At 67.1% G+C, this 57671-nt stretch carries 43 protein-coding genes (2 of these 43 running past the window's edge); 24 read left to right on the forward strand and 19 right to left on the reverse strand.

The features are described from left to right. Nucleotides 1-958, forward strand: partial view of a pyridoxal phosphate-dependent aminotransferase gene (locus tag BMZ21_RS00565; protein WP_091828622.1) — the 3' portion only. It extends 233 nt beyond the left edge of the window; 958 of the gene's 1191 nt are visible here — the last part of the coding sequence; its start codon lies beyond the left edge, outside the window; it ends in the stop codon at nucleotides 956-958. Nucleotides 959-1016: 58 nt separating this feature from the next. Next, a complete protein-coding gene (locus BMZ21_RS00570) occupies nucleotides 1017-3257 on the forward strand; it encodes a mechanosensitive ion channel family protein (protein ID WP_091828623.1) in 2241 nt (746 codons plus the stop codon). Nucleotides 3258-3269: 12 nt separating this feature from the next. Here BMZ21_RS00570 and BMZ21_RS00575 read toward each other — a convergent pair whose 3' ends face one another. Together BMZ21_RS00575 and BMZ21_RS00580 are read right to left on the reverse strand one after the other, a co-directional pair. Continuing rightward, nucleotides 3270-3614, reverse strand: a complete 345-nt coding sequence (locus tag BMZ21_RS00575) for a hypothetical protein (RefSeq protein WP_143079620.1) — start codon at nucleotides 3612-3614, stop codon at nucleotides 3270-3272. Nucleotides 3615-3697: 83 nt separating this feature from the next. Then, nucleotides 3698-6475: an Rne/Rng family ribonuclease gene (locus BMZ21_RS00580; protein WP_091828626.1), complete on the reverse strand. Its 2778-nt coding sequence runs from the start codon at nucleotides 6473-6475 to the stop codon at nucleotides 3698-3700. 685 nt (nucleotides 6476-7160) lie between these two features. Between BMZ21_RS00580 and BMZ21_RS00590 the strand changes: the two genes are divergently transcribed. Together BMZ21_RS00590 and BMZ21_RS00595 are read left to right on the forward strand one after the other, a co-directional pair. Next, the gene (locus BMZ21_RS00590; RefSeq protein WP_091828629.1) at nucleotides 7161-8384 is read left to right on the forward strand and encodes an N-acetylmuramoyl-L-alanine amidase; all 1224 of its coding nucleotides are present in this window, start codon (nucleotides 7161-7163) and stop codon (nucleotides 8382-8384) included. Between the two features lie 155 nt (nucleotides 8385-8539). Continuing rightward, complete coding sequence (locus BMZ21_RS00595; protein ID WP_091828631.1) at nucleotides 8540-10987, forward strand: penicillin-binding protein 1A; 2448 nt, start codon at nucleotides 8540-8542, stop codon at nucleotides 10985-10987. On the opposite strand, the gene BMZ21_RS00600 is transcribed toward BMZ21_RS00595, so the two are convergent. Then, nucleotides 10981-11388 carry a RidA family protein gene (locus tag BMZ21_RS00600; protein ID WP_342029013.1) on the reverse strand — a complete coding sequence of 136 codons (408 nt, stop codon included), beginning with the start codon at nucleotides 11386-11388 and terminating at the stop codon, nucleotides 10981-10983. The genes BMZ21_RS00595 and BMZ21_RS00600 overlap by 7 nt on opposite strands. Further along, nucleotides 11385-12083 (reverse strand): aspartate/glutamate racemase family protein, encoded by a 699-nt coding sequence (locus BMZ21_RS00605; protein ID WP_091828634.1) that lies wholly within the window; start codon nucleotides 12081-12083, stop codon nucleotides 11385-11387. The genes BMZ21_RS00600 and BMZ21_RS00605 overlap by 4 nt, the downstream gene beginning before the upstream one ends. Nucleotides 12084-12218: 135 nt before the next feature. On the opposite strand from BMZ21_RS00605, the gene BMZ21_RS00610 reads away from it, so the two are divergent. The 3 genes from BMZ21_RS00610 (at nucleotide 12219) to prfB (ending at nucleotide 14843) form a co-directional block, all read left to right on the forward strand. After that, nucleotides 12219-12815: a helix-turn-helix domain-containing protein gene (locus tag BMZ21_RS00610; protein WP_091828636.1), complete on the forward strand. Its 597-nt coding sequence runs from the start codon at nucleotides 12219-12221 to the stop codon at nucleotides 12813-12815. 10 nt (nucleotides 12816-12825) lie between these two features. Continuing rightward, a complete protein-coding gene (locus tag BMZ21_RS00615; RefSeq protein ID WP_091828637.1) occupies nucleotides 12826-13608 on the forward strand; it encodes a fumarylacetoacetate hydrolase family protein in 783 nt (260 codons plus the stop codon). 106 nt (nucleotides 13609-13714) lie between these two features. Continuing rightward, a protein-coding gene (prfB, locus tag BMZ21_RS00625; protein ID WP_100960621.1) for a peptide chain release factor 2 occupies nucleotides 13715-14843 on the forward strand; the annotation gives its coding sequence in 2 pieces (ribosomal slippage) (nucleotides 13715-13783 and nucleotides 13785-14843; 1128 coding nt in all). Nucleotides 14844-14942: 99 nt separating this feature from the next. On the opposite strand, the gene BMZ21_RS30935 is transcribed toward prfB, so the two are convergent. Then, nucleotides 14943-16220 carry a M23 family metallopeptidase gene (locus tag BMZ21_RS30935; protein ID WP_091828640.1) on the reverse strand — a complete coding sequence of 426 codons (1278 nt, stop codon included), beginning with the start codon at nucleotides 16218-16220 and terminating at the stop codon, nucleotides 14943-14945. Between the two features lie 148 nt (nucleotides 16221-16368). Then, nucleotides 16369-16833, reverse strand: a complete 465-nt coding sequence (locus BMZ21_RS00635; protein ID WP_091828646.1) for a peroxiredoxin — start codon at nucleotides 16831-16833, stop codon at nucleotides 16369-16371. Between the two features lie 220 nt (nucleotides 16834-17053). Between BMZ21_RS00635 and BMZ21_RS00640 the strand changes: the two genes are divergently transcribed. Further along, complete coding sequence (locus BMZ21_RS00640) at nucleotides 17054-20533, forward strand: hypothetical protein (RefSeq protein ID WP_091828653.1); 3480 nt, start codon at nucleotides 17054-17056, stop codon at nucleotides 20531-20533. 62 nt (nucleotides 20534-20595) lie between these two features. Here the strand turns inward: BMZ21_RS00640 and tyrS are convergent, their stop codons facing one another. Together tyrS and BMZ21_RS00650 are read right to left on the reverse strand one after the other, a co-directional pair. Further along, entirely contained in the window at nucleotides 20596-21846 is a 1251-nt protein-coding gene (gene tyrS, locus BMZ21_RS00645) for a tyrosine--tRNA ligase (protein ID WP_091828655.1), read from the reverse strand. A 132-nt stretch (nucleotides 21847-21978) separates the two neighbouring features. Next, nucleotides 21979-22650, reverse strand: coding sequence for an alpha/beta hydrolase (locus tag BMZ21_RS00650; RefSeq protein WP_091828656.1), 672 nt, complete (start codon nucleotides 22648-22650; stop codon nucleotides 21979-21981). A 290-nt stretch (nucleotides 22651-22940) separates the two neighbouring features. On the opposite strand from BMZ21_RS00650, the gene BMZ21_RS00655 reads away from it, so the two are divergent. The 7 genes from BMZ21_RS00655 to BMZ21_RS00685 all read left to right on the forward strand — a co-directional run bounded on the left by BMZ21_RS00655 (nucleotide 22941) and on the right by BMZ21_RS00685 (nucleotide 29776). Next, entirely contained in the window at nucleotides 22941-24146 is a 1206-nt protein-coding gene (locus tag BMZ21_RS00655; protein ID WP_091828658.1) for a cysteine desulfurase family protein, read from the forward strand. A gap of 60 nt (nucleotides 24147-24206) precedes the next feature. Beyond that, complete coding sequence (gene sufB, locus BMZ21_RS00660) at nucleotides 24207-25679, forward strand: Fe-S cluster assembly protein SufB (protein ID WP_091828659.1); 1473 nt, start codon at nucleotides 24207-24209, stop codon at nucleotides 25677-25679. A 113-nt stretch (nucleotides 25680-25792) separates the two neighbouring features. Continuing rightward, nucleotides 25793-26545: a Fe-S cluster assembly ATPase SufC gene (gene sufC / locus BMZ21_RS00665; protein ID WP_091828660.1), complete on the forward strand. Its 753-nt coding sequence runs from the start codon at nucleotides 25793-25795 to the stop codon at nucleotides 26543-26545. Then, a complete protein-coding gene (gene sufD / locus BMZ21_RS00670) occupies nucleotides 26545-27894 on the forward strand; it encodes a Fe-S cluster assembly protein SufD (RefSeq protein WP_091828661.1) in 1350 nt (449 codons plus the stop codon). Before sufC ends, sufD begins: the two co-directional genes overlap by 1 nt. Then, nucleotides 27894-28103 (forward strand): tautomerase family protein, encoded by a 210-nt coding sequence (locus tag BMZ21_RS00675; protein WP_091828663.1) that lies wholly within the window; start codon nucleotides 27894-27896, stop codon nucleotides 28101-28103. Before sufD ends, BMZ21_RS00675 begins: the two co-directional genes overlap by 1 nt. A 1-nt stretch (nucleotide 28104) precedes the next feature. Further along, the gene (locus BMZ21_RS00680) at nucleotides 28105-29343 is read left to right on the forward strand and encodes a cysteine desulfurase (protein ID WP_091828665.1); all 1239 of its coding nucleotides are present in this window, start codon (nucleotides 28105-28107) and stop codon (nucleotides 29341-29343) included. Between the two features lie 94 nt (nucleotides 29344-29437). After that, nucleotides 29438-29776, forward strand: coding sequence for an SUF system Fe-S cluster assembly protein (locus BMZ21_RS00685; protein WP_244543702.1), 339 nt, complete (start codon nucleotides 29438-29440; stop codon nucleotides 29774-29776). Between the two features lie 78 nt (nucleotides 29777-29854). Here the strand turns inward: BMZ21_RS00685 and BMZ21_RS30550 are convergent, their stop codons facing one another. From BMZ21_RS30550 to BMZ21_RS00705, 4 genes are all read right to left on the reverse strand, one after another. Then, the gene (locus tag BMZ21_RS30550) at nucleotides 29855-32095 is read right to left on the reverse strand and encodes a caspase family protein (protein ID WP_091828675.1); all 2241 of its coding nucleotides are present in this window, start codon (nucleotides 32093-32095) and stop codon (nucleotides 29855-29857) included. Nucleotides 32096-32288: 193 nt separating this feature from the next. Next, nucleotides 32289-34043, reverse strand: coding sequence for an SUMF1/EgtB/PvdO family nonheme iron enzyme (locus BMZ21_RS00695; protein WP_167561480.1), 1755 nt, complete (start codon nucleotides 34041-34043; stop codon nucleotides 32289-32291). Between the two features lie 59 nt (nucleotides 34044-34102). Continuing rightward, nucleotides 34103-34561 carry a DUF4399 domain-containing protein gene (locus BMZ21_RS00700; protein ID WP_091828677.1) on the reverse strand — a complete coding sequence of 153 codons (459 nt, stop codon included), beginning with the start codon at nucleotides 34559-34561 and terminating at the stop codon, nucleotides 34103-34105. Then, entirely contained in the window at nucleotides 34558-35814 is a 1257-nt protein-coding gene (locus BMZ21_RS00705) for a DUF4399 domain-containing protein (protein ID WP_091828687.1), read from the reverse strand. Before BMZ21_RS00705 ends, BMZ21_RS00700 begins: the two co-directional genes overlap by 4 nt. Before the next feature lie 141 nt (nucleotides 35815-35955). On the opposite strand from BMZ21_RS00705, the gene BMZ21_RS00710 reads away from it, so the two are divergent. The 5 genes from BMZ21_RS00710 to BMZ21_RS00730 all read left to right on the forward strand — a co-directional run bounded on the left by BMZ21_RS00710 (nucleotide 35956) and on the right by BMZ21_RS00730 (nucleotide 42414). Then, the gene (locus tag BMZ21_RS00710; RefSeq protein ID WP_091828689.1) at nucleotides 35956-37476 is read left to right on the forward strand and encodes a caspase family protein; all 1521 of its coding nucleotides are present in this window, start codon (nucleotides 35956-35958) and stop codon (nucleotides 37474-37476) included. Between the two features lie 74 nt (nucleotides 37477-37550). Then, nucleotides 37551-38741 carry an OmpA family protein gene (locus BMZ21_RS00715; protein WP_244543640.1) on the forward strand — a complete coding sequence of 397 codons (1191 nt, stop codon included), beginning with the start codon at nucleotides 37551-37553 and terminating at the stop codon, nucleotides 38739-38741. 50 nt (nucleotides 38742-38791) lie between these two features. Next, nucleotides 38792-40363, forward strand: a complete 1572-nt coding sequence (locus tag BMZ21_RS00720) for a methyltransferase regulatory domain-containing protein (RefSeq protein WP_091828693.1) — start codon at nucleotides 38792-38794, stop codon at nucleotides 40361-40363. Between the two features lie 65 nt (nucleotides 40364-40428). Next, nucleotides 40429-42021 (forward strand): transglycosylase SLT domain-containing protein, encoded by a 1593-nt coding sequence (locus BMZ21_RS31055; protein WP_091828698.1) that lies wholly within the window; start codon nucleotides 40429-40431, stop codon nucleotides 42019-42021. A 114-nt stretch (nucleotides 42022-42135) separates the two neighbouring features. Continuing rightward, nucleotides 42136-42414, forward strand: a complete 279-nt coding sequence (locus BMZ21_RS00730; RefSeq protein WP_091828699.1) for a hypothetical protein — start codon at nucleotides 42136-42138, stop codon at nucleotides 42412-42414. Between the two features lie 59 nt (nucleotides 42415-42473). Here the strand turns inward: BMZ21_RS00730 and BMZ21_RS00735 are convergent, their stop codons facing one another. From BMZ21_RS00735 to tssK, 6 genes are read right to left on the reverse strand one after another with little or no spacing between them, the layout of a single operon-like run. Further along, nucleotides 42474-44441: a serine/threonine-protein kinase gene (locus tag BMZ21_RS00735; protein WP_091828700.1), complete on the reverse strand. Its 1968-nt coding sequence runs from the start codon at nucleotides 44439-44441 to the stop codon at nucleotides 42474-42476. Continuing rightward, a complete protein-coding gene (locus tag BMZ21_RS00740; RefSeq protein ID WP_091828701.1) occupies nucleotides 44438-45235 on the reverse strand; it encodes a PP2C family protein-serine/threonine phosphatase in 798 nt (265 codons plus the stop codon). The genes BMZ21_RS00735 and BMZ21_RS00740 overlap by 4 nt, the downstream gene beginning before the upstream one ends. Further along, nucleotides 45232-45924 (reverse strand): type VI secretion system-associated protein TagF, encoded by a 693-nt coding sequence (gene tagF / locus BMZ21_RS00745; RefSeq protein WP_244543641.1) that lies wholly within the window; start codon nucleotides 45922-45924, stop codon nucleotides 45232-45234. Before tagF ends, BMZ21_RS00740 begins: the two co-directional genes overlap by 4 nt. A gap of 13 nt (nucleotides 45925-45937) precedes the next feature. After that, the gene (gene tssM / locus BMZ21_RS00750; protein ID WP_091828703.1) at nucleotides 45938-49603 is read right to left on the reverse strand and encodes a type VI secretion system membrane subunit TssM; all 3666 of its coding nucleotides are present in this window, start codon (nucleotides 49601-49603) and stop codon (nucleotides 45938-45940) included. A 32-nt stretch (nucleotides 49604-49635) separates the two neighbouring features. Continuing rightward, nucleotides 49636-51162 carry a type IVB secretion system protein IcmH/DotU gene (gene icmH / locus BMZ21_RS00755; RefSeq protein WP_091828705.1) on the reverse strand — a complete coding sequence of 509 codons (1527 nt, stop codon included), beginning with the start codon at nucleotides 51160-51162 and terminating at the stop codon, nucleotides 49636-49638. Further along, on the reverse strand, nucleotides 51159-52496 hold the full coding sequence (gene tssK / locus BMZ21_RS00760; protein WP_091828709.1) for a type VI secretion system baseplate subunit TssK: 1338 nt from the start codon (nucleotides 52494-52496) through the stop codon (nucleotides 51159-51161). Before tssK ends, icmH begins: the two co-directional genes overlap by 4 nt. 200 nt (nucleotides 52497-52696) lie before the next feature. On the opposite strand from tssK, the gene BMZ21_RS00765 reads away from it, so the two are divergent. The 3 genes from BMZ21_RS00765 to BMZ21_RS00775 are packed head-to-tail and all read left to right on the forward strand — an operon-like array spanning nucleotide 52697 to nucleotide 55083. Then, nucleotides 52697-53086: a hypothetical protein gene (locus BMZ21_RS00765; protein ID WP_091828710.1), complete on the forward strand. Its 390-nt coding sequence runs from the start codon at nucleotides 52697-52699 to the stop codon at nucleotides 53084-53086. A gap of 1 nt (nucleotide 53087) precedes the next feature. Next, nucleotides 53088-54302, forward strand: coding sequence for a PAAR domain-containing protein (locus BMZ21_RS30705; protein WP_244543642.1), 1215 nt, complete (start codon nucleotides 53088-53090; stop codon nucleotides 54300-54302). A 1-nt stretch (nucleotide 54303) separates the two neighbouring features. Further along, nucleotides 54304-55083, forward strand: coding sequence for a hypothetical protein (locus BMZ21_RS00775; RefSeq protein WP_143079621.1), 780 nt, complete (start codon nucleotides 54304-54306; stop codon nucleotides 55081-55083). A 13-nt stretch (nucleotides 55084-55096) separates the two neighbouring features. Here the strand turns inward: BMZ21_RS00775 and BMZ21_RS00780 are convergent, their stop codons facing one another. Then, nucleotides 55097-56014 carry a DMT family transporter gene (locus BMZ21_RS00780; protein WP_091828712.1) on the reverse strand — a complete coding sequence of 306 codons (918 nt, stop codon included), beginning with the start codon at nucleotides 56012-56014 and terminating at the stop codon, nucleotides 55097-55099. A 469-nt stretch (nucleotides 56015-56483) separates the two neighbouring features. Between BMZ21_RS00780 and dnaE the strand changes: the two genes are divergently transcribed. Beyond that, nucleotides 56484-57671, forward strand: partial view of a DNA polymerase III subunit alpha gene (dnaE, locus tag BMZ21_RS00785; RefSeq protein ID WP_091828713.1) — the 5' end (the start) only. It continues 2280 nt past the right edge of the window; only the first 1188 of its 3468 coding nucleotides appear in the window; it begins with the start codon at nucleotides 56484-56486; its stop codon lies beyond the right edge, outside the window.

The following is a 57671-nucleotide window of genomic DNA, read 5'->3' on the forward strand; positions in this document are numbered from 1 at the left end:
CGGCATCGGCTCGCTCCGGGCCCGGATCGCGCGGCACTATCGCGACACCTACGGCGTCGAGGTGCCGGCCGAGCGCGTCGTGGTGACGACCGGGTCTTCCGGTGGCTTCATCCTTTCCTTCCTCGCCTGCTTCGAGCCGGGCGCGCGCATCGCGATCACTGCGCCGGGCTATCCGGCCTATCGCAACATCCTGATCGCGCTCGGGCTCGAGCCGGTCGCGATCCCCGTTGGACCGGAAACACGCTATGCGCTGACACCGGAGCTGATCGCCAAGGCCCATGCCGAAAGGCGGCTCGCCGGCGTGCTGACGATGAGCCCGGCCAACCCGACCGGCGTGGTGATGACGCCAGAGGCGATCGCTGCGGTGGCGGCCGAATGCCGGCGGCTCGGCCTCTGGTACATCTCCGACGAGATCTATCACGGCCTGACCTATGAGAGGCCGGCGACGACGGCGCTTGCCGCCGACCCTGACGCGATCATCGTCAACTCCTTCTCCAAGTACTACTGCATGACCGGCTGGCGCGTCGGCTGGCTGGTGGTGCCGGAGCGGCTGGTGCGGGTGATCGAGCGGCTGCAGCAGAATTTTTCGATCTCGGTGCCGATGCTGAGCCAGGTCGCAGGCGAGGCCGCCTTCGACGCAACCGATGAATGCGAAGCGATCAAGGCCGGCTACGCGGAAAACCGTGCTTACCTGCTGAAGGCGCTGCCGGAGATTGGGCTGGGCGATTTCCTGCCCGTCGACGGCGCCTTCTACATCTATCTCGACATCGGACGATATTCGAACGATTCCATGAGCTTCTGCCGCGATGCTCTCGAGAATGCCGGAGTCGCGATCACGCCAGGGCTCGATTTCGACGAGGAGCGCGGGGCGAGGACGGTGCGGCTTTCCTTCGCTGGTTCGCTGGCCGAATGCGAGGAGGCGGTGGCGCGCCTGGGGCGCTGGCTGAAGACGCGTTGAAGCGGCGCTTGCCAAGGCGAAGCGGTAGACTCAATCTGATCCGGCTTGGGGGCAGGACATGGTCGCGATGCGGAACTGGCTGAAAGCCATGGCGTTGTGCGCGGCGGCGCTGCTGGCTGGCGTCGCCGCGGGCCCGGGCGCCGCGCAGCAGGCCAAGACGGATGCTGCGCCGGTCCTGACGCTGCGCGGCGACGAGACGCCCGAGACGGTGCGGAACCTGGTCGATGCCCTGTCGACCGGCGGACGCAAGGTCGAGATCAGGATCGCAGGCAAGGACGAGGTCAAGGCCCCAGCCGCGCCGGCCGCCGCGGCAGCGAGCCCTGGTGCTGCACCGCCAGCCAGTACTCCCGCCGAAAGCGAAACGCCTGCCGAGGCGTTCTGGGACCATTTCGTCGATGGCGTGACGCAAGGCCTCGGAGCCTTGCCGCGCCTTGCCCAGATACCGGACGCCTGGCGTGCTGCCTGGGCGCAGAACCGCAATGGTTCGGCCGGCTGGTGGCTTTCGGTGGCCGTTGTACTCGCGTTTGCCGTAGCCTGGCTGTTTCGGCTCGCGACCAAAGATTGGTTCACGCGCCGGCTGCAGCCGCAAGGGCCGGAGTTCACGCCGCGCCTGATCGCGTCGTCCTGGGGCTTGCTGCAGGACCTGGCGACACTCGGGCTCTGGCTTGCAGTGCTGCATGCGGTCCGCAAATTCTGGCTGCCGGAGCCCGACCTTGCCCATATGGTGCTGCGCACGATCGCCAACGGCCTCACCATTGGCTCCGGATATCTGATCCTCGGACGCTTCCTGCTCGCTCCCGGGGCCTCGGAACGTCGGATCATGCCGCTGCCGCGGGCCGAGCGGGCTTTCAAATTCCTGATCTTCTTCGGCATTCTCACACCCGTACTGCTGACGGCGACGGTGTCGATCCAGCATGCCACCGGCCCTGGAACCGTCGTCGGGCTGTTCGCCCTGGTCAGCATTGTCTCGACCTTGTTCAAGGTCTGGTGGTTCATCGATGCACGGCACGATCTTGCGGCGCTCATCCTTGCCTCGGCCCATGAGCCCGGGCCGGCGCGCCGCGTGATCGCGTGGACGACGGGTTGGCTCTATGCAGCGCTCGCCGTGCTGATCTGGATGGTCGGCAATGCCTCCTCGATGATGGAGGGGGGCGCGCGCTGGGCGGAGGCTGCCGCACTGACGCAGTTCATCATCGTGCTGGCACCGATCCTGGCGGTCGGCGTTACCAGCCTGATGGCCTGCCGGCAGGCACATGCGGCGGCGATGGGCGAGACGGCGCCGCTTTCGCTCGCGGTCGGACATGCGCTGCGGGCTGCCGCCGGCGGCGCGATCTGGGCCAGCGGCTTCTATTTGCTGGCGCGGCTCTGGGCCGGCTTCCTTTTTGGCGTCAGTTCCGATCAGTTCGCCGTGCTGATGCGCCAGGCGGGGGGCGTTGCCGTGCTCGCCTTCGCGGGCTGGGTCGCGATCGTTTTCCTGCGCAGCTTCTTCGACGCCTATGCGCCGCCCCGGGCTGTGGCTGGCCCGGCCGATGAGGATGCGGTTTCGCACGACCATGTGCCGTCACGGCTGGCGACTGTGATGCCGATCCTGCGCGGCGTGGTACTCACCGCCGTGTTCGGCCTGACCGGGCTCGTCCTGCTGTCGCGCCTGGGTGTCGATATCGGTCCGCTGCTGGCGGCCTTCAGCATCCTCGGCCTCGCGATTTCGTTCGGTTCGCAGGCGCTGGTGCGCGACATCGTCTCCGGCTTCTTCTTCATGCTGGAGGACGCTTTCCGCGTCGGCGAATATGTCGATACCGGCCGGCTCAAGGGCACGGTCGAGAAGATCTCGTTGCGTTCGATGCAGCTCCGCCATCAGAGCGGCCAGGTCCACACCGTGCCGTTCGGCCAGGTCCAGTCGCTGACCAATGCCAGCCGCGACTGGGCGACGGTGAAGTTCAACGTCCGCCTCGACCATTCCGCCGACATCGAGAAGGCGCGCAAGACGATCAAGAAGATCGGGGCGGCGCTGCTGGAGGATCCGGAATACGGGCCGCATTTCATCGCCCAGCTCAAGATGCAGGGCGTCGCCGACATCACCGAAGCGGCGATCGTGATCAGGCTGAAATTCACCGCCAAGCCGAACCAGGCCTCGATGCTGCAGCGCGAGGCGCTGAAGCGGGTCTATCGCGGGCTGATCGAGGCGGAAGTGCCTTTCGCCTCCAATGCCGTCACCGTGAAGGAAGGGAGCGGCAAGAGCGCTGCCGCGGCGATCGCGACCATCCCGCCGCCGACGCCGCTCGCACCGGCAGCGGAGTGAAGCAAGTCCCGCTCAGCCGGTCTGCTGCCCGAATTCCAGGATGAGGAAGAAGCCGAAGCCGACGAGAGCCAGCAGAGTCCTCATGCCGGCGGCGAGGCGGGCGGCCGAGAGCTGGCGCTGCCATGCATGGCGCCGATCGGCGCGCTCGGCGTCGTGCTCGCGGCCGTGCTTGCCGAACTGGCTGGCATAGAGATCGGGCGTCATCTGCGGGCCGACCGGCAGATTCCCCTCGAGCTCGTAGCGCACCGCAACGAAAAGGGTGAACAAGCCGATGAGGCCGACGCCGAGCCAGCCGATCGCCTGCTGGGCGATGACGGCCACGCCGATCAAGCCGGCGCAGGCAAGGGCGGCGATCACGCCTCGCTCGGCGTTTCGCGGTGGCCGCATATGCTCTCCGCCTAAGGAAAAGGCCGCCGCGATCGCTCGCGACGGCCCTGATCTCACTTGCGTCCGGCCAGCTTGTTCCACCAGCCACCGCGCTTAGGCCGGTCCGGATCCGGCGGCGTCAGCACGACCGCGACGGGCTCCTCGACGACCCGTGGAGCAGGCGCCGCTTCGACGACCGGTTCGGGGGCCGGAGCGGCAACGGCTTCAGGCGTTGCCGGCTCGGGAGCAGGCGCGACCTCAGCCGGGGCGGCGGCGACGCCATCTTCGCTGATCGGCACGACCTTCTTGCGCGAGCGGCTCCGCTTGGGCTTTTCCGCCGGCTCGGCGACGCTCTCCGCTGCGCTCTCCACTGCCTTGGCAGCTTCCTTCACAGCCTTCTTGGGGGCTTCGGCGGTTTCAGACTGTGCCTCTGTCTCTGCCTCCGCCTTCTTGGCACGGCCGCGGCGCGCCCGCTTCGGCTTGGCATCGGCCTCCGGCTCCGCAGCAGGGGCTTCGGTCACGGCCGGAGCTTCCTCCTCTGGGGTAGCCGCGACAGGAGCCGAAGCAGTGTTCTCGTCCTCGCCGGAGTCGTCTTCGTCGCTTTCGGCCTGGTCGTCGCCCTCGGCAGCGCCCTGCTGGTCCTGCCCGTCACGCTCGCCACCACGCCGGCGACGCCGGCGCCGACGCCGGCGGCGCCCGTCGCGACTCTCCTGGCTTTCGCCCTCGGCAGCGGCGCGCGGCTCAGCCGCGGTCTCACGTTCGGCCCCGCTTTCAATCTCTGCCTCGGCCTCAACCTCGACTTCGACGATGTCCTCGTCCTCGGGCTCGTCGATGATCGCTTCGGCGCGCATGCTGGAGACCGGCACGACGCGGTTCTCGTTGCCGACGAACTCGCCGCGCTCGACCTCGAAATAGCGGGTGCCGAGCAGGGCCGCGTCGGCCGAGACGGTGATCGTGATGTTGAAGCGCTCTTCCAGGTCGCGCAGATGGGCGCGCTTCTGGTTGAGGACATAGAGCGCGACCTCGGGCCGGGTGCGGACCTCGAGATTATGCGAGGCGCTCTTGATCAGCGCCTCTTCGAGGGCGCGCAGGATCTGCAGCGCGATGGAGGGCGTCGAGCGGACGAGGCCGGCGCCGGCGCAATGCGGGCACGGCACCGAGGAACTCTCCAGCACGCCGGTGCGGATGCGCTGGCGCGACATCTCGAGCAGGCCGAAGGCGGAGATGCGGCCGACCTGGATGCGGGCCCGGTCGTTCTTCAGGCACTCCTTCAGCTTCTTCTCGACCGCGCGGTTGTTGCGGTTCTCCTCCATGTCGATGAAATCGATCACGATGAGGCCGGCAAGGTCGCGCAGGCGCAGCTGGCGCGAGATTTCCTCGGCAGCTTCGAGATTGGTCTTGAGGGCGGTGTCCTCGATGTTGTGTTCGCGGGTCGAGCGCCCGGAGTTGATGTCGATCGCGACCAGCGCCTCGGTCTGGTTGATGACGATATAGCCGCCCGATTTCAGCGTCACCGTGTTCGAGAACATCGCGTCGAGCTGGCTCTCGACGCCGAAGGCGGCGAAGAGCGGGGTCTGCTCGCGATAGGGCTTCACGCTCTTGGCATGGCTCGGCATGAGCATGCGCATGAAGTCCTTGGCCTCGCGATAGGCGCTCTCGCCGGCGACGTGAACCTCGTCGATATCCTTGTTGTAGAGGTCGCGGATCGAGCGCTTGACGAGGTTGCCCTCCTCATAGACCAGCGCCGGAGCGACCGAACCGAGCGTCAATTCGCGAACGCTCTCCCACATCCGCATCAGATATTCGTAGTCGCGCCTGATCTCCGGCTTGGTGCGGGAGGCGCCGGCGGTGCGCAGGATGATGCCCATCCCCTCCGGCACCTCCAGCTCCTGGGCGATCTCCTTGAGGCGCTTGCGGTCCTCGGCATTAGTGATCTTGCGCGAGATGCCGCCGCCCTTGCCGGTGTTCGGCATCAGCACCGAATAGCGGCCGGCGAGCGAGAGGTAGGTGGTGAGGGCCGCGCCCTTGTTGCCGCGCTCCTCCTTGACGACCTGGACCAGGATGATCTGGCGGCGCTTGATCACCTCCTGGATCTTGTACTGGCGACGCAGATTGCGGGGGCGCTCGGGCATGTCGTCGAGGGCGTCGCCGCCGCCGAGCTGCTCCGGCTCTTCCTGGGCTTCGTCGCCGCTGTTCTCCTCGCCGTCCTCGTCGTCCTGCGACGGGCGCCGCGCTTCAGCCGCTTCGTCGCCATCCTCGGAGGCCGGCGCCTCGGCGGTGGTCTCGAAGGTCAGCGGCGCGGAATTCTCGGCCGCGTCCTCATTGGCGGATTCGGCGATCTCGGGCGCGAAGCTCTCGCCGAAGGCGGGGGCGCCTTCGTTGACCATGGCCGCTTCCTTGCCGTTGGTCTCGACCAGGTCCTCGGGCTGGGCGGCGCCGGCATCGACCTCGGCGCTGACGGTCTCGCCGCTCTCGGCGGCACGCTTGGGCCGGTTGTCGCGGTCGCGGCGGCCGCGGCGGCCACGGCGCTCGCGCTTCTCCTCGTCGCGCTCCTCTTCGCGCTCGGCGCGAGCTTCCTCGGCGAGCAGGGCCTGCCGGTCGGCGACCGGGATCTGGTAGTAGTCCGGATGAATCTCGGAGAAGGCGAGGAAGCCGTGGCGGTTGCCGCCATACTCGACGAAAGCGGCCTGGAGCGAAGGCTCCACCCGCGTCACTTTCGCCAGATAGATATTGCCGCGGAGCGGCTTGCGGCTGGCTGATTCGAAATCAAACTCTTCGATACGCGAGCCGCGAGACACCACGACCCGGGTCTCTTCCGGGTGGGTGGCGTCGATGAGCATCTTGTTGGCCATGGCACAATTCCATTGGCGCGGCGGCCTCGGCAATCCGCCGGGCCGCGGACATGCGTCCACGGCCGCGGGCAGGGGCACCGCGCGTTTGCCGGCTGAAGCCGGCCTGTTGCAGGGAGAGCAGTTCGGTCTGGGACGGACGACGGGAGCGGGCGGCGGAGCGGGCAATCAGCCCGTCGCCACCTGAGAGGTTTCGACGAAACACCGAAAAGGAGAACGGCGTCGTTTGCTCCGACATCTTACCTTTGACCTGCAGCGCGCCTCGAACGGGGCGCACCGCGTTGACACGCTCGCGGACAAGAAGACCGGCGCCGATTGCTGCCTGGCGCAAGCCCGTCCGCGGACGATTCCGTTGCTGGCTGCCTTCGCGCCGGCCTGGATCGGGATGATCCGGTCGTTCGGCCAGTTCGCAGGGCGTCAGCGGGCCAGGGACCCGGTTTGCGCGCTGCGGTAGCCTTCGCGATGCAACCGTCTCCATTACAGACAGGCGATGTATTTTTGCAAGCGCGTTAACGGTGGGTGATCGGGCAGGCGCGGTTTCCGCTGCCGGTCGGCCGTGGTAACGGGTTGTCAACGATTGGCGACGCTATGGTTAAGTCTTGTTAAGCGTCGAACCAGCGAATCGAGGAGCTTCCTCCTGCTTCACCGGCTTCGCCTCTCCGCAAAGGGCGTCCCGCACCGCATCGCCATGCCGGCCTTGCGGCTTCTCGCATGTGCGGCACTGCTTCTATCGTCGCTATCTCTCGCAGCTGCGAATTCGCCGGCGCGTCCTGCCGCCACCGACCTTCCGGTCGCCACCGACGCGCGGCTCGAGGTAAATGGCGAGAATGTCCGGCTGACCATGGCGCTGTCGCGGCCGGTGAGCGCGAGCGCCACGGTCATGGCAGGGCCCGATCGCGTCATCGTCGAGCTGCCCTCGATCAACTTCCAGGTCGACCCGAAACAGGGGCGCAAGTCCGCAGGCTTCGTCTCCGGCTTCCGCTACGGCCTGTTCATGGCCGACCGATCCCGCATCATCCTCGATCTCGCCCAGCCAGCCGCGGTAGCGAGCGTCTCGGTCAAGCCGGTGCGCGGCGGCTTCGGCGAGCTGGTCGTCGAGTTGAAGCGGACGAGTCGCGAGGAGTTTGCCGCGCTCGCCCGCGAAGCGACGGCGAAGACGCAGCTGCCGAGTATCCCTGTCGAGCGCAAGGCCGAGGGCGATTCGCGCCGGATCGTGGTGATCGATCCCGGACATGGCGGCATCGACCCCGGGACCCAGGTCGCGGCGATCGCCGAGAAGGCGGTCGTCCTCGCCTTCGGGCTGAAGCTGAAGGAACAGCTCGAGGCGCAGGGGCGCTACCGGGTGATCATGACCCGCTCGGATGACACCTTCATTTCGCTGAACGACCGTGTCCGTATCGCACGCGGCGTCGAGGCCAGCCTTTTCATCTCGATCCACGCCGATTCGCTGGCGCAGGCCCAGGACGTGCGCGGCGCCACCGTCTACACCGGCTCGGAGCGCGCCAGCGATGCCGAGGCGGCGCGGCTGGCGGCCAAGGAAAACCAGGCCGATGCCGTCGCGGGCCTCGACTCGAGCGAGGACGTGCATGATGTCGCGGGCATCCTGATGGATCTCGCCAAGCGCGAGACCCGCAGCTTCTCGACGATCTTCGCGCGAAACCTGGTCGAAAGGCTCGGTGGCTCGGTGAAGATGCACAAGGTGCCGTTGCGTTCGGCAGGTTTTCGCGTATTGACCGCGCCTGACGTGCCGTCGGTGCTGATCGAGCTCGGCTACATGTCGAGCCCGAAGGATGCCGAGCTCCTGAATTCCGAGGGCTGGCGCACGCAGGCTTCCGCGGCCGTCCAGCAGGCGATCGACCAGTATTTCGAGCGCCTGCAAAGCCCCGGCAAGGCCGCGCAAAGCAAGCCTTGACTGTTCGACGGTCGAAGATGGCGATTTGTGGTCGCAAAGCCACGGTTCCGCCATTTCTGCCGTGATATAGGAATGAGTTGAAAATCAGCCGGGCAGGTCGCGACGCCAAAGGGGGAGGGCGCCGACACTGCCGCTAGCCAGGGTCAAAATTCTCGATGCGGTTCATACTGCGCCTTTTCGGATGGGCGTTCGCCGTCGGTACGATCCTGTTCGTGATCGGCGTCGCGGGCGCGGCCGGCGTGATCTGGCACTACTCCAAGGACCTGCCCGATTCGGCGCAGCTGCGGAATTACGAGCCGCCGGTGATGAGCCGCGTCCATGCCGGTGACGGCAGCCTGATCGCCGAGTTCGCGCGCGAGCGGCGGCTCTATCTGCCGATCCAGGCGGTGCCGAAGCTGATCATCGACGCCTTCCTCTCGGCCGAGGACAAGAATTTCTACAAGCATTTCGGCGTCGATCCTGAGGGCCTGGCCCGCGCCGCGGTCTCGAACTTCCGCAATCGCGGCTCCGGCCGCCGGCCGCAGGGCGCCTCGACCATCACCCAGCAGGTGGCGAAGAACTTCCTGGTCGGCTCCGAGCAGAGCATCGAGCGCAAGATCCGCGAAGCGCTGATCGCGCTGCGAATCGAGTCGACCTATTCGAAGGACAAGATCCTCGAGCTCTACCTCAACGAGATCTATCTCGGCGCGCCGGCGCCGGGGCAGGGCAGCTACGGCGTCGCCGCCGCGGCGCTGAACTATTTCGGCAAGTCGGTGCATGAGCTCAACGCGCAGGAGGCGGCCTATCTCGCCGCGCTGCCGAAGGCGCCGACCGACCTGCACCCGTTCCGCAACCGCGAGCGCGCGATCGAGCGCCGCAACTACGTGCTCGACCGCATGGCCGAGAACGGTTTCCTCAAGCGGCCGGATGCCGATGCTGCGAAGAAGCAGCCGCTCGGCGTCAACCCGCGCACGGTTTCGCCGAACCAGATCGCCGCCGGCTATTTCGCCGAGGAAATCCGGCGCGAGCTGCAGGACCGCTATGGCGAGAAGAAGCTGCTCGAAGGCGGCCTCTCGGTGCGTGCCACGGTCGATCCCAAGATGCAGCTGATGGCGCGCAAGGCGCTGGTCGACGGTCTCGTGCGCTTCGACGAGGCGCGCGGCTGGCGCGGCGCGATCCAGAAGATCGACGCCGCGAGCCGCGAATGGGGCCTCGCCATCGCCGAGCTGCCGGTGCTCGGCGACGTCAAGCCCTGGCGCCTGGCCGTCGTGCTCGACGCCAGCGGCGACAGCGCTCGCCTCGGCCTGCAGCCTGTCCGCGAAGCCTCGGGCCAGCTCCGTCCGGAGCGCGAGACGGTGACGCTCGGGCCGGACGGCATCCGCTGGACGCGGCGTACCCGCGTTTCGCAGGCCGTCTCGCCGGGTGACGTCGTCTATGTCGAGCCGATCGACGGCAAGCCGGGCCAGGTTCGCCTGCGCCAGATGCCCGAGGTCAATGGCGCGATCACCGTGATGGACCCGTTCTCGGGCCGCGTGCTCGCCATGGTCGGCGGCTTCTCGCATGACCAGTCCGAGTTCAACCGCGCGACGCAGGCGCTGCGCCAGCCGGGCTCGTCCTTCAAGCCCTTCGTCTATGCGACCGCGCTCGACAACGGCTACACCCCGTCCAGCATCGTGCTCGACGCGCCGATCGAGGTCGACCAGGGCGGTGGTCTCGGTATGTGGACGCCGAGCAATTACGACGGCAAGTTCACCGGCCCGCGCACGCTGCGCTACGGCATCCAGTTCTCGAAGAACCTGATGACGGTGCGCCTCGCCAAGGATGTCGGCATGCCGCTGATCGCGGAGTATGCCCGCCGCTTCGGCATCTATGACGACATGCTGCCGGTGCTCTCGATGTCGCTCGGTGCCGGCGAAACCACGGTCATGCGGATGACTGCGGCCTATTCGATGCTGGCGAACGGCGGCAAGCGCATTCGTCCGACGCTGATCGACCGCATCCAGGACCGCTGGGGCGCGACGATCTTCAAGCACGACCAGCGCACCTGCGAAGGTTGCGAGGCCGAAAAGTGGAGCAACCAGCGTGAGCCGCGCCTGATCGACAATCGCGAGCAGGTCCTCGATCCGCTGACCGCCTACCAGATGGTCTCGATGCTCGAAGGCGTCGTCAATGCCGGCACCGCGACGGTGGTCAAGTCGGTCGGCAAGCCGCTCGCCGGCAAGACCGGCACGACCAACGACGCCAAGGACGTCTGGTTCGTCGGCTTCTCGCCGGACCTCGCCGTCGGCGTCTATATGGGCTTTGACAAGCCGAAGTCGCTCGGCAACTCGGCGACCGCCGGCCAGTACGCCGCGCCGATCTTCCGCGACTTCATGCAGGTCGCGCTGAAGGACAAGCCGGCGACGCCGTTCCGCGTGCCGCCCGGCATCAAGCTGATCCGCGTCGATCCCCGCACCGGCATGCGCGCCGGCGGCGAAGGCGGCATCCTCGAAGCCTTCAAGCCGGGCACGGCGCCGCCGGACAGCTATTCGGTGATCGGCGCTTCTGACGGCACCGGCGGGGCGATGAGCGTCGCGCCGGCGGGCGGGCGCTCGGTCGGCTCGGGCACCGGCGGTCTCTACTGAGCCGCCGGGCCGAGCGCGGTACAGTCGATCTCAAGATCGAAGGGCTTTGGCCAGGACGCGACCGGGACGAAGGTTCTGGCCGGTGGATCGACCGGGAAGAATTGCGCGTAAACCCGGTTGATCGTGTCGTAATGGCCGGCGTTCGCGGCGTAGACCCGGATCATCAGGACGTTTTCGGCACGCGATCCGGCCGCCGTCAGGCAATGCAGCAAAGCCTCCAGACAAGCCTTGGTCTGGGTGGCGATGTCGCCCTCGCGAAGCTTGCCGCTGTCGAGATCCAGCGGCGGCATTCCCGAGACGAAAACCAGACCGCCTCCGGCCGTCACCAGCGACAACGGCACGTTCATATCCCGGAGTGCCGCAGAGAGTACCGGTACTTCGACGATGCGCCGCGCGCTCACCGCTCCTCTCCCATTGCATGTCGCAACGCCGCCCGAGCGAGCAATCGAGTCGAATCGAGTGTCGGCAGCGCGGAATTATCGTCATCGATGATGAGCGGGATTTCGGTGCAGCCTAGAATGACGGCATCGCATCCCTGACTCTTGAAGTCGTCGATGACGCGCTGGAACGTCAGGACTGAATCCCGGCAGAATTTTCCGTAGACCAACTCGTCCATGATGATCCTGCTTGTCAGGTCGCGATCGGCGGCGGACGGCCTGCGCCACTCCAGGCCGATACGGTCGAGGGCCTCAGGGTAGACTTCGCTGTCGACCAGCCACGCCGTCCCGGTGAGGCCGAGGCGACGACAGCCGCGCCGCTGCGCTTCTGCGGCCACGACTTCGGCAATATGCAGCCATGGACGCGGTGAGCGCCCGGCCAACAGCGAAAATGCTTGATGGATCGTGTTGTCGGGGCAGATCAGAAAATCCGCACCGGCGGACGCAAGCTTATGCGCCGAGGCGAGCATAAGGTGGGCAACGCCGACCAAGTCGCCATGATCGAGGTACGCGACATACTCCGCGAGGGAGGGGGTGTGCAGCGATACTTCCGGGTGGGCATGCGGGCCAAGCAACGCTGCTCCCTCTGAGCAGATGGTGCGGTAGCACAGTGCCGCCCCCTCGGCCGAGCAGCCGACAATACCGATATGCAGCGTCATTCTCCGATCTCCAGACTGGCGCCGTCAAAGTGGTGCCTTATGTTGCATTATATCGAACAACAGTACAATATAATGCTATTGGTGGGATGCCGGTCAAGAGAATCGGCGGAGCCGCCGGTCAAGAGGGGGTGTCTCATGTCGATCGGAGCCGAGAAGGGGCCGCATCACGGCCCGGCAGAGGACGCAACCGGACCGAGCGCGCTTGTCGCACTCGCCGTACGTCGCGAGCGTGAGCGTCTGGGGCTGACGGCAAGCGATCTGGCGAAGCGCGCTGGCCTTTCGAAATCGACGCTGTCGCAGCTCGAGGCCGGCAACGGTAACCCGAGCATCGAGACTCTCTGGGGACTGGCTGGCGTCCTCGGCGTGCCGGTCAGCCGCTTGATCGAACCGCCGCGGCAGGGTGTGACCGTGGTGCGCGCCGGGCAGGGAGCGACGGTACGCGCAGAGCAATCGGATTATGCTGCGACGTTGCTCGCGACGTGCCCGCCCGCGGCGCGACGAGACATCTACAGGCTCGTCGTGCAGCCTGGTCAGCCGCATGAATCCCAGCCGCATCGGCCTGGCACGGTCGAGCACCTTCTGCTCTGTCAGGGGCGTGCCCTGGCCGGCCCGATCGGAAGCGCCGTCGAATTGTCCGCGGGCGATTTCATCAGCTACCCGGCCGACGTCCCGCATCTGTTCGCAGCTTGCGAGCCAGATACCAGCGCGATGCTCATCATTGAAACCATCTGAGGGCCAAGCGATGTTGACCGAAGAGCAATCCCATCAGGCCGCCGAGCTGCTTGTCGAAGCGGAGAGGACGCGCCAGCGCATGCCCCAGCTCAGCATGCTCCATCCCGAGATAACGCTCGACGAAGCCTATCGTATCCAATCGTCATATGTGCGCCAACGCCTCGATGGAGGCGCTCGCATCGTCGGACACAAGATCGGCCTGACGTCACGGGCCATGCAGATCGCTGCCGGGATCGCAGAGCCGGACTATGGTTGCATCCTCGATGACCGGCTGTTCCGCGATGGCAGCCAGATCTCCGCGGCGATGTTTCTGGCGCCCAAGATCGAGGTCGAACTCGCCTTCGTCATGGGCGAGGATCTGACCGGGCCGGGATGCGCGGTTCATGATGTGCTGCGTGCGACCGAGTTCGTCATGCCGGCGCTCGAGATCATAGATTTTCGCACGGAGCCGCCACTCGTCGTGACTGATACGATCGCCGACAATGCCGCATTCGGTGCACTCGTAACCGGCGGGAGGATCGTCCGGCCATATGAGGCCGACCTGCGCTGGATCGGTGCTACGCTGTCGCGCAATGGCGTGATCGAGGAATCGGGCGTGTCGGCGGCGATTATGGGACATCCCGCAGCTGGCATCGCCTGGCTCGCCAACAAGCTTGCAGCTCACGGCGTCACGCTCCGACGGGGCGAGATCGTGCTCTGCGGCTCCTTCACGCGCGCCGTCGACGTGGTGGCCGGCGATGTCTTCCACGCCGATTTCGGCCGACTCGGCGCAATCGGAGTTTCGTTCGTCTGAAGCTTGCTCCGCCGGTTACCGTCGACGATTGAGCATTTACAGCTGGCATCATCCCCCCTATCTCCAGCTGCCAACAGCGACCGAAAGCGGACAACGCGAACCAATCATGCGACCCGAAATCCAGACGCAACTCGACAACGCCAAGCAGTCGATCGGACTGCTGAGGAGGCATCTTTGACTGGGATGTCGCACAACGACGCCTGGCGGAGCTGAACGCGCTCTCCGAAGGCCCCGATTTCTGGAACGACGCGGAAGCCGCGCAGAAGCTGATGCGCGAGCGCACCCAGCTCGAGACGCAGATCGAGGGCATCACGCGGCTCGAGCGTGAGGTCGAGGATGCGCTGACCCTGATCGAGCTCGGCGAGATGGAAGACGACGCGGCCACCATCGCCGAGGGCGAAGCTGCGATCAGGACGGTCGAGGTCGAGGCTGGCCGGCTGCAGGTCGAATCGCTGCTCTCCGGCGAAGCCGACATGCTCGACACATATGTCGAAATCCACCCCGGCGCCGGTGGTACCGAGAGCCAGGACTGGGCCGAGATGCTGCTGCGCATGTATCGGCGCTGGGGCGAGCGGCGAAAGTTCAAGGTCGACATGCTGGAATACCAGGATGGCGACCAGGCCGGCATCAAATCGGCCACGCTGCAGTTCAAGGGCCATAACGCCTATGGCTGGCTGAAGACGGAGTCGGGCGTGCATCGGCTGGTGCGCATCTCGCCGTTCGACTCCAATGCGCGGCGACAGACGTCCTTTGCGTCGGTCTGGGTCTACCCGGTCGTCGATGACCGCATCGTCATCGACATCAAGGAATCGGACTGCCGCATCGACACCTACCGGGCCCAGGGTGCCGGCGGCCAGCACATCAACACCACCGATTCGGCGGTGCGCATCACCCATATCCCGACCGGTATCGTGGCGGCCTGCCAGCAGGAGCGTTCGCAGCACAAGAACCGGGCCAAGGCCTGGGACATGCTGCGCGCCCGCCTCTACGAGGCGGAGCTGAAGAAGCGCGAGGAGAAGGCCAATGCCGAGCAGGCCTCCAAGACCGATATCGGCTGGGGCCACCAGATCCGCTCCTATGTGCTGCAGCCCTATCAGCTGGTGAAGGACCTGCGCACGGGCGTGACCTCGACGGCGCCCTCCGATGTGCTCGACGGCGATCTCGACCCGTTCATGGAAGCGTCGCTGGCGCAGCGTGTCTACGGCACGAGCGTCGAAGTCGAAGACATCGACTGAGAGCGGGCTCGCTCCGACTGGCTTATCAAATCAAAACAACCGGTTGCAGGTCAATGCTGCAGCCGGTTGTCAGGGTTTGCGCTCGTCAGTCGCGGACGGTCAGAGCTGCCCGGCCAGCTTGTCGCCGGCACGCAGGAAACGATTCGGATCGGCAGGCTCGCCGTCGATGCGGGTCTCGTAGTGCAGATGAGGGCCCGTCGAGCGGCCGGTGGAGCCGACACGGCCGACTAGCGTGCCGGCCGTCACCATCTGCCCCTCGCTGACCAGGATCGCCGACATGTGGGCATAGCGGGTGCTAAGGCCGCCGGCATGCTCGATCTCGACCATATTGCCGTAGCCGCCGGAATACTCGGCCGTCACGACCTTGCCAGGGCCGGTCGCGCGCACCGGCGAGCCGTGCTCGGCACGCAGGTCCATGCCGGTGTGCAGGGCCGCGCCACGCGTGAAGGGATCGGCGCGATAGCCGTAATTGGAGCTCAGCTCGAGTTCTCCCGCGAGCGGCCGGCGCAGGGGCAGTTGCTCGACGAGGCCGCGCAGGCGGAAGACGGTCGCGATACGCGGCTGCAGCGAACTCAGGGTTGCCTCGAACGGCCCCGCTGACGGATCGAGATTGACCGGGACCAAGGGGCCACCGACGCCCTTCGGGGCCTGGACGGCGACAGCGAGCTTGTCGGTGTCCAGGCGGGTTTCGGCAAGGGCGCTGCGCAGCGTCTTCTGGGTATCGCCGAGATTCCTGTCGAGTTCGCGCAAGGCCGCGAGTTGCGTGACCGAGCTGCGCTCGATCGATTGGTCGAGCTGGGTCAAGGCCTCGGCGACGCGCTTGGCCGGCGCGACCGGCGCCTCGGTCTCGCCCGACTGCCAGGACGCCGGGCGGTCGTCGGCGCCGCGCAGCGGCAGGGTCTCCGGCGCCGGAGTCGGCTTGCCCGAGGCAAAGGGCGCGAAGCTGGTGACGCCGGAGGCGCGGACCGGTTCCTCGGGCTTGATCATGCGCTGGCGCAGCGGGTTCTTGGCCGCCTGCGACACACCGATCCCTGCCGATTGCAGGCTTTCGGCGACAGCGCTGACCAGAGATTGTCGCGATTCGAGCTCGGCCTGGCGCGCGGCGATCTCGCCGACGCGGGCCTCGACGCCATCCTGGTCAAGCAAGGCGCGGCTGGCGAGCCGGTCGACATCGGCGCGCAGGGCGGCGATCCGATCCTCATAGGCGTACTGGCGGGAGGTCTCGCGGCTGATCAACCGCGCGGCAAGGTCGTCCTTGCGCAGGATGTACCAGCTCGTCGCGCCGCTCCAGGCAGTGGTCAGCGCCAGGAGGCTGAGACCGAGCAGCGCGGTCGAGCGGCGAACGGTGAAGCTACGGCGGGCAAGAATGCCAGTCACTGCAAGCTCGTGGCCGGCGGCCTGAGCACGGGAATCCAAGGAGGTCATACGCAAAACCGGGAGTGACGCTGCGATAGGATGATTAGACCTCGTTAGGGTTAACCAATCGCAAATCGCAGCGGGTTTTGCGGATCTCCGAGAGCTGGCCTCAGAGCTCCCGGACGGCCGCGAGCACGGCCTCGGCATGGCCCTTGACCCGGACCTTGGCCCATACGCGGACGACCTTGCCGGCCTCGTCGATCAGGAAGGTGCTGCGCTCCACGCCCATATAGTGGCGGCCATACATCTGCTTCTCGACCCACAGGCCGTAGGCTTCGATCGGCTTGCGTTCCTCGTCGGAAACCAACGTCAGCTTCAGGTCGTATTTCTGCTTGAACTTGTCGTGGCTCTTCACCGAATCCGGCGAGATACCGATGACAGTCGTGCCGGCGGCGGCGAAATCGTCCAGCAGCGCGTTGAAGGACAGCGCCTCGTTGGTGCAGCTCGTCGTGTTGTCCTCCGGATAAGCATAGAGCACGACCTTGCCACCACGCAGGCTGGACAGCGTCAGCGAGCCGCCACCATCCGTCGGCAAGGTGAAGTCGGGAGCCTGGATGCCTTCGCTCAATGCCATCTTCGCCTTCCTTTGGTCGCGATCACATGTAACGGCCGGGCGAGCGGTACGCCGCAAGCCGGCTTAAATCACAAACCGGACCCGCTGGGAACGAATCAGCTAGCCTGTCGTTGCTGTACCGCTCCCGGGATCAGGCGCATCATGCGCATGGCTCGGCGGCCCTCGCACCAGCCATCGCATCGATCCGCACGATTCGACCAACAAGACAAGAAGCGATTCGTTGAGCAAGGACAGCAAGATCGACGCGGCTCCAGCACCCGCCAGGACCTCCGAGGCGGAGTGCCAGGAGGTCGCTGCCGTGACCAGGCGCGCCTGGCGTGGGATCGTCGTGGTCGCGGCTGCGGTCTGCATGGCCATGGTGGCCCTAGGGCTCGGCGGCGTCGCCTTGCTGGTGACCGGCGTCGTTCCGCTGCCGGGACTGGAGGGGCGGATCTCGGCAGCGATAGAGGAGCGGCTCGGCCCGAACTGGAAGGTCGAAGCGGGGAATGCCGAGCTCGACCGCGTCGATGGCCGCTCGCGCCTGCGGGTCCGCGAAGTCTCGTTCCGGCATGCCGGCGGCGCATCGTTCCGGGCGCCCGAGGCGGTGCTGGGCTATGAGCCGATGGCGCTTCTGCGCGGCGATATCCGCTTGGTCTCGCTCGACCTGCGCGGCGTCAACATCCGGCTCGGCGTGAGGCAGGACGGCTCGCTGCTGCTGGAGCAGGACGCCCAGCCGGAGCAGTCTCCGAAGGCGCCGGTTGCAGGCGACCCCGTCGATTGGGACGCTTTTGCCGGGGCGATGAACGCGATCGGCGCGCTGGTCTCTAATGAGGGGCTGCTCGGCTCGCTCGAGGTCGCCGGCATCGGCGGGGCGCGGGTAACGCTGATCGACCCGGCCGGGCGGCAACGCTCCGGCCTGGAGGATGTGGACATCAAGCTCGAGCGGTTCGGCGGCGGCCAGGCCCGGCTGTCGATGAAGGGGCGGATCGGTCCGCGCTGGAAGGAGCTGGCGATCGACCTTGCGAGCGCGCCGGACGGGACGCGCAGCGCGACCATCGAGATCCAGCGCTTCGAACCGGCGGAGGCGGTGGCGCTGGCCTTCGGCAACGCCATGGTCGCTCTCGATGGCCTGGCGCTCAGCGGCAAGATCTCGATGACCCAGACCGGCGGCGGCGAACGCAGGATCGCCGCAGGGCTCTTCGTCGCGCCGGGGGTCGTCAAGGTCCCCAATGCCGGGTTCGCCCCGGTCGAGATCCAGGGCGCCAAGCTCGACTTCACCAGCGAGGACGGCCTCAAGACGGTCAAGATCGCGACCGCCCAGCTCCAGGCTGGCGAGACCAGGCTCGCCGGCCGCGGCGAGGCGCGCAACGAGAGCGGCATCTGGCGTCTGGCGCTCGACGGCGCTGGACAGGTCGCCGGCATCGACAAGGATCCCGCTGTCGTCATCTCCACCCTGCATACGCAGCTGGAGGTCGACCCCGGCGCGGGTGAGATCAGAATGGGCCAGCTCTCGTTCAAGGGGCCGCTGATCAACGCCGAAGGCTCCGGCATGGCGCGCCGGCGCGACGACAAGAATTCGCATCGCTTCCAGATCAGGGCGGTCGATACCGACATGCGCGCGGCGCTCGCCGTCTGGCCGGCCGTGACCTCGCCCGGGCTGCATGGCGCCCTGGTCGAGATGGTGAAGAGCGGGCGGGTCGAGGAGATCGACGTCAGGTTGGCGATGTCACCGGAGGCGAACGCCCGGCTGGCGGACGGCAAAGGCATGGATGACGACGCCGTCGCCGTGAGCCTCAAGGCCTCGCAGGTCAGTTTCCTGCCGAATCCCGGCTTGCCGCTCCTCACCGATGCCCGTGTCGTCGGCTCGACGACCGGCCGCACCGTCGATCTCACGATCTTGCAGGCCACGGCTGAGGTCGGCGAGGGCCGCAAGCTCCAGCTCGGCGAAGGCACCTTCGCCATGTCCGACACCTGGGCGGACCGGCCGCAGGCGCGGATCGGCTTCAAGTCGACAGGCTCGGCCGATGCGCTGGTCGCGCTCCTCAATTTCCCGTCGCTGCGCGAATTCTCGCCGCTCAAGATCGAGCCGGGTGCGCTGCGCGGCTCGATCGATCTCACCAACCAGCTCTCGCTGCCGCTGGTCAACGATCTGACGTTCAATGACGTGCTGATTCGCAGCACTGGCACGCTTTCGAACGTCGCCTCCGACAATCTGCTCGGTGGCGAAAAGCTCGAGGGCGCCAATCTGGCGCTGAACTACGACCGCGGCCAGCTCGCGATCAAGGGCGAAGGCAGGGTCGGCGGCGACAAGGCGCCGATCGAGCTCAGGCAGAATGCAAAGGGCCAGGGCGAGGCGACAGTTTCGCTCAATCTCGACAGTGCCGCGCTGAAGCGGCGTGGCCTCGGCCCCGAGACTGGCCTCAGCGGGGCGATGCAGGTCAAGGTCGTGAAACCGCTCGGCAAGAGCCCCGAGGCGCCGCCGCGCATCGAGGTCGACCTGACCAAGGCGGCGATCGACACCGGCGTGCCCGGCATCAGCAAGCCGGCCGGCCGCGCAGGCAAAGCGGTCTTCACCTATGTCGTCGACGATGATGGTCCGGATCTGGAGGATCTGACGATCGAGAGCGCGCCGCTCCTGGCCAAGGGGCGAATCTCGCTGACCAGGCAGAACGCGTTCGAGAGCGCGAGCTTCTCGCAATTGCGCCTGTCGCCGGGCGACAACCTGACCAAGGTCGAGATCGGCCGCGATGGCGGCCTGACCAAGCTCTCGGTGCGCGGGGCGGTGCTCGATGCCCGGCCCTTCATCCGCGAGCTGTTCGATGCGCCTGCCGCCCCCTCCAGAAGCGGCGCACGCGGCGGCCAGAATGCCGCGTCCGGCCCCGATTTCGACCTCGATCTCGATGTGCCGATCCTGACCGGCTTCAACAGCGAGGCGCTCGGCAATTCGCAGCTCAAACTCTCGCGCCGGAACGGTGCCGTCCGCTCGATCGCTTATCAGGGCCGGATCGGCAAGGCAGACCTTTCGATCAAGCAGGTCAGGCAGGGTGAGGGGCCGGGTTCGATCGTGGTGCAGTCGGAGAACGGCGGCGCCACCTTGCGCTTCCTCGACCTCTATCGTCGTGCCTATGGCGGCGACCTCGTGCTGCAGATCGGGGCCGCCGAGGGGCGCCAGCCGGGCGAGCTGCTCCTGCGCAATTTCACGGTGCGGGACGAGCCGGCCCTGCGCCGCGTCGTCGGCCCGCCGGGCTCTCAGGCGCCGGGCGCGCTCGACAGCACCGGCGCACCAGCCCCGCGCATCGATGCGAGCGATGTCGCCTTCACCAAATTGCGCGCCGAGTTCGTGCGCAGCGCCAGCCGGATCGACATCAACGACGCGGTGCTCTGGGGCCAGCAGGTCGGCTTCACGATCCAGGGAAATGTCGATTATGGCCGCGACCGCGTCGATATCGGCGGCACTTTCGTGCCCGGCTATGCTTTCAACAACGCCTTCGCTCAGGTGCCTGTGGTCGGGATGATCCTTGGTGGTGGGCAATATGGCGGGCTATTCGCAGTCAACTTCCGCGTCTCGGGCTCTGCCAGCCAGCCGACCATGACGGTGAACCCGCTCTCGGCCATTGCGCCCGGTATTCTGCGCCGCTTCGTCGACCCGCTCGGCGGCGGACCGGTGGGGCAAGGGAGGCCCGGCGGCAATGCTCCCGTGCCAGGAACTCCGGAGCGCTAGAACAGGCGCTCGGCTCGCGATGTGAACCGAGAGCTCAAGCTCGCATTTGCCGAGTGTAGCCGTCACACCGGCCGCAGCAAGACGTGCTTTTTCTTGCCGAAGGAGAGCTTGACCGCGCCGTCGACCAGATCGGCCGGCGTCAGCGTCGCGCGCTCGTCCGAGACCTGCGCATCGTTGACGCGCAGGCCGCCGGCCTTGATCTGGCGGCGAGCCTCGCCGGTCGAGGGTACGAGACCGGCGCTGACGAAAGCGCTGAGCACGCCGAGACCGGCGTTCAGCTCGGCTGCCGGTACCTGGACGCTCGGCAGGTCCTGGGCGGCGCCGCCTTCCTCGAAGGTCTTGCGGGCGGTCTCGGCCGCCGCCCCGGCCGCCTCGCGGCCGTGCAGCAGCGCGGTGGCCTCGGTCGCCAGTACCTTCTTGGCCTCGTTGATCTCCGAGCCGCCGAGCGCCGCGAGCCTGGCGATCTCGGACAGCGGCAGGCGTGTGAACACCTTGAGGAAGCGGCCGACATCGGCGTCCTCGGTGTTGCGGAAATACTGCCAGAACTCATAGGGGCTGAAGAGGTCGCCATTGAGCCAGACGGCGCCGCTGGCGGTCTTGCCCATCTTGGCGCCCGACGAGGTCGTCAGCAGCGGCGTCGTCAGCGCGAAGAGCTGCTTGCCCTCCATGCGGTGCGAGAGGTCGACGCCGTTGATGATGTTGCCCCACTGGTCGGACCCGCCCATCTGCAGGCGGCAATCATAGCGGCGGCTGAGCTCGACGAAGTCGTAGCCCTGCATGATCATGTAGTTGAATTCGAGGAAGGAGAGCGACTGCTCGCGATCGAGCCGCAGCTTCACCGAGTCGAAGGAGAGCATGCGGTTGACCGAAAAGTGCCGGCCGACATCGCGCAGGAACTCGACATAGTTGAGCTTGAGCAGCCAGTCGGCGTTGTTGACCATCAGCGCGTCGGTCGGGCCGTCGCCATAGCGCAGGATGCGCGAGTAGACCCTCTTGATGCTTTCGATATTGGCGTTGATCTCCTCGATCGAGAGCAGCTTGCGCTGGTCGTCGCGGAAGGACGGGTCGCCGACCATCGAGGTGCCGCCGCCCATCAGCGTGATCGGCCGATGCCCGGTCTCCTGGAACCAGTAGAGCATGGTGACCGAGATCAGGTTGCCGATATGCAGGCTGGTCGCGGTCGCGTCATAGCCGACATAGGCCGTCTGCGGCCCCTGCAGGCAGAGCTTGTCCAACTCCTCAGGATTGGAGATCTGGTGGATCAGGCCGCGCTCGTCGAGCACGCGCAGGAAATCGGACTTGAAGGCGGTCATGACGGGACTCGATGGTTTGACGGTTCTCGCGTCATGGTCGGGCTTGTCCCGACCATCCACGTCTTCTCTGGTCGCAGGCAGTGTTCAAGACGTGGATGCTCGCCACGAGGGCGAGCATGACGGCGCTGGCGCTCAGGCCTTTTCCTGCTCGCTCTTGAGGATCTCGGGGCCGACCTTGCGGTCGAGATAGACGCCGACCTGCTCCATCAGCTGGTCGACGCGGCCGTCGAAGAAGTGGTTGGCGCCCTCGACCACGGCATGCTCGATCTGAATGCCCTTCTGGGTCTTCACCTTCTCGATCACCGCCATCACCTCCTTCACCGGGGCGACGCGATCTTCCGAACCATGCACAAACAGGCCAGAGGACGGGCAGGGCGCGAGGAAGGAGAAGTCGTAGCGGTTGGCCATCGCGGCGATCGAGAGGAAGCCCTCGATCTCAGGACGGCGCATCAGGAGCTGCATGCCGATCCAGGCGCCGAAGGAGACGCCGGTGATCCAGCAGCTCTTGGCCTCGGGGTTCAGGGCCTGCATCCAGTCCAGCGCGGCTGCGGCATCCGAAAGCTCGCCGGCGCCGTGGTCGAACTGGCCCTGGCTGCGGCCGACGCCGCGGAAATTGAAGCGCAGCGCCGAGAAGCCGCGGTTCACGAAGGTGTAGAACAGGTTGTAGACGATCTGGTTGTTCATCGTCCCGCCGAATTGCGGGTGCGGATGCAGGATGATCGCCAGCGGCGCGCCGCGCTTCTTGGCGGGCTGGTACCGCCCCTCGATCCGGCCGGCCGGTCCGTTGAAAATCACCTCTGGCATCACATCTCGCCTTTTGTCGGGCGAGGCACGCAGGCGGCGGGCTGAAAAGCGGCTTTGCTGCCGCCGAAAAGCCTGCCTACCCTTGACGACCCCGCCGCTCGCGCCCTACATCAAGCGCTTAGAATGGTTCTAACAGCCGTGAACAGAACCGGAACGTGCGAGCGAGATCTGCTTGCGGTTCCGGTTCATCGCGGCTCGGACGGGCGGCTATAGCACGGCGCAGGGGTGCGATTTCAAGCATTTCGTGCCGCGTCTTCGGGCCGACCCTCCAGAGCGGAGCATGAGCGCAGGTGTTCGGGACGACCCGCAGCTATCTCGACCACAACGCCACGACGCCGGTTCGCCCCGTCGTGGCCGAGGCGATGCTGCGGGCCTTGCAGATGCCGGGCAACCCGTCTTCCGTCCACAATGAGGGCCGGGCGGCCCGCGGCGCGATCGAAAAGGCGCGCGAACAGGTCGCGGCGCTTTGCGGCGCTAAGGCGAGCAATGTCGTCTTCACCAGCGGCGGCACCGAGGCCAACGCGACGATCCTGTCGCCCGGTCTCAGCGATTGCAGCGGCGCGCGCGATTGCGTGCGGGCGCCGGTGACGCTGCTGCTCTCCAGCGCCAGCGAGCATCCTTGCGTGCGGGACGGCCATCGTTTCCCGATCGGTCAGGCCGAGACGATCCCGGTCGATAGCGATGGGCTCATCGATCTCGGCGGGCTGGATCAGCGGCTGTCACTTTTCGCGGCAGAGCGGCCGGACGAGCGCGCGCTGGTCTCCGTCCATCTCGCCAACAACGAGACGGGCGTGCTGCAGCCGATCACCGAGATCGTCGCCATCGCCAGGCGCCATGGCGCGCTCGTACACTCGGACGCAGTCCAGGCCGCCGGCAAGATCGCCATCGATATCAATGCCTTGGGCGTCGATGCTCTGACGCTGTCCGCCCACAAGATCGGTGGCCCCAAGGGCGTCGGCGCGATCGTGTTCCGCACCGGCGCACTCGAACTCGTCGACAAGCCCCTGCGCGGCGGCGGCCAGGAGCGCGGCTGGCGCGCCGGCACTGAGAACCTGCCGGGCATCGTCGGCTTTGGCGTCGCGGCGGAAGAGGCGGGCAAGGCGCTCGCCGGGGAAGCGGCACGTCTGACGGCGCTGCGTGACCAGCTGGAGGCACGGCTGATAATGCTCGCGCCCGATACGGCCATCTTCGGCGCCAAGGCTCCGCGCCTGCCCAACACGTCCGCCTTCGCCACGCCCGGCATCAAGGCCGAAACGGCGCTGATCATGCTCGATCTGTCCGGCGTCGCCCTGTCCTCGGGCTCGGCCTGTTCCTCCGGCAAGGTCAGGCGCTCGCATGTCCTGACGGCCATGGGCGTCGACCCTGTCATGAGCGAAGGGGCCTTGCGCACCTCGCTCGGATGGACCACCTGCGAGGCGGACATCGACCAATTCATCGCGGCCTATGCCAAGGCGCTGGCCGCGAACCCGAATCGGAAGGTTCAGGCAGCCGCCTGAGGCCTTGCGCAAGACCAAGACCGAACCGGCGGGCCTTGAACCCGCGACAGGAGTGTAGACATGGCAGCGGTCCAGGAGACCATCGATCAGGTCAAGTCGATCGACGTGACCGAGTACAAATACGGCTTCGTCACCGAGATCGAGGTCGACAAGCCGGCCAAAGGCCTGACCGAGGACACGGTCCGCTACATCTCGGCCCGCAAGGGCGAGCCGGAATGGATGCTGGAATGGCGGCTCGACGCCTTCCGTCGCTGGAAGACCATGACCGAGCCGACCTGGTCGCGCGTCAACTATCCGCCGATTAATTACCAGGACATCTATTATTACGCCGCGCCGAAGAAGGGTGCCGATCCGAAGTCGCTCGACGAGGTCGATCCGGCGATCCTGGAGACCTACAAGAAGCTCGGTATCCCGCTGCGCGAGCAGGAGATCCTGGCCGGCGTCGCGCCGGAGAACCGCGTCGCGGTCGATGCCGTGTTCGACTCGGTTTCGGTCGTCACTACCTTCAAGAAGGAGCTGGCGGAGGCCGGCGTGATCTTCTGTTCGATCTCGGATGCGATCAAGGAGCATCCCGAGCTGGTGAAGAAGTACCTCGCCACCGTCGTGCCGGTGACCGACAATTACTTTGCCACGCTGAACTGCGCGGTCTTCACCGACGGCTCCTTCGTTTACATCCCAAAGGGCGTGCGCTGCCCGATGGAGCTGTCGACCTACTTTCGCATCAACGAGCAGAACACCGGACAGTTCGAGCGCACGTTGATCATCGCCGACGAGGGCTCCTATGTGAGCTATCTCGAAGGCTGCACGGCGCCCAAGCGCGACGAGAACCAGCTGCATGCGGCGGTGGTCGAGCTGATCGCGCTCGACGATGCCGAGATCAAGTACTCGACCGTCCAGAACTGGTACCCCGGCGATGCCGAGGGCAAGGGTGGCATCTACAACTTCGTGACCAAGCGCGGCGATTGCCGCGGCAGGAACTCGAAAATCTCGTGGACGCAGGTCGAGACCGGCTCGGCGATCACCTGGAAGTACCCGTCCTGCATCCTGCGCGGCGACGGCTCGCGCGGCGAGTTCTACTCGATCGCGGTGTCGAACGGGGCTCAGCAGGTCGATAGCGGCACCAAGATGCTGCATCTCGGCAAGAACACCACCTCGAAGATCATCGCCAAGGGCATTGCGGCGGGCAAGTCCGACTCGACCTATCGCGGCATGGTCTCGGCCCATCGCAAGGCGACCGGCGCGCGCAACTTCACCAATTGCGACTCGCTGCTGATCGGCGACCAGTGCGGCGCACACACCATCCCCTACATCGAGGCCAAGACCGCGACCGCGACCTTCGAGCATGAGGCGACCACGTCGAAGATCGGCGAGGAGCAGATGTTCTACTGCCAGCAGCGCGGCCTCTCCGAGGAGGAGGCGGTGGCGCTGATCGTCAACGGCTTCGTCAAGGAGGTGCTGCAGCAGCTCCCGATGGAGTTCGCCGTCGAGGCGCAGAAGCTGATCACGATCTCGCTGGAAGGCTCGGTCGGCTGAGCCCGTCATGGTCGGGCTTGTCCCGACCATCCACGCCTTTTGTTTGCAATGCGCGCGTCGCGGACGCTCGGCACAAGGCCGAGCCTGACGTGGCAGGAAATCGGAACTGAACGATGCTCGAAATTCGCAATCTCACCGTCAAGATCGCCGACGAGGACAAGCAGATCCTCAATGGTCTCAACCTGACCGTGAACGCCGGCGAGGTCGCCGCGATCATGGGGCCGAACGGCTCCGGCAAGTCGACGCTGAGCTATGTCATCGCCGGCAAGGAGGACTACGAGGTCCTCGACGGCGAGATCCTGCTCAATGGCGAGAACCTGCTGGAGATGGAGGCCGATGCCCGCGCCGCCGCCGGCATCTTCCTCGCCTTCCAGTACCCGCTGGAGATCCCCGGCGTCGCCACCATGACTTTCCTCAAGGCGGCGATGAACGCGCAGCGCAAGGCGCGCGGCGAGGCCGAGTTGCTGACGCCGGACTTCATCAAGCAGGTGAACGCTGCCGCCGACAAGCTCGGCATCAACCGGGACATGCTGCGCCGGCCGCTCAATGTCGGCTTCTCCGGTGGCGAGAAGAAGCGCATGGAGATTCTGCAGATGGCGCTGCTGGCGCCGTCGATGTGCATCCTCGACGAGACCGATTCCGGCCTCGACATCGACGCGCTGCGCATCGTCGCCGACGGGGTGAACGCGCTGCGCGCCCAGAACCGCGGCTTCCTGGTCATCACCCACTACCAGCGCCTGCTCGACCATATCGTGCCCGACACCGTCCACGTGATGTCGAAGGGCCGGATCGTCAGGACCGGCGGCAAGGAGCTGGCGCTCGAGCTCGAGAAGAGCGGCTATGCCGCTTATGGCGAGGCGGCGTGATGGCGATCATCACCCCACTCAAGACCGCGGCCGAGCAGCAGCTCGTCGAGCAGTTCGCCAGCGTCAAGGCCGAGCTGCCGGGCGCCGGCGCGATGCGCAAGGTGCGTGAGGATGCCTTCGCCGGCTTCGAGGCCAAGGGCCTGCCGCATCGCCGGCTCGAATCCTGGCGCTATACCGATCTGCGCGCGCTCTGGCGCGAGGCGAAGCCGCTGGCGCGCCGCCCGACCCGGCCGCAGGCGATCGCCGACCGGCTGGCGCTGCAGACCATCGCCGGCCGGCGCTTCGTCACCATCGACGGCGTGTTCAGCGCTGCCGATTCCGATCTGCAGGGCCTGCCTGCCGGCATCACGGCGCGCAGCCTTGCCGAGGCGCTGACCGAGAGCCCGGACGAGATCGCCGCGGCCTTCACGGCGCCGGAGGTGGCACGCGACGACAGCGCCCTGATGCTGAACGCCGCTTTCGCCCAGGACGGCGTCGTGATCGACGTGGCCGATGGCACCGAGCTCGATCAGCCGATCGTTCTCCTGGCGCTCGGTACCGGTGCGAGCGAAGCCTCGATCGTCTCGCGCTCGCTGGTCAGGATCGGCGCCGGCGCCAAGGTCACCGTGGTCGAGCTGCAGGAAAGCGTCGGCCCGGCGCCGGTCCAGGTCAACCATGCGACCTCTTTCGTCATCGGTGAGGGCGCAGAGGTCGAGCATGTGCGCATGGTCTCGCGCCAGCGCGCCGAGACCGTGCAGGTGCAGTCGTTGCTGGTCGAGCTCGGCGGCCATGCCGCTTTTGATTCCGTCGCGGTCGCCGTGAACTGCGGCGTGCTGCGCCAGCAGAGCTTCCTGCGCTATGGCGGCGAGCACAGCCGCGCGGCGCTGCGCGGCATCAACCTGCTGCGCAAGCAGGAGCACTCCGACGTCACGCTGGTGATGGACCATGCGGCGGCCCATGGCGAGAGCCGCGAGCTGTTCAAGACCATCGCCGAGGGCGAAGGCACCGGCGTCTTCCAGGGCAAGGTCATCGTCCGCCAGCATTCGCAGAAGGTCGACGGCAGCATGAAGAGCCATGCGCTGCTGCTGAACGACGGCGCCACCATGTTCAACAAGCCGGAGCTCGAGATCTTCGCAGATGACGTGGTCTGCGGCCATGGCGCGACCGTGGCGCAGGTCGACGCGGAGCAGCTCTTCTACCTGATGGCGCGCGGCCTGCCGCGGCCGCAGGCCGAGGCGCTGGTGCTTGCCGCCTTCGTCGGCGAGGTCTCCGACATGGTCGGCGACGAGGGCGTTCGCGAGATCGTCGGCCGCGAGATCGATTGCTGGCTCGGCCAGCGCGAAGGTGCACCCAAGTCCGGAGCCGCCTGATGCCTTACGTCAACCTGCAGATGACCAAGGGCGCGACCCGCGCGCAAAAGGCCGAGATCGTCAAGGAGTTCACGCAGACGCTGGTCCGCGTGCTCGGCAAGAATCCGCAGGCCACCCATATCGTGATCCAGGAGATCGAGCGCGAGGATTGGGGCCATGCCGGGATCCTTGTTGCCGATCGGCCCACAGAGCCCGCCGGAAAGGCCTGAGATGAACGCGATCGCGAAGCCCTACGACGTCGAGACGATCCGCAAGGACTTCGCGATCCTCTCGCGCGAGGTCTATGGCAAGAAGCTGGTCTACCTCGACAATGCCGCCTCGGCGCAGAAGCCCGAAGCGGTGATCGAGGCGATGACGCGGCTGATGCGCGAGGATTACTCCAACGTCCATCGCGGCCTGCACTATCTCGCCAACGCTTCGACCGAGGCCTATGAGGCGGCGCGCGAGAGCGCTCGGCGCTTCCTCAACGCCGCCCATATCGAGGAGGTGCTGTTCACCCGTTCCTCGACCGGGGCCCTGAACACGGTCGCCGCCTCGCTCGGGCAATATCTCAAGATCCAGGATGGCGACGAGATCATCCTCTCGATCCTGGAGCACCATTCCAACATCGTGCCCTGGCACTATTGGCGCGAGCGCCACGGCGCCGTGATCAAGTGGGCGCCGGTCGACGAGGACGGCAATTTCCTCATCGAGGAATTCGAGAAGCTGATCACGCCGCGCACCAAGGTGGTGTCGCTGACGCATATGTCGAACGCGATCGGCACCATCGTCCCGATCGCCGAGGTCGCGAAGATCTGCCAGGCCTATCGCATCCCGCTGGTCGTCGACGGCTCGCAGGGCGCGGTTCACCTGCCGGTCGACGTGCAGGCGCTCGGCTGCGACTTCTACGCCTTCACCGGCCACAAGACCTATGGGCCGACCGGCTCCGGCATTCTCTGGGGCAAGCGTGAATGGCTGGAAAAGCTGCCGCCCTATGAAGGCGGCGGCGAGATGATCGCGACCGTGAGCGAGGATGCGATCACCTATAACGATCCGCCGCATCGTTTCGAGGCGGGCACGCCGGCGATCGTCGAGGCGGTTGGCCTGGGTGCGGCGCTCGATTACATGATGGCGCTGGGACGCGAGAACATCGCCGCGCATGAGGCCAGGCTCAACGCCTATGCGATGGAGCGGCTCGGGCAGATGAACTCGATCCGCATCTTCGGCAAGGCGAAGGAGAAGGGCGCGATCATCGCCTTCGAGCTCGCCGGCGCCCATGCTCATGACGTGGCCACGGTGATCGACCGGGCCGGCGTCGCGGTTCGGGCCGGCACGCATTGCGCCATGCCGCTGCTCGCGCGCTATGGCGTGACCTCGACCTGCCGTGCGTCCTTCGGCCTCTACAATACGCTGGAGGAAGTCGATATATTGGTGGAAGCCCTGCGCAAGGCGGAAGAGCTGTTCTCATGATGCTCCGCCGGGCTGCCAAGCCAGCCTTGCGCCGAATGGAAGTTTTGCGATGACCGAGACCGTTGCCGAAGAGTTCAAGCCGAACGCACCGACCATGGGCGCAAGCTCCGGCCTGCCGCCGGAGGAGATCGACAGGCTGACCGACGACATCGTCGCGGCGCTGAAGACCGTCTATGACCCGGAGATCCCGTCCGACATCTATGAACTCGGCCTGATCTACCGTGTCGACATCGCCGACGACCGGCAGGTGGCGATCGACATGACGCTGACCGCGCCTGGGTGCCCGGTGGCGGGCGAGATGCCGGGCTGGGTCGAGAATGCGGTCAGCGCCGTGCCGGGCGTCTCTGGCGTGATGGTCAACATGACATTCGATCCGCCCTGGGACCAGTCGCGCATGTCGGACGAGGCCCGGGTCGCGCTCGACATGTGGTGAGTGCGGGAGCCTCACCATCCTTGCAGAATAGAAAAGGCCGCTGCGATGCAGCGGCCTTTTTCGTTGTTGCGATGTACGTCAGAAGCCGAAGTTGAAGCCGGCCTTGACGATGTCGCCAGCGGTGCGGAGCCGCATCGCGGCATACTGGTCCGGCGCCAGCCCGGTATAGTCTTGCAGGAGCAGGCGCTTCTGGCCGAGCTCGTAATGGGTGTAGTCGAGCCGGACCGTCATGCCGGGGGCGATCGCATACTCGACACCTCCACCCACGGCCCAGCCGCCGATCAGGCCCGAGCGCGAGCCGCTGGCGGCCGAGGTGGTCTGGATGTTGGCGGGCGTGATCGAGCCCTTCTGCTCGACGAGGCCATAGGCATAGCCGCCCGAGCCGTAGATCAGGAAATTGCCGAGCACGACGCCGGCGCGCACCCGCACCGTGCCGAGCATCGAGAGTTCATTGCTGGAGCGGGTCGTGAACTGCGTGCCGGGATTGATGGAAGTGCTCTTGCTGCCGCCGAGGCGGGTGGCGGAGAGGTCCGCCTCGGCGCCGATCACGATCGGGCCCATCTGGTAGTTGAAGCCGAACTGAGCGCCGCCGACCGCGCCGTTTCCTTCCGGCGTCAGGCTGCGCGGCACGGCGGATGGGTCGATCGCCCAGGAGGCGGCGGTGGGCGTGCCGGGGACGGTGGTGCTCGACGAGTTCGTCGTGGTGTTGGTGGTGGTCGTCGTCGTGTTGGTCGTCGACGTCACGGTCGTCGTCACCGGGATCGAATCCTCGGTCGTCGTAAACGTGTTCGTCGTCGTGGTCGTGGTGTTCGCGACACCGGTCGTCGTGGTGGTCGTGCTGTTGGTCGTGGTGGTGCTTGGCGTGATCGTTGGGGTGCCATAGGGCCCCTGTACGCTCGTGCTGCCGCTCTGGCGGCCGCCACCGAGCGAGCCGCCGACATAGAAGCCGGTCCAGCGCGGTTGGCTGGGCAGGATGACCGGAAGCGGTGGGGCATAAACGGCCGGCGCGGACTGGACCGGGCGCGGCTGCCGCGGTGCGCCCGGCTGGCCCGGCGAACGCGGCGTGTAGTAGGCCCGCCGGACGCGCGGCTCGATGGCCGGGCAGATCGGACAGGTCTGGGCGACCTGGACACGATTGCGGCTCGGGGCGCTCGCGGCCAGGCGCAGCGCCTCGTTTTCATGCTGCGAGCCGGGATAGAGGCGGGCGAAGAGCTTGAGCGATTCCGCGTCGCCGGCGAGAACGGTCTCGGCCCAGGCAGTCTCCTCGGTCCGTTGCGACAGGATGCGATGCAGCCTCAGGGCGCTCTGGTCGTCCGGGTTGTTGGCGAGGGCGCTGCGGTAGATGTCGCGGCGATCCCAGGCGATGGCCGTGCGATAGGCGTCAGCTGGCGACATGGCGCGCAACGCCGCTGCGGTCGGGCGAGCCGCGAGCGGGACGGCGCCCGCGGCGGCGGGAGTGCCTGTGGGCTGTGCAGGGGCTGCGCCGGCGGGGCGCTGGAAGAAGCTGACATCGGTGATCAGCGAAGAGGTATCCCAGGGGACCTGGATGCCGCTGGTGGCGTCGTAGACGGCAAGCCGGATGCGGCGGAAGACCTGCTCGATCGGCAGCCCCGGCTCGCGCGCCTCGCGCAGGAAGGCGGTGGTGAACGGGCTGTTGGGGCCGGTGCCGTCGGCCGCGGTCGAGCCGGGCGAGGTCGCGAAGGCGACGAAGGTGCCGCTGCTGGAATCGACGCGGGCGAGGCCCGCTTCGCTGCGAATGCCTTCGTTGGCGCCGTCGACCATCTGCAGCGCCAGCCCGCGCGACAGTTCACGCCCGGCAAAGGGGTTGTTGCGGCAGGCGTCGAGGATCGCGATCTTCGATCTGGCGCCGGCTGCGTCGAGCTTGCGCAGGATCTCGGTCAGCGAGAGCGACTGGTTCGGGATGTTCGCCGAGGTCTCGACGCGGACATCCGTCGGCAGGATGTAATTGGCGCCGTCGAGCTGCACCGCGTGGCCGGCATAGTAGACGAGGGCGGTCGCACCGGTGCCGCTCTGCTTCACCTTCTCGACGAACACGTCGAGCGCGCTGCGCAGGCCGGCTAGCGAGAGATCGGTCGCGGCGGTGACGTCGAAGCCGGCCTCTTGGAGCATGGCGCGTGTCGCATTGGCGTCGCTGAGGGCGTTCGGCAGCTTGGCGATGTTCTGGTAGGCGCCATTGCCCATGACGAAGGCGAAGCGCCGTTGCTGGGCCATGGCAGGGGTTACGGCGAGAGCGAGGGCGCTTGCGAAGGCGGCGAGCGCCAGCAGGATGCAGATGGGTAGCCGCAGGCCGGTCCGCATGGCGCCTCCTCGGCGGCCTGGCCCGAAGCTCGGCCGCTGCTGATTCGTCTCTTACGCTTACCCTTAGCAAGGCAGAGATTAGCGGCGGCACAGCCATGAAGAGAACAACAAATTGCCGCCTGGCGGCCTTCGTTCCGCATGTGTGTGCAAATTGCCACCTGGCTCAGCGCTCGGCCCGCTTCGTGGCGCGGGTTCAGGGCTCGCGGACGACGCGGAAGCCGTTGGTGTAGAAGCGCACATCGCTCTCGTATTTGAAGCGCGCCGCAGAGCGCAGATAGCGCGCGTCGTTGTTGAAGGAGCCGCCGCGCAGCACGCGTTCGCGGCAGCCGGCGGGCGCGTAGGCGCTGCCGTCACGGGGGGCGGAGCGATAGTTCTCGCTCCAGCAATCTGCGACCCATTCGGCAGCATTCCCGGCCATGTCGCGCAGGCCGAAGCGGTTCGGCGGGAACTGCCCGACCTCGCTGGCCTGCCGGCGCGGCTGCGCGGTGCAGCCGAGGCAGTTGGCCATCTCCTTGTCGGCCGCATTGCCCCAGGGATAGCTGGTCGTCGTGCCGGCCCTGGCGGCATATTCCCATTCCGCCTCGGTCGGCAGCCGGTATTTGCGCCCGGTCTTGTAGGACAGCCAGACCAGATAGGCGTTGGCGTCGTTCCAGTGGATGTCAGTCACCGGGCGCTTGCCGCGGCCGAGATTGCGGTCACTCGGCCGGTGGCTGCAGCCGCCCTCGGCGACGCAGGCGTCCCATTGCGCAAAGGTGACCTCGTCGGTGCCGATATAGAACGGCCGGCCGATGGTGACGGCGTGAACCGGCTTCTCGAACTCGAACATCTCGTTCGAGCCCATCTCGAAGTTGCCGGCCGGAATCAGGCTGAGCTCAGGGCAATCGTCGCAATCGCGCACGGTCCGGGCTTGCGTGGCGCTCGCGGGGACCGGCGTTGGAGACGGCGCGGGCGGCTGCGTCGCTGCCGCCCGCTGGGCCCTGAGGGATTGCTCGCGGGTGCGGGCGAGCCCGGCGAAGCGGCCGTTCGGATAGGCCTCGAGATAGGCGCGGTACTCGTCCGGATTCCGGCTGTCCTTGATGGTCTCCCAGAAGGAAAGCTCGTAGGGGCCGAGCTGGTCGGATTGCGGGCCCGGGGCGGGCGGCGCGCTGATGATGGCGCGAGTGGTGTTGAGGGCGGTCGCGACTGGCCGGCCCGGCGGCGTGACGACGAGCCCGGCCGGAGGCATCGAGGACAACCAGAGCTGCTGCGAGCGCCGTGTCGCGCGGCTGACGGCGTCGCGCGTGCGGGTCAGAGCCGTTGTCATGTCGAGCCCTGGCGTGCGGATCGCCTTCAGCCATTCGTCGATCGCCGGATCGGTGCGACCTTGCGTCTCGGCCACTGTCTTTCCCGGCGCCGTCGGAGCCATGATCGCGATCGTCTCGATCGGCTCGATGGGCGCGAGTCCCTTGCCGCCGCCGAGCCCGGCCTGCCAGTGATTGTCGCGCGCAGCGTCGAGCACGACCACAGCGCTGGCGGGCCGGCTGACGATCAGAGCATCGAGGAGCTGGTCGAGATCGATGGCGTCGCGTGCGACCTCGGCCGGGCCGCGCGGCGTGGCATCGACCGGAACGAGGAAGTTGCGGCCACGCGACTGCACCGCATGCCCGGCATAGAAGACGATGATCTGGGCGCCGCGCGTAAGCTTGCCGCGGAAGGTCGCGATCGCGCTGTCCAGGGCGGGCCGGTCGGCGTTCTCGATGCTGACGAGATCGAACTCGCCCTGGCGCAGCACATCGGCGACGGCGCGTGCATCGACAGCAGCGTTGGCCAGAGGCGCCGTGCGATAGGCGGCGTTGCCGACGACCAGCGCGATGCGCGGCGGCTGGCCGCTGCTGCCCTGGGCGAGGGCTGAAGCGAACGGCGCGAGCAGGGCCAGCACGGCCGCGGCGAGGCACCGATACCAGGACATGGCGTTCATCCTTCGCTGCGGCCTTTCGCTTGGCGATGCGGCCGAGCCGCATCGATCCCTCATCTGACGTAGACTGTGATCTTCTGAGACATAACCGGCGGCCGGTGCGGCGTGTGGGTGTGATCGCCGAGCAGCAACTGCAGCGTATGCGTCCCCTTCGGTAGCGTGACCACCACCTCGGTCTGTCCGTTGCCGAGATGGATATTGTTGTAATCCGACGGGATCGGCTGGTCCGGCGGGCCAGGATCGGTGTCGATCAGCAGGTGATGGTGCCCCGTTCCTGGCCTGTCGATGCCGGCCGGGGCGACGCCCATCTCCTTCAGCCCGATCCGCACGGTGAAGCGCTCGGGCACGCGCAGGCCGTCTAGCGGGTAGTGGAAATAGACAAGGGCGTTGCGCGGTGCCGGCTGGCGCGGGCTGGCGGTCTGGGCCCAGACCGTCGAAGGCGTGAGAAGAAGCGCGGCGAGCACTGCGAGCCCGGGCCGAACAGCGGCCAGTCGCTTCGTGCCGGGTGTCATCGGCGTGCCCTCCGCTTGGCGGGAGCGCCGATATAGACGGTGATGCGCTCGGACATGATCGGCGGATCATGCGGGACATGCTGATCGTCGCCGAGGATGAGCTGCAGCGTATGCTCGCCCGGCGGCAGCGTGATCTTGCGTTCGGTCTGGCCGTTGCCGAGATGGATGTGGTTGAGATCGGCGGGGATCGCGGCGTCGAGCGGCGGCGTCGGCACGTCGACCAGGAGATGGTGGTGGCCGGTATTGGGCCTGACGACCCCGGCCGGGGCGACGCCCATATTGCGCAGGCCGAAGCGGATCGTCGAGGTCGCGAAGATGCGCGTGCCGTCGCGCGGATAGATGAAATAGACCGCCGCGTCGTTGGGCGCCGGCGTCCGGCCGGAGGCTGTGCGGGCAGTCGGGGACGCAGCCGGCGGCGGGCTCGCGGCCGAGGCCTGCTGCACGCGCACCCTGATTTTCTGGGACATGACCGGCGGATCGTGCGGGACATGCTCATGGTCGGCGAAGAGGAGCTGGAGCGTGTGCTCGCCGGGCGGCAAGGTGAGCTCGGTTTCCGTCTGGCCGCGGCCGAAATGCAGATGGTTGAAGTCGCTGGGGATCTCGCGGTCGAGCGGCGGCAGGTCGGTGTCGACGAGGAGATGGTGATGGCCGGCATTGTCCTGCCTGGTGCCGGCGGGGACGAGCCCGATGTTCTCCTGGCCGAAGCGGACGACCGAGCGCGGGGGGATCACGGCGCCGTCCTGCAGGCCGACGAAGAACACCCGGGCATTTGGAGCGGCGACCGTTCGCGGCTTCTCCTCCGGAGCGGCCATGACCTCGACGGTGATCTTCTCCGAGATCACCGGTGGATCGTGGGGCACATGATCGTGATCGGCGAAGAGAAGTTGCAGCGTGTGGCGGCCGGGCGAAAGCAGGATCTCGGCTTCGCTCTGGCCGCCGCCGAAATGCAGATGGTTGAAATCGCTCGGGATCGGCTGCCCGAGCGGCGGCAATTCGGTGTCGATCAGCAGATGGTGATGTCCGGTGTTCCGTCGCGCCGTTCCGGCGGGCGCGATTTCCATGCCCGATATCGCGAAGCGGATCGTCGCCTTGCCGGGAATGCGGGCATTGTTCTGCAGATCGATGAAGGAGAGTTTCGCGCCGGCGGGGGCAGGGCTGCGCGCCCGGGCGCGCTCCTGCGCGACGCCCATGGAAATGGTCGCGGCGAAAACGGCCGTAACCCCGACAATGAGCTTAAGTCGAAGTCCCCGCATCGACGCTCTTCCTTGCGGCGCGTGACCGCCGTAAAGTTAGCAGCGGGTTGGGTGGGGAGCAAGCAAACCGCCTGTCATGACAGGCGGATAAATCTGGATTTTCACGGTCACTTTCTTTAGGGTGACGCAGGGAATGGTGCCATGATCGTAGCCGTCAGATTTTGTGCACTGATCGCTCTTCTTGCGCAGCTTGTCGCCATGCCGGCGGTTGCGCAGACGCAGGATCGCCGCGTCGCCCTGGTGATCGGCAATTCCGCCTACAAGAACGCGCCTCCCTTGCCCAATACGCCGAACGATGCGCGCGACACCGCCGCGGCGCTGCGCAAGGTCGGTTTCGAGGTGGTGGACGGCATCGATCTCGACAAGCGCGGCATGGATGCCGCCGTCTCGCGCTTTGCGCGGCTGGCGCAGGATGCCGACGCGGTGATGTTCTACTATGCCGGCCACGGCTTCCAGTTCAACGGCGAGAACTTCCTGGTTCCGGTCGAAGCCAAGATCGACGACGAGGTCTCGGTCCAGTACGAGACGGTCAAGCTCAGCGAAGTCACGACCGCGCTCGGCTTCGCCAAGGGCGTCAAGATCATGGTGCTCGACGCCTGCCGCAACAATCCCTTCCTCGCCCAATTGTCGAAGAAGTCCGCGACCCGCAGCATGTCGATCGGCACGGGCCTCGCGCCGATCGCCAAGGCGCAGGGCATGGTCACCGCCTATGCGACGCAGGCCAACGACGTCGCCGCCGATGGCGCCGGCCGCAACAGCCCGTTCACCGCGGCGCTGGTGCAGGAGATCCAGCAGCCCGGCCTCGAGATCGCGACCATGTTCCGCCGCGTCCAGAAGGCGGTCTACGATTCCACGGGTGGCAAGCAGACGCCGGAACTCTCGCTCTCGCTGCTCGGCGACTTCTACCTCAACCGCGAGGAGACCGACGCCGACATCTGGAAGCGCCTGCGCAGCAGCGACAACGCCGCCGAGATCAAGGCCTTCATCCAGCGCTTCCCGACCAGCTTCTTCGCCGTCGACGCCAAGACGAGGCTCGACCTGATCGAGCGCCGTGGCCTCGGGGCTGGCGAGCGCGAGAAGCTCGAGCAGGAATTCGCGGCGAGGGAGAAGGCGCTGCTGGATCGCGTCCAGCAGGCCGAGAAGGACCGTTCCAAGGCGGCGACGGATCTCGCCGGTCGCGATGCCGGCAAGACCGCCGACACCGAGCGCGCCGTGCCGAAGCCGGGCGAGGTGACGCCGACGAAGCAGACCGATGCGAACGAGCGCGAGCGGCTCGCCAAGGAGCTGGCCAAGAAGGAGCAAGAGCTCGCTGCGCTCGAAGCCGAGAAGGCCAAGCTCTCGCAGGAGCGCGAGGAGCGCGAGAAGGCGGTGGCGACGCGGATGAATTCCGGTGGCGTGACCGAATTGCCGGCCCCGCAGAAGCCGCTGCTGCCGGCGGTTCCCAGCACGCGCCCGCAGCGGCAGGAGCCGCGCGAGGTCCAGCAGCCGCGCGTTGTCCTCGACCGCAAGTCGACCGGCATCCTGACCGGTGGCGTCGAAGCCGCTCCGGAACCGCGTAACAGCAAGCGCCGTCCGGCTGGTGGCGCAGCGACGGACTGCACCGACGCGCTGATGCGGGCCCAGCTCGGCGATGGCGGCAGCGTCCCGAAGAACTGCCGCTGACACAGGTGCGAAGCGGCCTTCGCAGTCGGCGAAGGCCAGACATCGCCTCGGACATGATGCAATTGGGGGCTTCGATGCGTCGTTCTCCGCTCGCCTGCATGGTCTTGCTGGGGCTGCTGGCCTTTCCGGCCCTGGCCCAGACGCAGCCGGCCCCGAGCCCGCCCCCGGCTGCAGCCCCGACGCCGATCCCGTTTCCGCAGGCGCTGGAGCGGGCTGCCAACGATCTCTTCTCCAAGGCGCAGATCGAGGGAGAACGCATCACGCTGGTGATTGACCCGTTGATCGACGGCATCTCCGGCGCGCAATCGACCTCGACCCGCTCGATGCAGCAGAGCCTGATCGAGCTGGTCGGCAAATCCTATCCGCGCTTCCAGGTGCAGCCGTTCTCGGCCGAGGCGCTGGCGCGCAATCCGGCGGTGCTGGTCGGGACCTTCACTGCGGTCAACAATGCCGGGGACGCGAAGGGCGCGCGCGACGCCTACCGGATCTGCCTGACGCTGCTGGACATGAAATCGAAGCGAGTGGTGTCGAAGGGCGTCGCTCGGGCGAAGCCGGACGGCATCGACGCCACGCCTACGACCTATTATCGGGACTCGCCGATGTGGTCGAAGGACCCGGCGACCGAGGTCTATATCAAGACCTGTCAGGGCACGAAGCTCGGCGACGCGATCGATCCGCTCTATGCCGAGCGCCTCAATGTCGCGGCGCTGATCAATGACGGCATCCTCGAATACGAGGCGCGGCACTATCGCGAGGCGCTCGCCTTCTACCGGACGGCGCGGGCGCTGCCGGGTGGCGACCAGCACCGTGTCCGCATCGGCGCCTACCTCGCCAGCAGCAAGCTCGGGCGCAAGGACGATGCGGTCGAAGCCTTCGGCGATCTCGTCGATAGCGGCCTTGCCGGCAACCAACTGATGGTCAAGCTGCTGTTCCAGCCGGGCTCGACGCAGTTCATCGCCAACCCTGAGATCACCGAGCCCTATCCGATGTGGTTGAGCCAGATCGCGACCCGCGCCCAGCAGAAGGGCGCCTGCATCGAGATCGTCGGCCACACCTCTCGCACCGGCCTGCCGCAGGTCAACGAGCGGCTCTCTGTGCTGCGGGCGCAATATGTGATGGACCTGCTCCAGGCGGGGGCGCCCGACAGCCGTGGCCGGATGATCGCGAGCGGGCGCGGCTACAACGAGAACCTGGTCGGAACCGGCAAGGACGATGCCAGCGACGCGCTCGACCGCCGGGTCGAGTTCAAGGTGATCGGCTGCTGAGTGCGCCTCACAATCTACAACGATACGAACGGGATAGACGGAATTCCTCGATGAACGACATGGCCATGAAAGACTTGGCGATGAAAGACTTGGCGACGAACCCCTATGACGCGGTCGCCTATCCTGGTCACGCCTTCTCGCAGACGCATCCGGCGCATCTGGCGACGATCGCGCATATCCACGGCATGACCCCCGCGCCGACCGCGACGATGCGGGTGCTGGAGCTCGGCTGCGGCAGCGGTGGCAACCTGATCCCGATGGCGCTGCAATGCCCGGGAGCGCAGCTCGTCGGCATCGACCTGAGCGGCCGGGCGATCGCGCACGCCAAGGCGGAGGCGGCGGAGCTGGGGCTGGGCAATGTCAGCTTCGAGCAGCGCGACATCATGGCGGTGACCACGGGGCTCGGCCAGTTCGACTACATCATCGTCCACGGCGTCTATTCCTGGGTGCCGCAGCCGGTGCGCGAGCGGATCCTGGCGCTCTTCGGCGAGCTGCTGGCGCCGCAGGGCATCGCCTATGTCAGCTACAACGCCCTGCCGGGCTGCCGCCTGCGCGACCTCGCCCGCGACGTCATGCTGTTCGAGACGCGCGAGATCGACGATCCCATCGAGAAGGTCAGGGTGGCGCGGGCGGCGATCAAGCGCTTCGCCGAGGCGACCGATGCGGAGACCTTCTACGGCGTTGCGCTGCGCGAGCGGGCCAAGCAGATCGAGGATATCCCCGACAATGTCCTCTACCATGACGACCTCAACCCCGGGGCGCGCGCCTTCGCCCTGCACGAGGTGCTGGCGGCGGCCGAGCCGCATGGGCTGCAATTCCTGTCCGAGACCTCCTTCCCGAACAATTTCGGCGGAGCGCGCGGGCCGGCCCAGCAGGTGTTGAATGCGATCCCGGTCTCCGAGCCCCTGCGGCAGGAGCAGGCGCTCGACCTGCTGATCGGCCGCTGCTTCCGCCAGACCCTGCTCTGCCGCGCCGATATCGCGCTGCATCGCGGCCTCGCCGGCTTCAGCTTCGCGCCCTATCATCTCGCCGCCAATGTCCAGGAAGATGTGGACAAGGTGGACGAGAAGCGCCCCGGCGCAGCGAGCTTCCTGTTCGCCGACGGCGTCCGCCTCGCCGTCGACCTGCCGGCGGCCAAGGCGGCACTGCGGGCGCTCGGGCGGACGTGGCCGGGCAATATCCACCATGACGAGCTGGTCACCCTGGCGCTGCAGGAGGCCGGTCCCGACCACGAGCATGAGATCGAGCGCCTGAACGAGGCGCTGACCGCGATCTACCGGGCCGGCCTCATCGAGATCAGCCTGGAGCCGCATCGGCTGGCGACTGGGATCAGCGAGCGGCCGGTCGCAAGCCTCCTGGCGCGGCGCCAGGCGCTCGCCAGCCACGAGGTCACCGATCTGCGCCATCGGGCCGTTGCGCTCGATGGCGTGGTGGTTCGCAAATTCGTCAGCCTGCTCGACGGCACTCGCACGCCGGCAATGCTGCTCGACGCGCTCAATGCCTTCCTGGCCGAAGCGCATGCATCGGGGCATGGCGGCCCGGCCCTGCCGAAGCAGGCGACGGCGGCGGAAGTCGACATGCATTTGAGGGATGTCGCACGGCTGGCTCTGCTGGCAGGTTGAGAGCAAGGCTTGTCGAGGCCGCGCCGGCTGCGTATGGCGGGGCACGGCAGCAGCGGTAGCGAAGGATGGGGCAGCGCTTCAAGCAGTTTCAGGCCGCATTCCAGGAGGATGCCTGCCTCGAAACCATGATGCGGGCGCGGCGGGGCGGCACGACGCTGGCCTGCTCGGCCTGCGGCAAGACCTCGGCCTTCGCGCCGCGCGTGAAGCTGCGCGCCTATGCCTGCCCGCATTGCAATTTCCTGGTCTCGCCCTGCCAGGGCACGCCGCTGGAGAGCAGGCGCATCTCGCTGCAGCTCTGGTTTTTCGCGCTCAAGGCGTTGACCGAACAGGGCGCGCGCAGTGCGGCCACGACGCTGGAGCGCGATGCTGATGTCCCGGCCCAGCAGGCGCGCCGGATGGTCTCCGAATTGCAGGAGGCCGCCAGCAAGGACGGCAAGCCGCCGGACTGGCTGGTGCTGGCGCAAAAGGCTGTGGCTGGCGGCGCGAGCGCAACCAATGTTGCCGCCGGCGTGCCCTTCGCGGTTGCCGATGACGGTTCGCGGCTGCGGCTCGTCTCCCTGATCGGCGGCGGCGCGCTGGTATTGGCGATCGCCGGCGGTGTCGCGGTCGCGACGCTGAAGCCCGGTTCCACCGAGGTGACCGGCGGCTTCGAGCCGATCGAGAGCGTCGAGGCGCCAGCGCTGAAGGCGCCGACCCGGCCATCGCTGATCCTGTCCTCGGTCGAGGGCGATCTCGAGGCTGCCAGGCAGGCGACGCAGTTCGCGCTGAACGCCGATCCCTCGCTCGCGGCGATCAAGGAGCAGGTCGCGGCGGAGATGCCGAACCAGCCGGGGCTGCCGATCCCGGTGATGCCGCCGTCGAACATCATCCTGGTGCCGCCGACCTTGCCGGGCAAGCCGGGCGCGCCGGCTGCGGCACCGCGTAGCCAGCTGCCGCAGGCGCCGATCAACTATACCGGCGACCCCAACCAGATCCTGACCTTCGGGCCGATCAAGATCCGCCGGCATCTGGTCGAGATGATCGTCAGGGCGGGGCGCGTCGTCGGCGCCGATCCGACCCTGCTGATGGCGGTTGCCGACAAGGAGTCCTCGTTCGCGACCGAGGTGAAGGCGAAGACCTCTTCGGCGACCGGGCTTTACCAGTTCATCGAGCAAACCTGGTTCGGCGTGATCTTCGAGTTCGGCCGCAAGCATGGACTCGTCGCCGAGGCGGCGCTGATTTCCCGCAGCGGCCGACAGTTCGTCATCGCCGACGCCAACGAACGCCAGCGCATCCTCGATCTTCGGCGCGAGCCCTATCTCTCGGCCCTGCTGGCCGGCGAGATGCTGAAGCGCGATACGCTCAGGCTGGAAAAAGCGATGGGGCGCCATCTCACCGGCGGCGAGATCTACCTGATCCATTTCCTCGGGCCGGATGCAGCGCAGACCTTCATCGAGACGATGGAGGAGACGCCCGGCGCGAGCGCCGCAGCCCTGCTGCCGAAGCCGGCCGAAGCCAACCGGCCGATCTTCTACGCCCAGGCCGGCGGCGAGACCAAGACGCTCTCGGTCTCGGAGGTGCACAAGAAGTTCGACGAGATGATCAAGGTCAGGCTCGACCGCTACAAGGTGGTGCGCGGCGGGCCGGCTGCTGCTCCGGCGCGGCAGCCGCAGAAGTAGGTGCTCAAGGCGAATACCGGCCAGGCCCGACCAAAGCGACCACGGGTGCAGCGCATTTGCCGCGATGGCAGCGATGGCCCATGATCCAGTGATCCCGAGGGCGAGGAGACGACGATGGCGAAGAACCGGTTCGAGCAGGTCGATGAGCCGCAACCCGACGCCATCACGCTGAGCCTTGGCCAGCGCGACGGCAAGACTTTCGCTCGCATCGCCTGCCCGGCGGAGCTGGCGGGAGGCCATCTCGTCAATGATTTCGTCAGCGACGAGCTCGAACCGGTCGAGGGCTTTCGCTCGGCGGTGCGCCTCGCCAACGAGATCAAGGCACCGATCGTCGTCGAGGACACAGACGGCCTCTGGCAGGACGACTGGGGCGAGCTCTACCGCGAGGACTGATGGCTCTCGTCGTTCTCGGCTCTGCGCTTCGATGCGCCCGAGCGTGACGCGTCCGACAATCACTCGATCCGGAAATACTTGATGCCGATGCCGACCTTGCCGCCGGCGCGGGCGAGGTCCTGGTGCAGCCCGGGGAAGACATCGCCGGCCGGGGCCGGGTTTGGGCCGGAAAGGCTCGGCAGCGGTGCCGGGCTCACCAAGGCCAGCACGGTCTGCGGCCGCACGGGCGCGCCTGAAGCCGCCGTCGATTCAAGCTTGAGGTTGAAGCTCGCCTTGCCGCCTTCGCGGCGGGTGTAGTTGGCGAGATTGTAGACCAGTCCGTCATCGCCGATCAGCAGGATGTCGAGATTCTTGCTCGGGTCGCTTTCGACCGTGCCGGACAGCGTGTCGCCGCTCCGCATGGTGAAGGCGCCGATCTGCATGACCGGGCTGCGGTCGATGCCGCGGCCGAGCTGGCGCAGGAAGTCGACCATCGGGCATTGCGCCGTGGTGACGGTGCGCAGGCTGATCTGCGCCTCGTAGCCCTGCGCCTTCTTGAAGGCGGCATCGAAGCCGACGAAGGGCTCGGCCGTGCTGCCGAAGCCCTCGACCGTGGTGCGTTTGTCGGCGAGCGCCGTCGGCCACAGGAAGAAGCAGGCGCCGCCGTCATAGTCGGCGATATAGCGTGCCGTCCGCTCGGCGGCGGTGCGCGGCTCGGGCTCAGGTGCCGTTGAGGCTGGCGGCGGAGCGACTGGGGTCGATTTCGGGCCGGTCGTCGAGGTTGGGGTGGCCGGCGGCGGTGTCGGCGCCGGCTTCAATTCCGGTGTCACGGGCGCAGGGGATTGCGAAGACGGGGCCGGCTGCGTCGGCGCCGCCGGGATGGAAGGCGGCGGAGATTGCAGCGCGGGCGGCTCGGTCTGGGTCGCCGGCTGTGGCGGCGGTGCCGGGTTGGCCGGCGGAGGCGGTGCCACGGGCGTCAGCTCCGGCACGGGGGCGCCCGATCCTGCGCTCGGCGCGGGCGCTGGGCGTTCGTCGCTCAAGGCGGGCGGCGGGCTGTTCAGCGCCTGCTGGACCGGAGTGCCGGCGCCCAGCATTTTCCAGGCGAAGAACCCACCGCCCGCGAGGAGGGCGATTGCCGCAACGCCCGCGACCTGCGGCCAGGGAAAGGCGCGTCCGCCGCTTCCAGCCGAGCTCGCGCCGCCTTTCGCCTGCCAGGAGGCGACCTCGGCCATGTCGGCGGGGCGGTCCTTCGGATCGGGCGCGAGCATGCGCGCCAGCAGCGGGCGGATGCGCTTGTCGATGGCGGAGAGATCGGGAACGCGGCGGCGCTTCTCCAGGATCTGCATCTGGGTGCCGCCCATGTCGAGCGGGCGGCCGCCGAGCGCTTCGGCGAGCACCAGGCCGAGGCTGTAGATGTCGGACTTGCCGGTGACCTCGGCGCCGTAAAGGCCGAGCTGTTCGGGTGAGACATAATTGTATTTGCCGGCAAAGCCGGAGCCGATCACCGTCTTCTCGGCCAGCTTCGACTTGGCGATGCCGAAATCGATGATCTTGGCGCGCGTGACCTGGCCGCCGGGCAGGATGATGTTGTCGGGCGAGACGTCGCGATGGGTTATTCCCAGCATATGGGCGGCATGCAGGCCGGACGCGATGCGCCGGCGCAGCAGGTCGACCTGCTCGAAGGGCAGCGGGCCCTGCTTCAACAGGTCGGACAGCGACTTGCCGTCGACGAACTCCATGGCGAGATAGGTCGCCTGCGTCGCCGGGTCGACGGTGAAGACGTAATAGCGGACGATCGCCTCGTTGTAGAGGTTGTGCAGCGCCGACGCCTCGTTGCGAAAGAGAGCGATGACGTTGGCGTCCTGCGCCATGTCGGAGCGCACGATCTTGATCGCGACGGCATCGCCGGTCTGGATGGCGCGGCCCTGATAGACCTCGCCCATGCCGCCGGTGGCGATCAGGCGCTCGATCTCGTAGATGCCGTTCAGCCGCACGCCGGGCGCCAGCCCCGTGCGCGGCAGGAAGACGGTGCGGTCGGAATCGCTCATGGCGCATCGCTCCTGCGCTGGCGCATGTTCGGCACCCAGCGCGTCTTTTCGCTTCCGCCGTCGTGATGATAGCGCACCACGATCACGGTGACATTGTCGGTGGCGCCGCGCTCCAGCGTCAGCGCGAGCAGGGCGTCGCAGGCGGCCTGGGCGCCGGTCGCCGCCGTCGCGCGCAGGATCTCCTCGTCGCGGACATGGTCGGTGAGCCCGTCCGAGCAGAGCACGAAGACGTCTCCGCCTTCGAGTTCGCCATGGTCGATATCGAGCTCGGGCCGGTCATGCACGCCGATGGCGCGGGTGATGACATGGCGCCGCGGCCAGGTCCGCGCTTCTTCGATTGTGAGCAGGCCGCGCTCGATCATGTCCTGGGCTTCGGTGTGGTCGCGGGTGACCTGCGTGATCTGCCCGCTGCGGACGAGATAGACCCGGCTGTCGCCACACCAGACGCAGGCGAAATGGCGGTCATGGGCGAGCAGCACGGCGAGCGTCGCGCCCATGGTGGCGCCATCATGCTCGCGGACCTTGCGGCGCAGTTCCGCATTGGCCTCGACCACGCCTCGTTCGAGCCGGTCGAGCAGCTCGGCGGCGGAGGCGGCCGCGCCGATGGCCGACAGGCTCGCCGCCACGGTGGCGCTCGCCATGGCACCGTTCTGATGGCCGCCCATGCCGTCCGCGACGGCCCATAGCCCGTGTTCGGGCCGGACCACCAGGTTGTCTTCGTTATGGCTGCGCACGCGCCCGGCGTGGCTGACCGCGCCCGTCTCGAAACTGGAGCCGGTGCGGTGCTCGTTCATGCTGTCGATCCTGCGCCGAGGAAGGCGTCGAAGCGCCCGGTCAGGAGACCGGTGTAGAGATAGGGGCTGGGCAGGCCATGGCCGACCAAGGCAAGCGGCTCGAAATCGTCGCCGCCGATGGTCCAGAGATAGCTGGCATGGGCATAGGCGCGGGTATGGTCCTCGACGCGCAGCGCCGAGAGCCTGGACGGGAAGGTCGCGGAATCGAGTGCGCTGACGATGGTGCCGTCGGAAAGGCGCACCATATCGGCGGGCGGAGCGGCCTTGAGATCGTCGTTGGGCAAAGCGAGCCCACCCAGCGCATGCGAGACGGCCTCGAAGCTTGCCTCGGGTTCGAGCGCGCGCAGGAGGAAGTCCTCGGCCTGGGCGAACCATGCATCCTGCGGGTCGAGCTCGGGCGGCGGGATCGCGGCGCCGGGGCCGGCGAGGGCGAAGACGGTCAGCGGGAAATAGCGGCCGATGCCGTCGACCGAGGGCATGAAGGCGCCGGCGACGGTGGTGCCGCAGAAGGCGCTGCCGAACCAGAAGCGCCAGATCGGCGCGTTGAGGAAAGCATCCTGCCAGCCGCCGCCGAGCTCGACCCGGCTGGCGGTGAGCCCGCCCTGGAGCCAGCGCTCATAGGCCGAGAGAAAGGCCGTCGGCGCATTCAGCGCGATGAAATCCCGCTTGCCCGGAAGCTTCCCGAACAACCCACACGCCATCTCAAATCCCCGCCGGACAACGGATTTCACGCAGCGCCGGCAGCACCAGCGGGTTCTTCAGCGAGCCGACCCCGAACTGGTAGCCGATCTGACGACCGCCGGCCGCGAGCGTGAAGACGACATTGTCGCCTTGGCGCAGGACCGAGCCGGCATCGAGCAGGCGGAAGAAGGACCAGACGCCGGTGCGGTCGAACATCTTCACCTCGGTCGGCGCCGCCGGCGTCGGGCTGTTGGAGAAGAAGCCGCCACCGAAGATGCCACCGGCATTGTTGTTGGCTGCTGCGCCGCCGCCGATCGTCAGGGTGATCGAGGTCTTGGCGAGGCCGCCGCCCGGCCACATCACCGGCGTCGGCGTGTTGACGCCCTGCTGGCTCGCCACGGTGAAACCGTTGATCTCGAGCTTGGCGCCGGAGGCGTCGGAGGAGAGGGTGGTCGGCACCACCACCATCTGGAAGTTCGGCAGGTTGCCGCCGGTCGGGAAGAAGGCCTCGCGGATGTCGTTGGCGCGCTGGAACTCGCGCAAGGTCGTCGGCGAGAGGGCGCGGGCGACGCGGCTGTCCTGGCGCCAGCTCCAGTTCTGGCCGGACTTGTCGATATAGGGGTCGAGCCGCTCCTTCATGAACTTGTCCATCGCACCGGTGCCGGGCGCGAAGAGCTGGGCGAAGTCGGCAAGACCGATCTCGCTCGTGCTACCCTTGGCGAAGGGATAGCGATTGGCCAGCAGGCTGGAACAGCGGCCGGTGACCTCGCTGGCCAGCGCCTGGCGCAGCAGCGAGACGGTCGCGCCGGTGGCGTCGCCCTCGAAATCGTTGACGGCTGCGACGATCATCGCGTCGAAAGGCGCCGGATAGCGCGAGGAGTTGCCGCGCAGCGAGGCGATCAGCGGCACCAGCGCGGCATTGGCCGCGGCGGCCTGCGCCGGCGTGGTCGCGGCCATTGCGAGGTTCTGGTTGATCTCGGCGAAGATCTGCAGCGCCTGGTCGACCGGCCGCTTGCCGCCATCGCCCTCGACCAGGACGTGGAAGGCCTTGAACTGCGCCTCGATATTGGCGCCGAGCGCCTCGCCGCCGCCACCGCCGGCAATGACGCGATCGACGCCGGGGGCGCTGAGCGGCAGGCTGGTGCCGAGCCGGTTCAGCGAATAGTTGGCACGCTCCTCCAGGGTCTTGGCTGCCTTGTCGGCGACCTGGCCCGCCATCTTCTCGGCAGCCTGCGCCGCAGCAGGCCGCTTCGCTCCCCGCTCCTTGGTCAGCTGCGTCTCGTCGCGGATCGATTCGAGCAGCTGCTTGAAGGGCGAGGTCGGTGCGGAGATGGCCGAAAGCGCGATGTATTTCGGCTTGTCGGCGTTGAGCGGCCGCAGCTTCAGCCGGCGCAGCGCCTTCTGCCAGGAGGCCGTGAAGTCGCGCGTGTAGAGCTTGAGCAGGTCCTGGAAGAGGCTGGCATATTGCGAGGTGATCGCTGCCTGGTCGGCATTGTCGCCGAGGACCCAGCGCTCCTTCTCGATGCGCTCGCCGATGTCGCCGAGACGGTCGACGAAAGCGCCCTGGAAGCCGTCATAGGTGTAGAAATACGGCACACGGATCGAGTCGAGGTCCTCGCCGGAAACGCCCTCGAAGACAAGGCGCGCATCCGAGCCGCCGCGGATTGCCGCGACCCAGTCGCGGCTGGCGTTGCGCCCTTGCGTGCGCAGCAGTTCGTAGGCGCGCTCGGCGATGCTGAGCCGGCGCAAAGTGCGCTGGCTGCTCTCGATCAATGGCTGGTTGAGCTTGACCACCGGCTCGCCGCCGTCGTCGAGGTCGAGCAGGGCGACGAGGTGCTCCTCCAGCGCCTCGCGGCCCTTGGCGTTGGCGGCGCCTGGGAAGAGGTTCTCGGCCCAGTCCTGGCGCATCCAGGCGAGGACGAGGTCGCGGTCGAGCGGGGCACGGCCGCCGACCATCAGATAGACCTTGAGCGCCTCGTAGATGAAGCCGGGATTGTTGACGTTGGCCTCGAGCTGCTCCTCGAGCCGGAAGATGATGCGCGAGCGCAGCAGCCGCTCCAGCGCCTGGTGATAGCTCTCCTGCGCCGCCGATTGCAGGCGCTCGCGCTGGCTGAGGCCGAAGGTGGCAGCGACCGGCGTCGGCTCGTCCTTGTCCGCATAGCCGGCCGGCATATGGCGCAGCTTGTGCAGCAGCGGCAGGACGCGGCTGAAATTGCGGTCGGAGAGAGTGGTCTCCTGCAGCACCGGTGCGGCGCTCGACCGATAATCGGCGAGGCCGTAATTGGTCTGGTTGATCAGGTCGCTGTTGCGGGCATAGCTCGTCCACCACATGCCGCCGAGCGCGAGTGAGACCAGCGCGATCGCGCTGAAGCCGGCGATGCGCAGCAGGGTCGAGCGGCGCGCGGCACGCAGGTCGGTCGAGACCCAACCGGATTCGCCGATGATCACCTTCTGGATCAGGTCGGTGAGGAAGAAGCTCTTGCCACGGCCGGAATAGGAACCGGAATCGGCGTGGTCGCTGCCGAAATTGCGCGAGAGTGCACCGATCAGCTGGTCGATCGGCGTGCCTTCCTGGGTGCCGGAGGTGAAGTAGAAGCCGCGCAAGGTCGCGCTCGACTGATAGCGCGTCGGCTCGAAGACGCGGCCAAGGAAGTCGATGATCAAAGGCTTCAGCGTCGCCATCTGGCTCGGAAGGCCGAAGAGCTTGGCGCGCGAGGTCGGGTTGTGCTCGTCCTGCAGACGATCCGAGAGGCGCTCGTTCAGCCGCTCGATCAGCGCGTCGAATTCGGGCGGCACGTCGCCGATCATGTTGCGGGTCTTGTCGACTGTCTGGAAGGTATGGCCCCAGACCATGCGCCGCTGCGGCTCGGAGAGCGCCGCGAAGAACTCGTTGAAGCCGGCGATCAGATCGGCCTTGGTGAAGACCGCATAGACCGGGAAATCGACCTTGAGCCGCTCGTTGAGTTCGAGCAGGCGGGCGCGGATCGCATCGCCATGGGCGACGATCTCCTCCTGCGATGAGGTCAGCAGGTCCTCAACGCTGATCGCGACGATGACGCCGTTGATCGGCTGGCGCGGCCGGTTGGTCTTGAGCAGATCGAGGAAGGCGAGCCAGCTCGTGCGCTCGGCCTTCGTATCGGTGTCCTGCGTGGTGTAGCGCCCGGCGGTGTCGATCAGCACCGCATCCTCGGCGAACCACCAGTCGCAATAGCGGGTGCCGCCGGTGCCGGCCACGGCGGCCGGTGTCTGGCCGCCGCGGGCGAGCGGGAACTTCAGCCCGGAATTGACCAGCGCCGTGGTCTTGCCGGCACCGGGCGGGCCGATGATGACGTACCAGGGCAGGTCGTAGAGATAATCACCGCCATCCTTGCCGCGCGTGCGCCGCAGCGTCGCCAGCGCATCGCGCATGGAGGCAGCGAGCGCGGCGCCGTCACCGGTCTGGACTTCCTCCTTGGCCATCGCGTCGGAGAGCGCGGCGACGGCCCTGCGCCGCTTGATCACGATCCAGGCGCTCCAGCCGAGCGCGCCGAGCATCAGGACGAGCGCGATCGGTAGCCTGACCCAGAACGATTCGAGCGGGCGCACTTCGCCGAAGGCGACGAAGGGGCCGCCGAACCAGATCAGCAGCGTCAGCGCCAATGCGCCGACGAAGATGGCTGCGATCCTGAGCCACGTCGCGAGATTCATCGTCTACCCGTCTCCTGCATCGCCACCCGGTCCTAGCTGTTGCGCTGGATCAGGATCTCGACGCGTCGGTTCTTCGCCTTGCCGGCCGCGGTTGCGTTGGTGTCGATCGGCACGTCGGGTCCCTTGCCCTCGGTGCTGATGCGATCCGGCTGTTTCAGTCTGGTCTTCAGCAGGTCGCCGACCGCCACGGCGCGCGCCTTCGACAATTCGAGGTTGTTGGGGAAACGGGCGGTGCGGATCGGGTCGGAATCGGAGTGGCCGACGACCTTGATCGCGCCGCCTTCGTCGTTAAGCACCGCGGAGATGCGCTCGATCAGCGGGCGGAACTCGTCGCGCACCACGGCCTGACCGGGTTCGAACAGAGTGATGCCCATCAGGCGCACGATGATCAGGTTCGGCGTCACCTGGCAGGTGATCGGCGGCTGCACTGTCGCGCAGACCTTTGGCTGCTGCGCAGGCGGGGGTGGTGGCAGAGGCGGCGGCGGCCGAGCCGCGACCCTGCGGATGATCTCGATGTCACCCTTCGGGTGCACCGAGAGCAGGGCGCTGGCCGAAGCCTCGGCATTGCCGCCGAGCAAAGCGCGGAAGATGAAATAGAGGCCGAGCACGGCGACCGCTGCGACGGCGGCGACCGACCAGACCGGGATCTTGAAGCCGGCGAGACGGGCGGTCAGGGCCTGGCCCTGCCAGCGCGGCGACAGTTCCGGATCGGGCTGCTTCACCCGCCGCAGTGTCTCGAACAGGTTCCGCTGGATCATCTGCAGATTGGCGGCACCGCCGGCCGAGGTGCGGTGCACGCCCTCGAAGCCGAGCGCCAGGCAGACATGCATCAGCTCGAGCAGGTCGTAATTGACCGATGGATCCTTTCTGGCGCGCTCCAGCTCCTCGAAGAAGCGCACGCCGCCGGTGCGCTCGCCGAAGAAGCGCGAGAGCATGCTGTACTGCGTCCAGACATGGCGGTCCTCGCCCGGGATGTTCTGGACGATGTCGTCGGCGAAGGCGCAGATGATGTATTTGGCGGTGCGCGTCTGCTCGGCGGTGAAGCCGGCCGCCCTGACCTCATGGTCGAAGGCCTCGATCGTCTCGCCGACCTGGCCGATCATCTGCGTCGCCGGCGCCCTCGACAGATTGGCGCGCAGGCGCCCGAGCAGGAGCAGGAGCGGGCCGGCGGCCTTCAGCAGCGGATTGGTGTTCGGCGTGAGCATCTGCTCGCGCTTGGGCAGCGCCTGCGGCACATAGCCCTGCGGCGGGGGCGGCGGTGCGCTTTGCCGCGGTTGCGGCTGCGACATCCATTCCTCGCCGCCGGGCACGCCGGGTGAAGGAGCCGCATGGGGGTATTGCGGCGCGCCGGAGGGCGCATAAGGCGAGCCCTGCGGTGGATAGCCGGCAGGCGGAGGCGGGTAGGGCGCGTTCGCAGGCGGGTAGGGCTGCCCATGCTGCGGGTAGCCCGGGGTTGCTTCCACCGGGCGTGAGGGCTGCGGTACGCGCCGTCCGGCCGGGTTCGGCCGGATGAAGGTCCGGTCCGAACGGCCGAACGGATCGGAGCCGTCATTGCTCATCGCCTGCCCTCGAGCACGGCCCAGAGCTCCATTTCGAGATCGGGCCAGTCACCGGAGAAATGCATGCCGATCGAACTCGCCGTGCTGAATTCCGGCCAGAGCGGCGAGGTGCGGTCGAGATAGAAATAGACGTGGTCGGTCAGTGCCCGGATCTGGGGCGGCGGCGTCGGCAGGTGGACGAGATTGATGCCCGGCAGGTGGGCATGGACGATCTCGTTCATCTTGGTGTTGGGGCCGATCTTGAAGAGATGCGGGAATTGCGACTGGATCTCGGTGAGGGGCCGGCGTGCGGCCACTTCCAGGACCAGCGTCGCGTTGCGCATCAAGGCGCGGTCGCGGATCGTCGACATGAAGGCGTTCTGCGCCCGCTCGACGATCTCGAGGCGGATGGCGCGGCGGCCGAGCTGGGCCGAGAGGAAGTCCTGGATGTCGCGCACCACCGGGGTGAAGCAACCTTCCAGGTCGTCATGATCATAGGCCGGATAGTCGCGGGCGCGGCGTTCGGCGGTGGTGAAGGTCGCAAGCTCGCCGGCGATAGCGAGCAGCGTGATGAACAGGCGCTCGGGATGGACGAAGCGCGAGCCGCGCATGTGCTTCAGCACCGGGATGTGCCGGTTGAGCAATTGCAGGATGAAATAGTCGGCGCTCTGCAGGCCGCCGCCGGCAGTCGGGTCGGCGGCGTAGCGGGCGAGCTCCTCGAGCTTGTTGTCGATCCAGCCGATGACGCGATCCATCCAGCCGTCGACCACCGGATGGGCCGAGCAGAGCAGCACCGGTGGGGCGAACTTCTCGTCGAACAGGATGGCGCGGTCGCGGACTTCGAGGATGCGCCCGAGCGCCAGGCCGACATAGCCGGGCTTGCTCGTCTTGCGCAGCTCCAGGCCGAAGCGCGGATGGGCGATGTCGATCTCCTCGTCGACGCGCAGCGAGGCGGTCGAATCGATCAGCATCTCGGTCGCCGGATAGAAGCGGCTGGCGGAGCCGTTGAGGCTGTCCTCGACCTCGCGGGTGTTGGAGGCGGCGAGCGGCAGCGAGAGCCAGGCGATCTGGCCGGCGGCGTTCTCCGGTACCTCGATGGCGGGCGGCAAGGGCGAGTTGTCTGGCATGGCGAAGGGCGTGCCGTCCGGCATCACGCCGACGGCGCGCCTGAGCCCGATACGGCTCTGCTGCGCCAGGTCGCGGTCGATCTCGAGCACCGAGAACCCCCACGGATAGGGCGTGACGTGCCGGACGCGATTCTCCAGCAGATTTTCGAGATAACGATCGTTCTGCTGCAGATGATGCGGCCGCAGGAACAAGCCTTCGGACCAGACGACCTTACTGTACCACGACATCCAGTTCTCGCTATCTCAAGGCCTATCCCGGACACTATACGGCTCGTTCCCGAGCGTCACCATTGCAATGTCATCTCTGCTTTGGCCATTGCTGGATTCAGGGCGGATTTCGCGGGGGCGCTGCGAAACGATCGCAAGTGCGCGCAGATGGATGTAGCGTGAGGCGCAGCCGACCGACCGTCGCCTATCGAGGCAGCAGGATGAACCAGAACCAGGCGCCAGATTACGACCGCAGCGGCCGTTTCCCGATCGACGAGGATGGCTGGCAGGTCGTCGATCTCAACCGGATGCTCTATCCCGGCGGCCCGCATGCGCTGCGGGTCCATGCGCCGGGGCTTCCTCCCTTCCATGTCGGCTGGCGGTTTGCGAACAGCAGCCCGGCTCCGACCGACAACCGCATCGTCGCTTCGCATATCGGCGCCAAACTCGGTGGGTCGCCACTGCCGCCGGCGAACTTCAGCCCGGCCATGCTTGCGCGGATCCAGGAACGCTTGCGCATCTACGCCATGCTCCATCCGCTGCCGCTGTTCGGGGAGAGGATCAGCGGCGTCGATTTCGTCGTCGAGGATCCGATGGTCGAGATCTTCTGACATGGCCAAGCTCAGCCCAGCGGATGCGATTGCGCAGATCAAGCCGGGAGCGACCCTGGACGAGCTACGCGCCTTGGCGCGTCAGGTCTCGGCCGCGCCCGCAGGCCCCGATGTCATCCTCTATTCCGCCGTCGCCGATGCGGCCAAGCGAGCCTGTCAGGCCGGCACCGGCTATGCGCTGATCGACGATACCGAGCGCGCCACCTTCCTGTCGGACGGCGATTTCCTGCTGGCGGTCGCGCGTGCGGCAGGAATCACCGAGCCCAATCCGAAGCGCGCCGTCGACAATCTGATGCAAGGCGGCCGCCTGCCGGATGGGCATCCCGACAAGGCCGCGGCGATCATCGGTAACGCCGCCATGTTCGGTGTCGAGAGCGATGCGGCGGCGCTGCAGAGCTCGTTCTGGGGCGAGGCTTCGCGCGAATTCGCCGAGGGCGCGTCCGGGCATGTCGTCCTGCTGCTGGGGCGCCCCGTCCAGAAGGTGTTCTGGGCTGTTGAGCTCCCGGCACTTCAGGCTGCCTGCGCTGCCGGCAAGCTGCCGGGTTCCACGATCAACGGCATCCCGATCGCGTCGCTGCCGCCCAATCCGAACGTGGCGCTCAGCACGCTTTGGCCCTCCGCCGAGGCGCGTGCAAAAGTCTTCACGCCGCCGGCGCCACCCTCCGCATCCGCGCCGGGTGGAGGTGGAGGCGGCGGCGGGGGAGGCGGAGGAGGCGGAGCCGGTCGGCCCGCCGCCCGCGTTCTCGACCCCGTCATCCATCCGCTGCCCGGCATGCTGAGCATCGGCCCTGGTAGCCCCAATGTGATCATCGGCAAGAAGCTCGCCTGGCGCGGCGTGCCGGCCGGTGCCGCCGCGGCGATCCAGGCGGCCAAGACCATTTCGGACACGACGATCCAGGTTGCGGAGGCCGCGACGCTCGCCGGGGCGGGCACGCCCGCGGCACCCGGCCTGAAAGCAGCCGAAGAAGCGACCAAAGCGGCTGCTGCCAGCACCATGGGCTCGATGATTTCCGGCGCGGCCGGCGGGGCCGATATTCATACCTGCGCTACGCCGCTGCCGATTCCGCCGCACGGGCCGGGCGTCGTCATCGACGGCTCCCAGACTGTGCTGGTCAACGGCCTGCCGCTTTGCCGCATGGGCGACACGATCATCGAGGCAGTCGGGCCGCCGAACAAGATCGCCATGGGCGACCCAACCGTGCTGATCGGCGGCTGAGATGGGGCGTCGCCGTTCTCCCGACCGTGCCGTGGCAGCGCAGGAGCGTTTCCGCCTGCTCCGGGTCCAGCGCTTCTCCTCCGACACCGAGAAGGCGCTCTGGCATGGGCGCTCGCGCAACACCCGCGTCGCCAAGGTGCTCGTCTACATGGCGGCGATCCGGATGCCGGACCGGCCGGGATTGCCGCTGACGGCCAATCCGAACGTGACCTGCAAGGGCGCGGAGCAGCAGTTCTTCAGCGCGTCGGGCGAGAACCAGGCGGCGCATCTGCTGCCAGGGCAGATCCTGATCGACAACACCTATCCCTGGCTCTTTCTGCAGGGCGAGCCGGCACGGCTGCTGCAGAACGAGTTCGCCTATGTCGATCCGATCCACGCCAACTATAACGCGGCCGACCGGCTGGCCGAGCGCAACGGCATGGTCGAGGCCTTCGCCGCTGCCTGCCGTGCCGTGCTGACCGGCACGGGCGATCCCGAGCGCGACGTCTCCAACGCCTATCATCGTGCCTGGGTGCCGGGCGCGCTCGCCGCGATCGCCGCCGCCGAGAACGAATTGCGCACCGAGCCGCTGCCGCCGCCTCTGACCTACGGCACCGGCCCCGAGGACTACGGCATGATCCTCAATCTCGAGGAACGCGGCCAGGCGATGAACGACGAGGACACCTGGAACAGTTTCGAGCAGCTGAGCATGCTCGACTATTATCGCGTCGCCTTCGACGAGATGCCGCGCGAGATCGAGCCCCGGGCCATCGTCGCGGCGTTGAATGCGCTGGTGAACTGACCGTTCTGCGGTCTCAGGTCGAGGTGTGCCGTGCGGCCGAGGGCGCCGTCGCGACGATCAGCCCGGCCGCGACGATCACCGCGATCCCGGCCCAGGTCATCGGCGATGGCAGGTCGCCGAACAGGACAAAGCCGAGGGCTGTCGCGCCGATCAGTTCGAGATAGACGAAGGGCGAGAGCGTCGCGACCGGCGCCAGGCGGAAGGCGCTGATCGTCATCAGGTTGCTCAGCGTCGAGACCAGGCCCATCAGCACGATCAGCAGCAGGCCCTCGCGCGTCGGCGTCGTCCATTGCAGCACCGCCAAAGGCATCAGCATCAGGATCCCGAGCACGAGCTGGATCGTCAGTGTCGAAACTGGCGATCTCCCTTGTGCCGTCGCCCGCGTCAGCACGAGGTAGCAGGCCATGCAGACGCCGGAAGCGAGCGCGATCAGTGTATCGGTGCTTGTCTCGGCACCGGGGCGTACGACTAAAATGGCGCCGACAAAGCCGAGCGCGACCGCAAGCAGCCTGCGCCGATCGAGCCGCTCGCGCAGTGCGATCGTAGCGAGCAGCGTCGCTGCAATCGGCGCGATGAAATAGGCGCCGAGCGCATCGGCAAGTGGAATGCGCGCGATCGCGACGAAATAGAGCGTCATCGCCGCGACCAGGAAAGCGGTGCGCACGACCTGGGCGAGCCAGTATCGGCCACGAGATGCCGGGGCGTGCTCCAGTTCCCGCGCTCGCCCACGCTGGAGCAAGGCGACCGGCAGGATGAAGCCGAGCGCAGCGACATAGCGCACCCAGCTCAGGAAGGCCGGTGAATGGGCGCCGCTGAGATATTTGGCGATAGCGTCGGAGCTCGGGATGATCAGCATCGCGATCGCCATGAGCACGACGCCGAGCGTTTCGCTGCGCGGTTCGCGATGCGCCTGATCGGGGGGTGTAGTCATGCCGCGACGCTATCTGATTCTGGCATCGCAACAGCGTCGCCGTTAACGTTTCGGCAGTCTCGGTAAATCCGGGTTAACTGTCCGACGCGTCTTCCGGCATCAGCTGACCTTGCGATATTGACGTGAACAAAGAGGGAATTAAACTGAACATATAGAGAACATAGGAGATCGGACATGCTGATTGCCCGCAAGCTGATGGCCGGAGCTGTGGAGTTTCTGGCGCTCGCTCTCTTCGTCGGAATGATCTGGGTCTGGGCCGCGCTGGCCTCCGCTCCGCACGTCTGAGTGGGCTCGGAAGCCGTAATCGAATGCCATGCGCGGACGTGTCCACAGCCTGGCGGATGGATCAGCTCGACCAAGGAGGGGTGGCGCGCAATAACCGGTTCTGAGCATGCTCTTGGGATCAAGAATCGGCGCAGGTCCTCTCACTCGGCCCATTGGTTGAGCGGGCGGCGCGCCGGAGGGCGCGATGACCGACCGCAAAGACGATACACAGGTTCAGGACGAGGTCGGCTTCGTCCACCTCCATGTCCATTCGAGCTATTCGCTGCTCGAAGGCGCGATCCAGGTCGGCGCGCTCGCCAAGCTCGCGGCCGGCGACGGCCAGCCGGCCATGGCGCTGACCGACACCAACAACCTGTTCGGCGCGCTCGAGTTCTCGGAGAAGCTGGCGAGCTCCGGAATCCAGCCGATCGCAGGCGTGCAGCTCTCGGTCGATTTCGCCGATGAGGATACCGGCGGGCGCAAGCCTGTGCAGAGCGTGACGCCACATGTCGTCCTGCTCGCGACCAGCGAAGCCGGCTATGGCAACCTGATGAAGCTGGTGACGGAAGCCTGTCTCGCTGCGGCCGGCAGCAGTCCGGTCGCGAGCATCGAGCATCTTTGTGCCTATCATGCCGATATCATCGCGCTGACCGGCGGCGCGGGCGGGCCGCTCGACCTCGCCTTGCGCGCCGGCCAGCCGGCTCAGGCCGAGGCCCGCTTGCGGCGCCTCGCGGCCATCTTCGGCGACCGGCTCTATGTCGAGATCCAGCGCCATGAACGCGAGGACGGGCCGGCGGTCGAGGCCGGTCTGCTCCGGCTCGCCTATGACAACGATCTGCCGATCGTCGCGACCAACGAGCCCTTCTTCGGCAAGCCGGCCGACTTCGAGGCGCATGACGCGCTGCTCGCGGTGGCGGCGGGCCGGCTGCTCTCCGATGGCGAACGCCGGCGGGTATCGCCGGCGCACTTCTTCGCCAGCCGCGAGGAGATGAAGCGCCGCTTCGCCGACCTGCCGGAGGCGCTGGCCTCGACCGTCGAGATCGCCCGGCGCTGCTCCTGGCGCGTCGGCACGCGCAAGCCGATCCTGCCACGCTTCGGCGAGGAGGGGCGTGACGAGGCCGACGAACTGGAGGCGCAGGCGAAGGCCGGGCTGGAGGCGCGGCTGGCCAAACATGGACCGGCCGAGGGTTTCTCCGTCGAAGACTATGAGAAGCGTCTCGCTTTCGAGCTTTCAATTATTACCCGGATGAAATTCCCGGGCTATTTCCTCATCGTCGCCGACTTCATCAAATGGGCCAAGGATCATGACATCCCGGTCGGACCGGGTCGCGGGTCGGGCGCCGGCTCGCTCGTCGCCTATGCCTTGACCATCACCGACGTCGACCCGCTACGT

This window comes from Allobosea lupini (assembly GCF_900109525.1).
Classification (GTDB): Bacteria; Pseudomonadota; Alphaproteobacteria; order Rhizobiales; family Beijerinckiaceae; genus Allobosea; species Allobosea lupini.

Excerpts from the sequence above, each read along its gene's own strand:
- BMZ21_RS00775 (WP_143079621.1), top strand. The coding sequence starts at position 54,304 with ATGGGGCGTCGCCGTTCTCCCGACCGTGCCGTGGCAGCGCAGGAGCGT.
- BMZ21_RS00580 (WP_091828626.1), bottom strand. The coding sequence starts at position 6,475 with ATGGCCAACAAGATGCTCATCGACGCCACCCACCCGGAAGAGACCCGG.
- sufD (WP_091828661.1), top strand. The coding sequence starts at position 26,545 with ATGGCGATCATCACCCCACTCAAGACCGCGGCCGAGCAGCAGCTCGTC.
- BMZ21_RS00780 (WP_091828712.1), bottom strand. The coding sequence starts at position 56,014 with ATGACTACACCCCCCGATCAGGCGCATCGCGAACCGCGCAGCGAAACG.
- BMZ21_RS00765 (WP_091828710.1), top strand. The coding sequence starts at position 52,697 with ATGAACCAGAACCAGGCGCCAGATTACGACCGCAGCGGCCGTTTCCCG.
- tssK (WP_091828709.1), bottom strand. The coding sequence starts at position 52,496 with ATGTCGTGGTACAGTAAGGTCGTCTGGTCCGAAGGCTTGTTCCTGCGG.
- BMZ21_RS00610 (WP_091828636.1), top strand. The coding sequence starts at position 12,219 with ATGTCGATCGGAGCCGAGAAGGGGCCGCATCACGGCCCGGCAGAGGAC.
- BMZ21_RS00740 (WP_091828701.1), bottom strand. The coding sequence starts at position 45,235 with ATGAACGAGCACCGCACCGGCTCCAGTTTCGAGACGGGCGCGGTCAGC.
- BMZ21_RS00680 (WP_091828665.1), top strand. The coding sequence starts at position 28,105 with ATGAACGCGATCGCGAAGCCCTACGACGTCGAGACGATCCGCAAGGAC.
- BMZ21_RS00635 (WP_091828646.1), bottom strand. The coding sequence starts at position 16,833 with ATGGCATTGAGCGAAGGCATCCAGGCTCCCGACTTCACCTTGCCGACG.
- BMZ21_RS00710 (WP_091828689.1), top strand. The coding sequence starts at position 35,956 with ATGATCGTAGCCGTCAGATTTTGTGCACTGATCGCTCTTCTTGCGCAG.
- sufB (WP_091828659.1), top strand. The coding sequence starts at position 24,207 with ATGGCAGCGGTCCAGGAGACCATCGATCAGGTCAAGTCGATCGACGTG.
- tyrS (WP_091828655.1), bottom strand. The coding sequence starts at position 21,846 with ATGACCGCCTTCAAGTCCGATTTCCTGCGCGTGCTCGACGAGCGCGGC.
- BMZ21_RS30705 (WP_244543642.1), top strand. The coding sequence starts at position 53,088 with ATGGCCAAGCTCAGCCCAGCGGATGCGATTGCGCAGATCAAGCCGGGA.
- icmH (WP_091828705.1), bottom strand. The coding sequence starts at position 51,162 with ATGAGCAATGACGGCTCCGATCCGTTCGGCCGTTCGGACCGGACCTTC.
- BMZ21_RS00700 (WP_091828677.1), bottom strand. The coding sequence starts at position 34,561 with ATGACACCCGGCACGAAGCGACTGGCCGCTGTTCGGCCCGGGCTCGCA.
- BMZ21_RS00715 (WP_244543640.1), top strand. The coding sequence starts at position 37,551 with ATGCGTCGTTCTCCGCTCGCCTGCATGGTCTTGCTGGGGCTGCTGGCC.
- BMZ21_RS31055 (WP_091828698.1), top strand. The coding sequence starts at position 40,429 with ATGGGGCAGCGCTTCAAGCAGTTTCAGGCCGCATTCCAGGAGGATGCC.
- BMZ21_RS00730 (WP_091828699.1), top strand. The coding sequence starts at position 42,136 with ATGGCGAAGAACCGGTTCGAGCAGGTCGATGAGCCGCAACCCGACGCC.
- BMZ21_RS00735 (WP_091828700.1), bottom strand. The coding sequence starts at position 44,441 with ATGAGCGATTCCGACCGCACCGTCTTCCTGCCGCGCACGGGGCTGGCG.
- BMZ21_RS00590 (WP_091828629.1), top strand. The coding sequence starts at position 7,161 with ATGCCGGCCTTGCGGCTTCTCGCATGTGCGGCACTGCTTCTATCGTCG.
- BMZ21_RS00720 (WP_091828693.1), top strand. The coding sequence starts at position 38,792 with ATGAACGACATGGCCATGAAAGACTTGGCGATGAAAGACTTGGCGACG.
- tssM (WP_091828703.1), bottom strand. The coding sequence starts at position 49,603 with ATGAATCTCGCGACGTGGCTCAGGATCGCAGCCATCTTCGTCGGCGCA.
- BMZ21_RS00705 (WP_091828687.1), bottom strand. The coding sequence starts at position 35,814 with ATGCGGGGACTTCGACTTAAGCTCATTGTCGGGGTTACGGCCGTTTTC.
- sufC (WP_091828660.1), top strand. The coding sequence starts at position 25,793 with ATGCTCGAAATTCGCAATCTCACCGTCAAGATCGCCGACGAGGACAAG.
- BMZ21_RS00595 (WP_091828631.1), top strand. The coding sequence starts at position 8,540 with ATGCGGTTCATACTGCGCCTTTTCGGATGGGCGTTCGCCGTCGGTACG.
- BMZ21_RS00615 (WP_091828637.1), top strand. The coding sequence starts at position 12,826 with ATGTTGACCGAAGAGCAATCCCATCAGGCCGCCGAGCTGCTTGTCGAA.
- BMZ21_RS00685 (WP_244543702.1), top strand. The coding sequence starts at position 29,438 with ATGGGCGCAAGCTCCGGCCTGCCGCCGGAGGAGATCGACAGGCTGACC.
- BMZ21_RS00650 (WP_091828656.1), bottom strand. The coding sequence starts at position 22,650 with ATGCCAGAGGTGATTTTCAACGGACCGGCCGGCCGGATCGAGGGGCGG.
- BMZ21_RS00570 (WP_091828623.1), top strand. The coding sequence starts at position 1,017 with ATGGTCGCGATGCGGAACTGGCTGAAAGCCATGGCGTTGTGCGCGGCG.
- BMZ21_RS00675 (WP_091828663.1), top strand. The coding sequence starts at position 27,894 with ATGCCTTACGTCAACCTGCAGATGACCAAGGGCGCGACCCGCGCGCAA.
- BMZ21_RS00695 (WP_167561480.1), bottom strand. The coding sequence starts at position 34,043 with ATGTCCTGGTATCGGTGCCTCGCCGCGGCCGTGCTGGCCCTGCTCGCG.
- BMZ21_RS30550 (WP_091828675.1), bottom strand. The coding sequence starts at position 32,095 with ATGCGGACCGGCCTGCGGCTACCCATCTGCATCCTGCTGGCGCTCGCC.
- BMZ21_RS00605 (WP_091828634.1), bottom strand. The coding sequence starts at position 12,083 with ATGACGCTGCATATCGGTATTGTCGGCTGCTCGGCCGAGGGGGCGGCA.